Consider the following 57671-nt stretch of genomic DNA (forward strand, 5'->3'; position numbering starts at 1 on the left):
GTGGTGGTGTTGGAGGGGGTGCGGAGGTCTCTTGCGGGGTTCATGGTGCCGTCGGTGGTGGTGGTGTTGGGGGAGTTTCCGGTGACGGTGCATGGGAAGTTGGACCGTAAAGCCCTCCCGGACACTACTTTTACAGCCGCGGACTATCGGACGCCGAGCACACGAGCCGAAGTTATGGTCGCTCGAGCCATCGCCGAGGTGCTCGATCTCGACCAGGTGGGCGCCGACGACAATTTCTTCGAACTGGGTGGAGACTCGCTCAGCGCCACTCGCGTCGCAGCGCGCATCAGATCCGAATCGAGCACGAATGTCGGTGTGAAGGCCTTGTTCGACACTCCCGTGGTCGCTGATCTGGCGGCATCGATCGATCAGCTGCAAGCTGTGCTGCGAGGTTCGGGGCCGGAAGGTTCGAGGATTTCAGAAATCGCGGGTAAGACCCGGCCAGAACACATTCCGCTATCGCTCTCACAGGCGCGCATGTGGTTCGTCAACCAGTTCGACACCTCGTCTCCGCTTTACAACATCCCCGTCGCACTACAACTGGACGGCTTCCTGGATTCGGGTGCGCTCCAAGCCGCACTGGGTGATGTGGTGGAACGGCACGAAACCCTTCGAACGATCTTCCCGACGTCCGCGAACGGGCCCCACCAGGTGATCGCCGAACCAGCGCTCGCTGCTCCTCGAATCCGCCCCGTCCCGATTTCCGGCGAGCGGCTTTTTACGGATTTGCACGCGTTCTTCGACGTCGGATTCGATGTGGCCGAAGAGTTCCCGCTGCACGTGAGGTTACTCCGAATCGGGCCGGAGCAGCATGTTCTTGCGATCGTCGTCCACCACATCGCCGCGGACGGTTTCTCGATGGCGCCACTGGCACGTGACCTGATGCGCGCCTATACATCCCGTGCTCAGGAGCAGAATCCGGACTGGGAGCCACTGCCCATCCAGTATGCCGACTACAGCCTGTGGCAGCGGGAGATCCTCGACGCAGAAGTTGGTCCGGGAACGTCGACGTCGGATGAATTCGATTACTGGACAGCGAAGCTGTCGGATATTCCAGAAGTCTTGCCGCTCCCTCTCGATCGACCACGAACGTCGAAACGGTCTACCGAGGGCGCGGTGGTTTCGATGGACTTCTCACCCGAGATCCATCGAGTTTTGACCGACCTCGCACACCAGAATGGTGCGTCCCTGTTCATGGCGATGCATGCGGCGCTCGCGGTGTTGCTGGCACGGCTTTCGGCGTCGGACGACGTAGTGATCGGCACTCCGGTCGCAGGGCGCGGTGCTTCGGTGTTCGACGATGTGGTCGGGATGTTCGTCAACACGCTCGTGCTTCGCACACCCGTCCAATCCGGAGCAACCTTTGCCGAGGTGTTGGCCGCGGTGCGGTCAACGGATCTCGGTGCACTCGACCATGCAGACATTGCCTTCGAGAGGTTGGTGGATGACCTCTCGCCCGACCGTTCCACCGCGCATTCACCCCTCTTTCAAGTACTCCTCGAATTCCAGACCGATACGGGACTGCGCTTCGAATTGCCGGAACTGACGGCTCGCTCGCTCGACATCGATCTCGCGGTTGCAAAATTCGATCTACAACTGAGTGTGATGGAACACGTCGACGAGCACGGTGGGCCGGCCGGTATCAGCGCCGGTTTCCGTTATGCAACAGATATTTTCGACCGAGTATCGGTGACGCGCATCGCGGAGCGCTTCGAGAGAGTGATTGGCGCCGTGATCGAGGATCCGTCGGCAGTCGTCGGCGACATCGACATACTTCTGGCCGGCGAATACAGCGAGATGCTGGTTGCGCCATCGGCCTCGGCCTCGGCCTCGGCCTCGGGCTCGGCCTCGGTCTCGAGTGTCGGAACCCACGAGGATTCGCTGTCGGATCTCTTCGATCGTGCGGTGCTGACGTCCGGTGATGCCGTGGCGGTGCGCTGCGACGGATTGTCCGTCACCTACCGCGAACTCGACGAGCGAGCAAACCGCCTCGCTCGACTGTTGGTGGCCCAGGGTGTGGTGCCGGAAACCCTGGTGGCAGTCGCGATGACCCGCTCGATCGACTTGGTGGTGGCATTGCTGGCGGTGGTGAAGGCGGGTGGCGGATACCTACCGGTGGACCTGACTTCTCCGGTCGACCGCGTGGACTTCGTGCTGCGTGACTCCGCACCCAAGTGCGTGCTGACCACTCGGGCCGACGGCGCCGACATACGAGACAGTGACGCAATCGCAGACAACGAGATTCCAGTGATTGCCGTGGACGACCCGGCGATTCTCCAAGCGCTGCTTAGGAGTTCTCCGTTTCCGGTGACCGACCAAGACCGGCTGCTACCGCTCCGACCCGATTCGGTGGCCTACGTGATTTACACCTCGGGGTCTACTGGGCGTCCGAAGGGGGTGCAGGTTTCCCACCGCAGCGTCGTGACGTTGCTGGCAAACACCCGAGCGCTCTTCGGCTTCGACAGCGGCGATGTGTGGACGATGTTCCATTCCGAGGCATTCGACTTCTCGGTCTGGGAAATGTGGGGCGCACTCGCACACGGTGGCCGGCTGGTACTGGTCGACTACTTCACGGCCCGTTCACCAGAGGCATTCCTCGAATTGCTACGGCACGAACGTGTCACGGTGCTCAATCAAACTCCCACTGCCTTCTATCAATTGGCGGAAGCCGACCGGCGTATCGGGAGCGCGGCCCTGTCATTGCGCTACGTGATCTTCGGTGGAGAAGCCCTCGACTTCGGACAGTTGACGCGCTGGTACGCCCGCCGCGGGACTTCGTCACCAGATCTGGTCAACATGTACGGCATCACGGAGACCACGGTGCACGTCAGCCACCTTCCGCTCGATCGTGAGCTGGCGCGTGACGGATCGGCCTCGGTGATCGGTCGGGCGTTGCCCGGATTGCGTGTGTATGTGTTGGATCAGCGGTTGCACCCGGTGCCGCCCGGTGTGGTGGGTGAACTGTATGTCTGCGGCGATCAGGTGTCACGCGGATACCTCGGCCGGTTCGGTCTGACCTCCGCGCGGTTCATTCCCGACCTCACCGTCAGTGGGGCGCGTATGTATCGATCCGGTGACCTGGGGCGCTGGAACGACAGCGGGCAGCTGGAGTACCTCGGACGAAACGATCTGCAGGTGCAGGTGAAGGGGTACCGAATCGAACTCGGCGAGGTGGAGGCTGCGCTGCTCTCCGGAGTGGGCGTGTCTCAGGCGGCGGTCGTGGCCCGCAGAGACCGGTTGGTGGGCTACGTGGTGCCGGAGGCCGTTGCCACTGTCTCTCCGGCGGCGTTGCTCGAGTATCTCTCACAGAGGTTGGCGGCACACATGGTCCCCGCTGTCGTGACGGTTCTCGAGGCGTTGCCGCTGACGGTGAACGGCAAACTCGACCGGAAAGCGTTGCCTGAACCTGACTTCGGGCTACAGACAACCGTGAGTCGTGGCCCCGCCTCCGAGACGGAAAGCATCCTTGCGGGCCTGTTCGCCGAAGTTCTGGGACTCGACGAGGTGGGGGTCGACGATTCGTTCTTCACTCTCGGCGGTGACTCGATCATGTCCATCCAGTTGGTGACGCGAGCCAAGTCTGCGGGAGTTTTGATCTCACCGCGCGAGGTATTCGAACGCAAAACCGTTGCGGCGCTGTCCGAGACGGCCGGTACGTCTGGCGGTCACGCTGTTCTCGACGAGTTGCCCGGTGGCGGCGTCGGGGAGATCGAGTTGACACCGATCGCGGAATGGATGCTCGATCGCGGCGGAGACTTTCGGCGGTACTCACAATCTGTTCTCCTCGCGGTTCCTGCCACGCTCGACGAGGTCACGCTGACACAGGCGATGCAGGCCGTGCTGGACCACCACGACATCCTCCGCGCGGGCATCCGGGCGACGCTGCATCCTGAATCCGCTCGGCGGATGGACGTTGCGCCAGCAGGTACGGTGCGGGCGGAGACCGTCGTACGCCACGTGAGCCTAGAGGGTGCTGCCGCGGAGAAGGTCTCGGCTGAACTCGACGCAGCTCTGGGGCGGCTCGACCCGGAGACAGGTGTGATGGTGCAGGCAGTCCTGCTCGACACCGACGGACAGATTCAAAAGGAAGGACAGCGCCAGAAACGGTTGCTACTGGTAGCGCACCATCTGGTGACGGACGGTGTTTCCTGGCGAATCCTGATCCCCGATCTTGCACTTGCTTGTGCGCAGGTGCAATCAGGCGTCGACCCGTCACTGGCTCCGGTCGGAACCTCGATGCGTCGATGGGCACGTGGCCTCGTCGACGCCGCGCGCGAGCCGGATCGGGTTGCTGAACTCGACTATTGGCGAGAGGTGCTCGCGGGTCCAGATCCGACTCTGGGTGTGCGCGCCCTGACGAAGAGGGACACCGCCTCGGCCACCACCGACATCGAAGTACGAGTTCCCACGGCATTGACCGATGCCGTGTCGACGACAGTGCCGCAGGCGATTCACGGGAGCGTCGAGGACGGATTGTTGACGGCTTTGGCTCTTGCGATGGTCCGCTGGCATAGGGAGCGCGGGATCGACAATCCGGAGACATTGATCAGCCTCGAGGGACACGGACGCGAGGAACAGGTGGTTCCCGGGGCAGATCTTGCTCGCACAGTGGGATGGTTCACGTCGATCTTCCCGGTGCGGATCGATCTGAGCGGAGTGGATCCGATCGACGCCTTCGCCGGCGGTCCGGCTGCGGGCGTCGCTGCCAAGGCCGTCAAGGAACAACTCCGGGCGGTGTCGGACCGCGGCATCGGCTTCGGGCTGCTGCGCTATCTGAACCGCGAAACGGCACACACTCTTTCGCAACTTCCGGTGCCTCAGATCAGTTTCAATTACCTCGGACGCGTCGGTGGATCCGAGGCCGACGCTTCAGCGGGATGGGTACCGATCCGCGACGAGGACTTGCGGACGGTTACGGCCGTCGATCTTCCGCTCGCCAGCGTCCTCGAGGTCAACGTGATGACCGTCGACAACAGCGACACCGACAACAGTGACCCCGAGGACGGCCCGCAGCTCGTTGCCACCTGGACGTTCCCACCGGACATTCTGGGCGCGGACGACGCTCGGCACCTGGCGCAGTGGTGGCTCGACGCATTGGCCGCGCTCGGTGAGTACGCGGCAGGCGGCGGCGGATTCACACCCTCGGACTTCGATCTGGTCGATCTTCGACAGGACGCGGTCGACGACCTCGAAAGCCGGTGCCCCGACCTGAGCGACGTCTGGTCGCTCTCTCCATTGCAAGCGGGGTTGTTGTTCCATGCCGAACTGGCCGAACGATCGGTCGACGCATACCTCGTACAAGTGGCTCTCGATCTAGCCGGCGCAGTCGATTCGGAGCGCCTGCGTCGCGCCGCCGACGCGCTGCTCCGCAGGCATGAGAACCTGCGTACCGCCTTCCTTCACGGCGCGGACGGCCGTGCCGTCCAGGTGGTCCGAAGCGCCGTGGCAGCGCCGTGGCAGGAAATCGACCTCACTGGTGCAACAGATCAGGATCTTGATCGAGCACTGGCGGAGGACCGAGCGCGCCCGTTCGACATGGCGCAGGCGCCGTTGATCAGATTCACCCTGATTGCTCTCGCCCCCGAAAAGTTCACGCTGGTGCTCACCAACCATCACATCCTTCTGGACGGCTGGTCCATGCCACTGCTGATCCGGGAGTTGGCGACGCTCTATGCCGCTGATGGTGAAGCTCCGGCCTTGCCTCACGCGCGCGCGTATCGCGACTATCTGACCTGGATGAGCCGCCGCGATCAGCAAGCTTCTCGAGCTGTATGGGCGAGGACGCTGAGCGGAGTCGAAGGACCGACGCTGTTGGCTCCGGCGGTTCGATCTCGTCGACTCTCCACCATGGCGGCCGAGTGGGTGTTCGATCTGGACGAGGAGTTCACAACCTCACTTCGCGGGATGGCGCGTGAACTCGGGCTGACGATCAACACAATTGTTCAGGCATCGTGGGGGATCGTCCTCGCTGCACTGACCGGGAGAGACGAAGTGGTGTTCGGAGCGACGGTGTCGGGTCGACCTCCCGAGCTGACCGGGATCGAAACCATGGTCGGGCTGTTTATCAACACAATTCCGGTCCGAATCACTCTGCGCCCGAGAGAAAGTATCGGCACACTCCTCGCGCGGATCCAGGCCGAGCAAGCAGAGCTGTCGGATCATCACTATCTCGGGCTTTCCGAGATCCAAGTAGCCACGGGGCCGGAGACCGGATTTGACACGTTGACTGTCTTCGAATCGTATCCCGCTGACCGTCAGGGCCTTTCGTCCGATACCGATATTGCGGGGATCCGGATCATCGATGTCGAAGCCAAGGACGCTGCCCACTACCCGCTCAGCCTGGTGGCATCGGTCGACACCAGACTCCGCCTGAAATTCGAGTACCTACCCGAGGTTTTCGGTGCCGCCGACATCGAAGAGATCGCCGGACGACTGCATCGCGTACTCGAAGTGTGTGCCCAGCCGGATCGCCCCTTGGCTGTGGTGTCGGTGCTCGCCCCGTCCGAACGTGCCGAATTGGTGCCGGCCCGTGGCACGGCTGGTGGGTCGTCGCGCGTCTTCCCGGAGATCTTCGACGCGGCAGCCCAGCGTGATCCGAACGCGCTCGCCGTGGAATCGGCGGACGGCAGCCTGACCTACGGCGAGCTGGACATCCTCTCCAATCGCATTGCTCGCGTGCTGGTCTCGCGAGGACTGGGAACTGAGGACTACGTAGCAGTCGGTGTCCCACGTTCTCTCACGTCCGTGGTGTCGATACTTGCCGTCGCCAAGACGGGCGCTGCATTCGTGCCGATCGATCCCGCCTATCCCGACGAGCGGATCAATCACATGCTGATCGATTCGATGGTCAGCTTCGGATTGACCACCACCGCGGGCCGAGATCGATTGCCCGATATCGCGGAGTGGCTGATTCTCGACGATCCGCATTTCACGAAGAAGTGCGAGGAATTCTCGGGGAGCCCGTTGACCGACAACGACCGACTCCGTCCGATCGGGTTGGATTCAGCTGCTTACGTGGTCTACACCTCGGGGTCGACCGGCGTGCCCAAGGGAGTCGTGGTCACACAGCGAGGGCTCGACAACTTCGCCCGAGACCAACGCGAACGCTACGGCGCAACTCCACAATCACGCACGCTGCACTTCTCCACTCCGAGTTTCGACGGGTCGCTCTTCGAATATCTGCAGGCTTTCGGCGCCGGGGCGACGATGGTTATCGCTCCACCCGGGATCTACGGGGGCGAGGACCTGGCGCAGCTTCTGGCCGAGCGCGCCGTCACGCACGCGTTCATCACCACGGCGGCATTGGCAACGGTGGACCCGGCTGGGCTGGAACAACTTTCGGAAGTCGTATTCGGGGGCGAGGCGTGCCCACCCGATCTCGTCGCTCGCTGGGCACCTGGCCGCCGCCTGTACAACGCGTACGGACCGACCGAAGCAACGATCATGTCGAACGTCAGTCCGCCGATGACCGCCGGGGAGCGCATCACGATCGGTGGACCTGTCAGTGGCGTCAGCGAACTGGTGCTCGACGCTCGACTTCAAGCGGTTCCCGTCGGGGTCCCCGGCGAGCTGTATCTGGCCGGACCAGGCGTGGCGCGGGGATATCACCGAAGGCCGGGGTTGACGGCAGAGCGCTTTGTTGCCAATCCGGCCGACCCAGGAACGCGGATGTACCGCACCGGCGACATCGTGCGATGGACGGCGGACATGTGTGTCGAGTACGTCGGGCGAAGCGACTTCCAGGTCAAGGTTCGAGGCTTCCGTGTCGAACTCGGTGAGATCGACAGTGTGCTGATGGCGGAGCCCAACGTCGGATTTGCCGTTACGGTTGCCGATTCCGCCCCCACCGGAGACACCCGACTCGTGTCGTACGTCGTGCCCACCGCGGGTCGACTGGACACCAGGCTCCTGATTCGCGCCGTGGCCCGGCGCTTGCCTTCGCACATGGTGCCTGCCGTTCTCACGGTGCTGGAGAACATACCATTGACCGCTGTCGGAAAAGTTGACCGTTCGGCATTGCCCAGCCCCGAAATCGAGACGACCACAGGGGATTTCCGTCCCCCTGTCGGCCCGGTCCAACAGGCAGTGTCGGACGTGTTCGCCGAGGTGCTCGGCCTCGAACGAGTCGGTACCGACATCAGTTTCTTCGAGCTCGGTGGAAATTCTCTGAGCGCCACTTCGGTCGCGGCGAGGCTACGGGCGGTGCTCGGAGCTACCGTCGGCGTGCGGGACCTGTTCGAGACGCCGACGGTGGCCGAGTTGGCCACGGTGATCGACCAGTCGGTCGCCGAACGGTCGGAGCGACTGGAACCGCGCCCCCGACCCGACAACATCCCCTTGTCGTTTGCTCAGCAGCGGATGTGGTTCGTCAATCAACTCGACACCAGTTCTCCTGCATACAACATTCCGCTCGTGGTGCGGTTGAGCGGTGAACTCGACAAACCGGCCTTGAGATCAGCGATGTCCGATGTCATCGCCCGCCACGAATCGCTGCGAACGATGTTCCCGGTCCACGGCGACGGACCGGTCCAGCACATCGTGCCCACCGAAAGCGCCGCGCTGCCACAACTGGCCGAGACATCGGTGACCGACGAACATCATCTCCGTGACGAGCTTGCCCGAATGGTCTCGGCTGGTTTCGACGTCGCCGCACGAATTCCCCTGCGGGCAGCGTTGTTCACCATCGATGAGCGCGAACATGTACTTGCCGTAGTGGTGCACCACATCTCGGCTGACGGCTTCTCGATGTCTCCACTGACCCGAGACGTGATGATTGCATACGAGGCCCACGCGTACGGCGGGGAACCCCAGTGGACGCCGCTTCCAGTCCAGTACGCCGACTTTGCGCTCTGGCAACGGGAGATTCTGGGCTCCGGCGACGACCCTGGGTCGGTGATCACCGAGCAGTTGGCTTACTGGCGACGCGCACTGTCAGGCGCTCCCGACCTCTTGGAACTTCCCCTCGATCGAGACCGGCCGACACAACAGAGTTTTCACGGCTCGCGGATTCACTTCTCGATCAGCAGTGATCTTCACCGCCGTATCCGAGACGTGTCGAGGCAGCAAGAGTCCACTGCATTCATGACTGTGCATGCAGCGCTCGCGCTCTTGCTGGCACGTTTGGGCAGCACCGACGACATCGTGATCGGAACGCCGATCGCCGGCAGGGGAGATCGTGCCCTCGATGATCTGGTCGGCATGTTCGTCGGCACGCTCGCACTGCGCACACAGGTCGACCCGGCTCAATCGTTCCGGGAGTTGGTTGCGCATTGCCGCGAAGTCGACCTCGCCGCGTTCGCGCACTCCGACGTTCCCTTCGAGCGGGTAGTGGACGCGGTCGGGCCGAAACGGTCGAGTGCCTATGCACCGATTTCCTCGGTGTCGCTGGAATTCCAGAACAACGATCGGCCGATTCTGAAGCTGGCGGGACTGGAAGTCCGCGGGATCGACCCAGAACTCGAGGTAGTGAAGGTAGACCTGGAATTCCTCCTCGCCGAAGAGTACGACGATCGCGGTGCACCGGGAGGAATGAGCGGAGCCGTCGACTTTGCCACCGATCTCTTCGACCCCGGTACGGTCAGCGGGTTTGCCGACATGTTCGTTCGTGTACTCGAGGCCGTGACCCGGAATCCGCAGGTACCGATCGGTGACATCGATCTACTCGGCGATCTTGAACGTCGCGAGTTGACGCCGGCGCATGGGCTCCCAGAAGTAGCTCCGAAATTGTGGCCTGAGTTGTTGGCGGACGCCGTGGCGATCGATCCGGACTCGGTGGCCCTGTCGCTCGAGAACCGGCAGCTCAGTTATCGCGACCTGGACGAGTGGTCGAATCGTGTTGCCCGGGAGTTGTGCGGTCGCGGTGTGGGCCCGGAGACCTTCGTGGCACTGGGAATGCCTCGCTCGATCGAATCGGTGGTGGCGATCTGGTCGGTGACCAAAGCCGGAGCGGCCTTTGTGCCTGTCGATCCGGCCTATCCGCGCGAGCGCGTCGAATACATGCTCGCCGATTGCCGAGCCTCGCTCGGTTTGACCGTTCAGTCCAGCCGAACTCACCTACCCGACGTTGTTCCCTGGCTGGAACTCGACGACCCACACTTCGCCCGGCGGGTAGCCGCGCTGTCGCCGGAACCGATCACCGATGACGATCGAACCGGTGTACTGAACCTCGATCATCCGGCCTACCTGATCTACACCTCGGGATCTACCGGGAAACCCAAGGGAGTGAACATTACTCATCGAGGTTTGGCGAGCTTCACGGCCGAAACTCGTGAGAGGTTCGAGGTCACTCACGACTCTCATGTCTCACAGTTGGCATCGCCGAGTTTCGACGCTTCCATCTTCGAGTTGACGATGGCATTCAGCGCCTCGGCGCAAGTCGTGATCGTTCCGCCTGCTGTGTACGGTGGCGCCGAATTGGCCGATGTTTTCCGGCGCGAGCAGGTCACTCATGCCACCATTACACCGACCGCGCTGGCGGCGTTGGGTGACAACGGTTTCGAGGCGCTCCGTGTTCTCGATCTGGTGGGCGAGGCCTGCCCGCCGGAGGTCGTCGCGCAATGGGCGCCGGGTCGGAGGCTGCACAACGGCTACGGCCCGACTGAAACCACCGTGCAGGCGAGTGTCAGCGATTCGATGAAACCCGGTGCGGGAGTGAACATCGGCTCGCCGGCAGTGGGCTTCGGCTTCCTGGTGCTGGACGAGCGTTTGCAGCCCGTACCGGTGGGCGTGCCGGGGGAGTTGTACATCATCGGCCCAGGTATGGCACGTGGGTACCATAATCGGGCGTCGCTCACGTCGGAACGATTTGTTGCTTGCTTGTACGGGTCGCCGGGGCGCCGGATGTACCGCACCGGAGATGTCGTGCGTTGGCGTGAATCCGGCGGTGACAGTGCCAAAATCGTTGGTTCCGGCGATGGAGTGCATCACACACTCGAATACATCGGGCGCAGCGACTTCCAGGTCAAGGTCCGTGGTTTTCGGATCGAACTCGGGGAAATCGATGCAGTTATCTCACGCCATCCGTCGGTGGACTTCGCCGCAACTGTCGGCTACACGGGACCGTCGGGTGAAACGGTCCTGGTGTCGTACGTGCGTACGTCAGCTGCCGACGCCTCGGACAGCGACGAGATACGGGCGTACGCAGCCGACCGACTTCCCTCGCACATGGTTCCGTCGGCAGTGGTATTTCTCGAGCGGATTCCGATGACACCGGTGGGCAAGCTCGACCGAAAGGCTCTACCGGAACCCGAATTCAGTTCGGTTGCAGCCGAGTTCCGCGAGCCGGTCACCGACACCGAGCGCGCCGTGGTCGACTCGTTTGTCGAGGTTCTGGGTGTCAGCCGGGTGAGCACTACCGACAGCTTCTTCGACCTGGGCGGGTCCTCCCTGGTAGCCACCCGAATCGTCAGCGCACTGCACTCCCGTTTCCAACGCAGAATTCCGCTTCAGTGGATGTTCCTCGACCCGACACCCGCTGGAATCGCTCGACGCCTCGACATGCCGACAGTGGACGCCGGCATGGAAGAGCTTCTCGCCGTGGTTGTTCCGCTGCGGACAGAAGGAAGTGGGCGACCGCTGTTCTGTGTGCACCCTGGTATCGGCCTGTCCTGGGGGTACGCCGGCTTGGTGCGGTATCTGCCCGAGGACCGACCGGTGTACGGACTTCAGCTACCCGCACTCAGCGACGACGGTGACTATCAGTCGATCGAACAGCTGGCGCATCGCTACGTCGAAGAGATGGAAGCCGTTTCGCCGGACGGGCCGTACGACTTGCTCGGTTGGTCCCTCGGCGGAGTCATCGCGCACGCCATGGCCGTCGAACTGCAATCGTCCGGCCGCGAAGTTGCCACACTGACGATGATGGACAGCTACCCCGACAACGGCGATGCCCCTGCGTCAGCCGCACTCGACGTCCGAGACCTACTGCGAGGACTCGGCCTCGAGATCGAGACCGACCGAGATCTGACCTTCGACGAGGCGGCGGCCGTGCTGGCCCGGAGGCTCGGGCCCGAGACGGGAGTCGACGGTCGGGACCTCGAGCGGATTGCCAGAGGGTACGAGACTTCGCAGAGAATCACGCACCAGTTCGTTCCCCAGATCTACGAGGGAGACCTGCTGATCTTCCCGGCTGACGGAAAAGACGACACGATTCCGCGGGAGAGGTCGCCACAGGAATGGCGTCCGCTCGTGACAGGCCGGATCGTGGAGGTACCGGTGCGATGCGGACACAACGAGATGATCGAGGCACCGGCCATGGCGGTCATCGGACCGGAGATGGCTCGGGTGCTCTCGATGTTTTCCGGATACTCCGAACGGGCATGACAACTTGAAGCCACCGAGCCGCACGCCCGTGAAGCGAGCGCCACCGAGCTGTTGCCGGGCACCGCAATCGAGCACGAGGAGCGGCAATGAGAAGGATCGGACGTACTCGGGCGATACTGGTCGTCGCCCTCGTCGCATGGACGGGATTGTTCGGTGAAGCAGCGCTTGCCTCGGCCGATCAGGCGCGAACATCCCCTCCAGACAGTTCAGCTCTCGATCACGTCGAGGAAATCAACGCCCGTCAGCTGACGATGTACGTCTACTCCGCTGCAATGGACAAGGTGATCCCACTCGAGGTGATTCGGCCGGCAGACACGAGTGCGCCCCGGCCGACTCTCTACCTGCTCAACGGCGCGGGCGGAGGCGAGGACACGGCGACGTGGCAGACACGCACAGACGTCGTCGACTTCTTCGGCGACAAGAACGTCAACGTCGTCAACCCGATCGGCGGTGCCTACAGCTACTACACCGACTGGGAGAAGCCCGATCCTGTTCTCGGGCTGAACAAGTGGACCACGTTCCTCACCGAGGAGTTGCCACCGATCGTCGACGCCACGCTCGGGACTACGGGTGTGAATGCCGTTGCCGGATTGTCGATGGCAGGTACCTCGGTTCTGAGCCTGGCCGAGGCGGCGCCATCCGTTTACCGTGCCGTCGGTGCTTTCAGCGGGTGCGCCGAGACGAGTACTCAACCCGGTCAGGACTACGTGAGATTCGTGGTCGGATTCCGCGGCGGCAACGTGGACAACATGTGGGGTCCTCCCGGCGGTCCGGGCTGGGTAGCCAACGATCCTGTGGTCAACGCCGAGAGATTGCGGGGCGTCGACCTCTACATCAGCAATGGATCGGGCCTGCCCGGCCCACACGAGAATCTGGGGGGACCGATGGTCAACGGCGACCTCGGCGTTCTGGCGAACCAGGTGATCGTGGGTGGAGTCATCGAGGCCGGGACAAACCAGTGCACCCAGCGTTTGGCCGAGCGGCTCGACTCCCTGGGCATCCCGGCCACCTATGATTTCCGGGCAACCGGCACTCACTCCTGGGGTTATTGGCAGGACGATCTTCACAACTCGTGGTCGATGATTGCCGAGTCGATCGGTGCGCGTTAGCCGGTGAACCCGAGGATCGGCGGCTGAGTTGTTTCTCACTTCGGGGCCCGCTCGCCCCACCTAGCCGACCGAACTGCAGGTCAGCGGCGTTATAGTCGCCACATGAGTTCAGAAACACTCGCGCCCCTCGACACCGATGTACTTGCGCGCAGGTTTGCGTGCCTTGGTGATCCGACGCGGCTGCGAGTGCTCCGACTCGCTGCCGGCGGTCCGATCGACGTCGACACGATTGCACACGCCGCATCACTCGAGCCGTCGGCGCTGAGTGCTCACCTCGAGGCCTTGATCGAGGTCGGTTTTGTCGAGGCTTCGGTGCGTGAAGGCACTTCGGTTGTCAGTGTTGCCGGAACGGCATACTCCGATCTGATGGCAGCGGCCGCCGTCGTGGCTGCGCGTGGCCCGGTCGAAGACACACTGGGAGTTCTTCCCGACGATGTGGTGCTGCGCCGCATGGAATCCGGCGACTGGGATGCCGTGCGCTCGATCTACCGCGAAGGAATCGACACCGGAACCGCGACGTTCACCACGTCGGTGCCGTCAGCCGAGAAGCTCGACGCGCAATGGTTGCCCGATCATCGATGGGTCGCCGAGATCGACGGCCGAGTCGAAGGCTGGGCGAGCCTGAGCCCGGTGTCCTCGCGTGATTGCTACCGCGGGGTCGCCGAGAACTCCATCTACATCGGTAGCGGCGCTCGCGGGCGCGGCGTGGGCAAGCTGCTGCTTCGCCGACAGGTGCAAGCCGCCGACGCCAGTGAGATCTGGACGGTGCAGTCGTCGATCTTCCCGGAGAACCGGGCGAGTGTCGCCTTGCATCAGGCCGTCGGATTCCGAATCGTCGGCACTCGCTCGCGTATCGCTCAACTCGGTGGCAGGTGGCGTGACACGTTGTTCCTCGAACGTCGCAGCGAGGATGCTGACATTGAGGACGCTGACATTTGAGAAGAGACGCTCAGCCCTTGGCAGCGCTGATTCCCGCGCGTCGCCCGTAGAAGCTGCCGTCACCGAGGGACGTTCCGGAGGCGTATCCACCGGCGCAGACGCCGGCGGTGCAGCGTCCAGCGGCAAACAAACCCGGGATCGGTTCGCCGGAGACGTGGATGACCTCCGAGTTGATCGACGTGCGCAGACCGCCGAGCGTGAATCCGGCGGTGAAATTGCGAAGATCGAGCGCAGCGACGGGTGAGCCGATCGGCTTGACCCACTCCTTCTTCTTACCGAGTACCGGGTCTTCACCACGGGCGGCGTGCCGGTTGTAGACCTCGACGGTCGACTGAAGGGTGCCTTCCGGCAGGCCCATGTCGGATTCGAGTTCCTCGACGGTCTCGGCCACCCACTTGGGCTGGAATCTGAAGAACGGTGTGGAACTGTCGGCGGCGCAGCCCTCTTCGTAGGAAGCTTCGTCGATGATCAGGTAGGCCTGATTCTCGTTGCGCAGCAGCGTCTCCTGGCCGATTCTTCCCGGGTACGTGTCTTCGTTGACGTAGCGCTGGCCGCGTCCGTTGACCAGGATGCCGCGGATCATCAACTGGGGGTCGCCGAAGAATGCGACCTCGGTTGCGTCCATGTGTGCGAGGTCGGCCCCGAGTGCCTGCGCCATCTGGATGGCCTTGCCGTCGTGCTCTTCGATAGCCGCACCGGGGCGCCCGATCAGCCGTGGGGCGTACGACTGGATCATCGCTTCGTTGTAGGCGAAGCTTCCCGTCGCGAGTACGACACCCGTGCGTGCTCGAACTGCCACTTCCTTGCCGTACTGCTTGGCGATGATGCCGACTACTCGATCTCCGTCGACGACCAGGCGCTGGACTCGCATGTCGTATTCTGCTCGTACGCCGAGGCTTTCGGCCGTCTCGATCAGTGGCTTCATCAACATGAAACCACCGCCCTTCTCCCCGGTGCGCTTGCCGCTCATCTGCGGCACGTGCCCGCGAGGGGCCGGTGTCGCGATCGTGTTGAACGGTGCCGAGTTCTCGCCGCCGGAATACATGAGTCCGTCGTCGAAGGGCGTTTCCCAGCCAGGTTGGCCGTAGAAACTTTCCTTGAACGGCACACCGTTGTCGACGAGCCAGTTGTAGTGCTCGACGCTGCCTTCGCAGTAGTCGGTGATCTTCTCCTCGTCGGCGCCGGGCCCGAGTGCGGCCATCATGAACGATTTCATGTTGGCGGGGGAGTCCTCGAACCCGAGTGCCTGCTGCAACGGGGTCCCGCCGCCCAGATAGATGAATCCACCTGCCAGCGCCGCAGCGCCGCCCCAGCCGCTCGTGCGCTCGAGCACCAATACGTCGGCGCCCGCTCGCGCGGCCTCGATCGAAGCACTCACTCCGGCAATGCCGTAGCCGGCGACGACGACGTCAGCCTCGAAGTCCCACTGCTCGATGCTTGCGGCGGACTGCGGACGGATTGAGCTGGCCTCGGCCATGGATTCGGATCCTTCGTTCTTCTGGTTGGTTGGTGGGGGAATCGGTGGGTGTGATTGATGCCCTGATGGCAGTATCTCGACCGAAAGTCAGTCGGTGTCCGTTTTCGCGGAATCGGCTGCGGCCTTCTCCTTGACGCGCGCGGCTTTACGTCTGTCGGCCTTCACGGCGATCAGCGCATTGTTGAGTCCGGTGGCCAGCGGCCAGCCGACGTAGTGGCACAGGAAGATCGCGGCCTCTTCGAACTGCTGCTCGGTCAACTCCTCGTTGTGGAGAGCAGCGTTGATCTGGATCTTTGCCACATCGTTCTGCCCCTGGGCGGTGATGGCACCGATCAGTAGTAGTCGTCGGTCACGCACCGACAGTCCCGGTCGCGTCCAGATGTCGGCAAAGAGGTGGTCGGCGGTGACCGCGAAGAAGTCGCCGGGAACGTCGGCGGGAAGCTCCCAGCCGTACACCTCGTTCATCTTCGCGACGCCACGAGCGCGGGCCTCGGAGATGCGGCTTTCGTCGGTTCCACCGGCATCGGTCATGTGAGTGGTGTCGGTCATGCGTGCTCCCGAGTAGTAGATGCCGAAGATGCCGTTGAAGGTTCGGCCGGCCTGTCTTCGCTGTCATTCCCGACGCCCAGACCGGCACCGAGTCCGGCGAGCGCAAGGTGCGCGAGCGGCAGGTCGAGATTCAGCCGATCTCCGAGGTCGATGGCCAAGGCCAAGTCCTTCTCCCCGAGATTGCGAACATGCCGCAGTATCGAGAACCACGGGTCGTCCTCCGAGACCGGTGCGGTGGTGTCGCGGAGCATGATCGCGCCCGCGCCACCAGTGATCGCATCGGTGTGCCTGACGACCTTTCCGAGCGTGCGGAGATCGAGTCCTGCTGCTTCGGCGAGTCGCGCGGCCTCGGTCGTGGCGGTGAACGAGACGAAGTGAAGAAGGTTGCGTGCGAGCTTCATTCGCGTTCCCGCGCCGACGTCACCGGCGTGAACCACCAGCTCGGCCCAGGATCCGAAGGGCTCGCGGACGGCTTCGAACGCCTCGTCGGAGCCGCCGATCATCACTGCCAGCCTGCCCTGCGCTGCGCCGCCGGCACCGCCACTGATCGGCGCGTCGACCAGCAGAACACCACGCTGTTGACAGATGTCAGCGAGTTCCACCGCCGTGGTGTCCGAGATAGTGGAGTGAATCGCGACGACAGTGCCTGGCTGTGCGGTCGACAGGATCCCGTGCGGCCCGCACACAACCTCGCGTACCTGCGCGTCGTCGAGCACCGTGACGGAGATGATGCTCGCCTGCGCTGCAACGTCGGCGGGCGTCGATGCTGCGCTCGCGCCCGCAGTGGTGAACGGTTCGAGCGCTTCTGCGCGGGCATCACACACCATCAGTCCGCCCGGCCAGTCCAGGAGGCGCTGCGCCATCGGCGCGCCCATGTTGCCTAGGCCGATGTATCCCAGTCTGGTTTTCGAAGCGCTGGCTTTCGGCGCCGATTCCGTCATGACCGGTACACCTGGCCTCCGTCGACGTTGAAGATCTGCCCGGTCACCCAGCCTGCGTCGTCGGAGAGAAGGAACAGGCACATGCCGACGAGATCCTCCGGCGTTCCCATGCGCTGCAACGGGATTCGCTTCACCATGTCCTTGACGATGTTGCCGGGGGTGACGGTTCGAGTCGCCTCCGTGTCGATGGGACCGGGAGCGATGGCGTTGATCCGGATGTTCGACCAGCCGAGTTCGGTCGCGAGTTGTTGTGTCAGGCTGTTGACGCCGGCTTTCGCGAGTCCGTAGTAATTCGAGTACAGCCAGGCTGCTGTGGAGGACTGGTTGACGATCGAACCGCCCTTCGCGCGCATATGAGGTACCACCGCCCGGCACACGTGCAAGGCGCCGTCCATGTTGACGCTCATGAACTTTCGGTAGTAGTCCCAGTCCACCGTCAACAGGGAATCGATCTTCATTCCGCCGTAGATGGCAGCGTTGTTCACCAGATGCTCGATGCTGCCGAACTGCTCGATCGTGAAGTCGGCAAGTGCCGCAGTCGACTCCCCGTCGGCGACGTCGACGTCCTTGAACACGGCACTTCCACCGTCCGCCGTGATCTGCTTGGCGACAGCTTCACCGAGTTCGCGATTGAGGTCCGCCACGACCACGTTGGCCCCCTCCGCGGCCAGAGCGCGGGCATACGCCTCTCCGATACCCTGCGCTGCTCCGGTGACTATCGCGGTGCGACCGTCGAAACGTCCCATGTCGACCTACTTTCGTGGTGATGATTCTGTGGTGAGGGTGTGGGGTGAGGGTGTGGAATGTCAGGAAGGTGAAGCGACGAGCTTGGTTTCGAGGTATTCCTCGAAACCGGCGAGGCCCATTTCGCGGCCGATCCCGGATTGTTTGTAGCCGCCGAACGGTGCGTCGGCCGAATACCAGACGCCGCCGTTGACGCTCAGCGTTCCGGTTCTGACACCGGCAACGACGTGCGCGACGCGATCGGGATCGGCGCCCCACACCGACCCGGACAGGCCGTAGGGGGAATCGTTGGCAATCCGGATAGCGTCGTCGTCGTTGTCGTACGGAATGATCACGAGAACGGGCCCGAAAATCTCCTCCTGCGCTACGCGAGACGAGTTGTCCAGCCCGGCAATGAGAGTGGGTTCGACGAAGAAGCCGCTCTGGTGATCGTCGGGTCGGCCTCCACCCGTCACGATCGTGCCGCCCTCTTCGACCGCGAGGGCGAGGTAGCTCTCCACCCTGGCGCGCTGGCGCGCGGAGATGACCGGACCACACACCGTTCCGCGCGCGCTGGGGTCACCGGCTCGGATACCCGCCATCGCGGCGGAGGCCGCTGCCAGAGCATCTTCGTACCGAGCGCGCGGCACGAGAAGTCTGGTACTGAGTGCGCATCCCTGACCGGCATGAACGCACACGGAGAACGCGGCAACCGAGCATGCACCCTTGATGTCCGCGTCGTCGAGGACGATGAATGCGGACTTGCCCCCGAGTTCGAGGAAGACCTTCTTGAGGGTTTGCGCGGCCGTGGCCATCACCGTGCGTCCGGTGGCGGTGGAACCGGTGAAAGACACGAGATCGACGCGCGGATCGCTGCACAGCTGCGCGCCGAGAGAGTGATCTGTCGACGTCACCACGTTGACGACGCCCGCCGGGATCTCGGTTTCTTCTGCAATCACCTTGGCGACCAGCGCGGCGCACCAGGGCGTGTCCGGCGCGGGTTTGAGAACGATGGTGTTGCCGGCCGCGAGGGCGGGGCCGAGTTTGGCGAAATTGATCTGGTGCGGGAAGTTCCACGGTGTGATTGCGCCGACGACGCCGACCGCTTCCTTGAGCAGTCGGCGATGGGTCGGAATCCCCATGGGTGACGCGTGCCCGAGATCTTGTTCCCACGAATAGGTTTCGATCAGGTCAGCCCAGTAGCGAAGATCTTCGATCGGGCCTTCGAGTTGCGGACCGTTCGTCAGCATGACGGGTGCGCCGACCTCGGCGACGGTGATCTCACGCAACTCCTCGATGTGGGACTGGAGTGCGTCGCACAGTTGGCGCAGGCAGCGAGCGCGAAACCCGTGATCGCGTGCCCATTCGGTCTCGTCGAACGCACGGCGCGCCGCGGCAATGGCCGCGTCCATGTCCGCGGTGGTGCCTTCGGCCGCACGGCCGATCAGTTCCTCGGTGGCCGGGTTGAAAACTTCGAAGGTTCCACCGGATCCGGGAACCAGCTTTCCGTCGACGAGAAGTGCAGAACTGTCTGCGGGTCGAAGCGTCATAACGCGAACCCTCTCTTTCTGGACATGTGTCTGGACTCTAGTTCACACTCGTGGTTGAGGCAATGGTTTCTGGGGCATAAGAGATTTCGAGAGCGTCTCGGGATCTGGTTCGGTGAAAAGCGCCTCGTGTCCGGGGCGGCGCGGCTACGGTTCACCGCACATTCACAACCACGCCTTCACATCCACGCTTTCACATGCACGCCTTCACATACACGCCTTCACATTCACGGGAGAGAGGTCGAAATGAACAGAGTTGACGGAAAAGTGGTGCTGGTGACCGGTGCTGCTCGAGGTCAGGGGCGCAGTCATGCCGTTCATCTCGCACGGGAGGGCGCGCACATCATCGCCTTCGATCTGTGCGCAGACATCGCCAGCAACGAATACCCGCTCGCCAGTCCTGCCGATCTCGAGGAAACGGCTCGACTGGTGAAAGAGACCGGACAGCAGGTGGTGACGGCCCGTGTCGACGTCCGCGATCGCGCCGGACTCGAAACGGCACTTGCCGAGGCGGTAGGTCAGTTGGGCGGATTGCATGTCGTCGTGGCGAACGCCGGTATCTGTCCGCTCGGCAAGCACGTGTCGACTGCCGGTTTCGTCGACGCGTTCGATGTGAACTTTCTCGGTGTCGTCAATACAGTGCACGCGTCGATGGAATACCTCGGCGAAGGGGGTTCGATCATCGCGATCGGCTCTGTTGCCGGTCTGGTGCCACAGACCGGATTCAACGGGCAGCAGGCGCTCCAGGGTCCGGGTGGCGACGGATACGGACTGGCCAAGAAGCTGATTCAGGCATATACCAGTTCGTTGGCACTGACTCTCGGGCCGAGTTCCATTCGCGTCAACGCGATTCATCCGACCAACGTGAACACCGACATGTTGCAGAGCATGCCGATGTACCGGACGTTCCGTCCCGACCTCGAGAATCCGACCGCCGAGGATGCGGCAGTGACGTTCCCGTTCATGCAGGCGATGCCGACCCCGTGGGTCGAGCCCGCGGACATCTCGCATGCGGTCGTGTACCTGTCCTCGGACGAGTCGCGATTCGTCACCGGCCAGCAACTGCGCGTGGACGCTGGTGCCGGGATGAAGATCGGTCTGTAGTAGAACTTTTCGCTTCGTGGCTGCCTGTGAGTGGTGAATTTTCGAAGTTTCCCCATTTCGTTGCCCTGGACAGGGTGCTGTAGTAACGTCCAGACACGTGTCCAGCAAACGGGGCGATTCAAGTGGCGGGGGATCGATTGTCTATGAATCCACTCGCAGGCGCCTCACGGGCAAACAGGCGGAAACTGTGGCCAGGCTTGCCGAAGCAACAGTGAAAGTTCTACGCAAACAAGAGTTTTCCGGACTGACTGTCCGTTCGGTTGCGGCCGAAGCGGGTGTAGGAACTGCGACCGCCTACACGTATTTCGCGTCCAAGGAGCATCTGGTCGCAGAGGTTTTCTGGCGAAGACTTCAGAACTCGTCGGCGCCTGATGGCTCAGGGTTGGATCGCACCGCGCACGTGCTGTCTGTACTTCGAAACATCGCGCTGCTTCTCGCGGACGAACCGGAGGTATCGGCCGCCGTGACCAATGCACTGCTCGGATCCGATCCTGAAGTGGAACATCTTCGCGGGCGGATCGGACTCGAGATCCATCAACGACTCGCTTCGGCGCTGGATCCGAATGGCGAACCCGAAGTGTTGGAAGCGCTCGAAATGCTTTATGCCGGGGCGCTTCTGCGAGCAGGGATCGGCTACGGAACCTACGCGCAAATCGCTGGACGCCTCGAGGCCTCAGCTCTACTGATCCTGGAGAAATCATGACAGAAGCTTTGATCGATCCGGTGGTCTTCAATCCGTACGACTACCACTTTCACGACGATCCGTATCCGACGTACAAGCGTCTGCGCGAAGAATCACCGTTGTATCACAATCCGGACGTTGGCTTTTGGGCGTTGTCGCGATATGCGGACGTGGTCGACGGATTCAAGGACAACAAGCGTCTCTCGAGCGCCAACGGGGTATCGCTCGACCCCGCAGCCTACGGTCCACACGCGCATTATGTGATGTCGTTTCTCGCGATGGACGATCCCCGCCATATGCGGTTGCGCCAGTTGGTTTCTCGCGGATTCACACCGCGACGGGTTGCGGAGCTCGACGGCCGGATACTCGAACTCACGAAGCAACATCTGGTACCTGCGTTGGGCGCGGGGGAGTTCGACTGGATTACGGAGGTGGCGGGAAAGCTGCCGATGGACGTCATCTCCGAACTCATGGGGGTTCCCGAACCCGACAGGGCCGAACTGCGGCGCAAGGCGGATCTGGTGGTGCACCGAGAGGCGGGTGTTCTCGACGTGCCGCAACCTGCGGTGGAGGCTTCGATCAGTTTGATGGGCTACTACAAGGAGATGATCGCGCAGCGTCGCCGATCGCGGACGGACGATCTGACCTCGGCCTTGCTCGATGCCGAGATCGACGGAGACAAACTCTCGGACCAGGAGATCCTCGGATTCATGTTTCTGATGGTCGTGGCCGGAAACGAGACCACGACCAAGCTTCTCGGGAACGCTCTGTACTGGGGTTCGCACCACCGGGAGCAGATCACACCGGTTCTCGACGATCCCGAACGAGCCTCGGAATGGGTGGAAGAGACTCTTCGCTACGACACGTCGAGCCAGATCGTGGCTCGGACTTCGGTTGTCGACCTCGAATATCACGGACGCACCATTCCGGCGGGGGAGAAGGTCCTGCTCCTGATCGGATCGGCCAACCGAGACGCCGACGTCTTCGAGGATGCCGACAGCTTCCAGATCGGCCGGAGTTCGTCGGGAAAACTCGCGAGTTTCGGTGGTGGCGTGCACTTCTGTCTCGGTGCCCACCTTGCCAAGCTCGAAGCCAAGATCGCCCTCGCAGAGTTCGGGCGTCGGGTCAGCGACTACGAAGTCGACGAGTCCGGAATCGAGCGTGTTCATTCGACAAACGTCCGGGGCTTTGCGGCCCTGCCGGTGAAAGTGCAGGTGCGCTGATGCCTCGTTTCGAACCCAATCCAGTTCGCCGGCCGGCATTGATCAGTGGTGCATCGTCGGGAATCGGCACCGCTACTGCGTATGCCCTGGCCGAACTCGGCCATCCGGTTGCGCTCGGTGCGCGTCGAGTCACCGAATGCGAAGCCATCGCCGAGAAGATCCGCAGCAATGGTGGTGAAGCGTTTGCCCACTTCCTCGACGTCACGGACGGTGATTCGGTCGACGGATTCGTCTCGGCCGCAGAGGCAGTCCACGGTCCCACCGAAATGGTCGTCTCCGGTGCCGGTGACCTCGAATTCGGGGCTGCGGACGAGATGGATCCAGAGGCGTTTTCACGGCAGATCCAAGTCCACCTCGTTGGTGCGCAGCGATTGGCGCATCGCGTACTCCCCGGCATGAGGCAACGACAGCGCGGTGACTTCGTACTGATCGGCTCGGATTGTGCCGAGCGCCAGCGTCCACTCATGGGTGCTTACGACGCGGCCAAGGCCGGGCTCGAAGCAATGGGGCGCCAGATGCGAATGGAGCTCGAAGGAACAGGCATTCGCGCGTCGATCGTGCGACCCGGGCCGACACTGACCGGCATGGGGATGGACACGACGCCGGAGATCATCGGACCGGTTGGGGAATCGTGGAGTAAGTGGGGGTTCGCCCGCCATGGTTACTTTCTGCGCGCCTCGGACATCGCCAATGCCATCGTCGCCGTTGTGTCGGCGCCGCGAGGAGCACACATCGTGCTCGTCGAAGTTCAGCCCGAGGCACCACTGGACAAACTTCCCACTGCGAACTCACAGGAGACGACATGACGCACGGAGTGCAGGAGACGTCGCGAACACTGCCCGAGCCGCCGCGGGTGTCCGGCGGGGATCTCCCGCACGGGCATCTCGAGGAACTGCGAACCGACCCGATAGCGCTCATGCGCCGGGTGCGTGAGGAATGTGGTGACGTCGGCGCCTTTCAACTTGCCGACCGCACAGTGATCTTGCTGTCCGGAGCCGAGGCAAACGAGTTCTTCTTCCGCTCCACCGACGAGGATCTCGACCAACAAGCTGCGTACCCCTTCATGAAGCCGATATTCGGTGAAGGCGTCGTCTTCGATGCCAGCCCGGAGCGGCGTAAGGAGATGCTCCACAACTCGGCTCTGCGCGGCGAACAGATGCGCGGGCACGCCGCCACGATCGGCCGCGAGGTCGAGGCGATGGTCGCGCAGTGGGGAGACGAAGGTGAGATCGATCTGCTCGACTTCTTCGCCGAGCTGACCATCTACACCTCGTCGGCGTGCCTGATCGGCAAGAAGTTCCGCGACGAACTGGACGATAGCTTCGCCAAGCTGTATCACGAACTCGAACAGGGAACGGATGCATTGGCTTTCGTGGATCCGTACGCGCCGATCGAGAGTTTCCGCCGCCGCGACGAGGCCAGGTTGGCGTTGGTCGCTCTGGTACAGGACATCATGAACGGGCGCATCGCGAATCCTCCGCAGGGCAAGGAGGACCGCGACATGTTGGACGTGTTGGTCTCGGTCAAGGACGAGAACGGCGACCTCCGGTTCAGTGCCGACGAGATCACCGGCATCTTCATCTCGATGATGTTCGCCGGCCACCACACGACTTCCGGCACGGCAGCGTGGTCGCTGATCGAGATGTTGCGGCATCCCGACACCATGACGGACGTCGTCGACGAACTCGACAATCTGTACTCCGACGGCGCCGACATCAGTTTTCATGCCCTGCGCCAGATTCCGGTTCTCGAGGCTGTGGTCAAGGAAACCCTTCGACTGCATCCGCCGTTGATCATCCTGTTGCGGGTGGCACGTGGAGATTTCGAAGTGGGCGGCTTCGAGATCCGAGAGGGCCATCTTGTCGCTGCGACGCCCGCGATCTCCAATCGAATCGCCGAGGACTTCCCCCGACCGGACACCTTCGATCCCGGGAGGTACATCGACCCGAATCAAGAGGACATCGTCAACCGCTGGACGTGGATTCCGTTCGGAGCCGGCCGGCATCGCTGCGTCGGCGCTGCATTCGCCCAGATGCAGCTCAAAGCGATCTTCTCGATCCTGCTGCGGGACTTCGAGTTCGAGATGGCGCAGCCGTCGGAGTCTTACCGAAACGACCACAGCAAGATGGTCGTCCAGTTGCAGCAGCCGTGCGCGGTGAGGTACCGGCGCAGAACACGTCCCGGGCGTGAGGGGTGATCATGCACGTCGAAGTAGACCTCGACCTGTGCCAAGGCCATGCGGCGTGTGAGCTCGAGGCACCGGAGATCTTTGTCGTCCCGAAGCGGGGGAAGGTCAGTCTTCTGGACTCGGACCCGCCCGAGTCTCTCCGCGGTGAAGCTGAGATGGCGGTCAGGTACTGCCCGACCGGCGCCCTGAGAATTGTCGACTGATTACAGCGGATTGTCGATTGATTGCAGCGAATTCAAGTACTCGAGGGAGGAAGTTCAGATGACCGGTTTCGACCGCGCAGAGCTCGACGAGATGGTCCAACGCTGGATCGAGGCGAACAAGAAGGCCGAAGCCGCCGGTGATTGGAAACCGTTGGCGGACATGTACACCGAGGACGCCACGTACGGGTGGAACTACGGTCCCAAGCAGGATTTCATGGCGGTGGGGCGCGAGGAGATTCGCGAAGTCGCACTCGGCCTCGAGATGAAGGGCCTCGAAGGCTGGGAGTACCCGTATCAAGACTTTGTGATCGACGAACGTAGCGGAAACGTGATCGGCTTGTGGAAGCAGATTTCCGATGCCAAGCGTGAGGACGGGAGCAACTACTCCGTCTACGGTATCGGCGGTAGTTGGTTCCGCTACGGCGGGGACTTCCAATGGTCCTGGCAGCGTGACTTCTTCGACTTCGGGAACGTGTCGGCACTGTTCATGGAGATGATCGGCAACAACGCTCTCTCGAAGGGGATGCAGGGCCGGATCCAGCGATCGATCTCAGGCGACCCGCTACCGGGCTGGTATCCGGTGGGCACCGCGCCGGTCCCGCTGTGGTGAGTCCGATGACGGTGCGCGATTCCTTCGAGACACTCTCGCAGCGCGACCTTGCCGTGTTGGTACCCGAGTTGCTCCTGTGCGGGCAGCTGATCGATCGCTCGGGCATGGCGCATCTGATCGTCGAATTCGGACGCGAGGGTATGGCGCAGGTGGCCGTCGAGGAGTGGGAATCGGCCAGCCCCTGGTACACCCGCCGCATGCAGAAGGCTCTCGGATACGAGGGCGACGACGTCGTGACGATCTTCAAAGGGTTACAACTCGACATCGGCGCTCCGCCACAGTTCATGGACTTTCGATACCGGGTCGACGATCCGCTGCACGGTGAATTCTGGCTCGATCATTGCGGAGCACTCATGGACGTCGAGCCGTTGGGCGATGAGTTCGTGACCTCGATGTGTCACGACATCGAGGATCCGACTTTCGATGCGACGGCCATCGCGACCAACCCGCACGCCCAGATCCGTCCGATTCACCGACCACCGCGCAGGCCTGCGGACCGACATCCGCACTGTGCCTGGACCGTTTCCATCGACCCATCGCACACGCCTCCCGTGATGACCGCGCACACCGAGCAGATCGGACGCACCGCCGCGGTGACGGTCGAGCTGAGCCCGATCGATCACGGTGGGGACGGTAGGGCGGACTACTCGGGTCCGTTGTTGTCCGACCTGAGATTTTCCGACTTCTCGCGATCGGCCTTGGTTCGTATCGCAGAGGAGATCTGCGTGCAGCATCATCTGTTGGCCTTGGGCTTTCTGGCAGCGGTTCGCCGCCGTGCCGACGAAGACAAGGCGCGCGAGATCACGCGAAAGCAATTGACCGGAATCGCGGGAGTTGCGGCACAGCGTATTCGAGATGCGCTCGGGCTTCCTTCGACTCTGGAATCGTTGGCATTGGTCCTGTCCGTGCATCCCTTGCTGAATCCGAAGCAGTATGTGGAGAGCGAGATCCGACCGGACGGCGGTGCTCTGGAGCTGTGGATCTCGCGAGACGCTCTTGTCGACCGCGACGGCGGTTGGCCGACCTTGCTCGGCAGCGAGCACCTCGATCCCCTCCAGGCTTTGGTCCGCGGCGTGAATCCGCACTTCACCGTGAGAGTGGTGGCCGAAGATGCCGCGGGGCTCCTTCTGGCCGTCGACATCACCGAAGCTCCCGCTCCGGAATGCGTCGAAGTCGCCATTACGAAGGTCAGTACCGGCGCGGCATTCGTATTCGAAGATCGCGGAATCCCTTTGCCTCTCTTCGTCGTCTGACCGGCCGAACCCGAAGGACTCAACCTATGGCGTACACGTTTGCAGACCTGTTCGAGCATTCCGTCGATGCGATGCCCGATCGCCTCGCGCTGATCGTTTCCGGCGAGGAGGTGACATACCGTGAGCTCGACGAGCGGGCCAACCGATTGGCGCATTACTTCCAGTCCGTCGGGTTGGGTGTCGGTTCGCACATCGGTATTCAACTGCACAACTCGATCGAGGCGATGGTTGCTGTCCTCGCGGCCTTCAAGATCCGCGGCGTTCCCATCACGGTGAACTACCGCTACACGAGCGACGAATTGGTTTATCTGTACGAGAATGCGGATCTCACGGCGTTGGTTTTCCATCGTGGTTTCGCTGAGCGGGTCGCCGAGGCGTTGGTGTCCACGCCGCGGGTCAAGTACGTGATGGAGGTGCCGGACGAACTCGCTCTCGGGAACGAACCGTCGATTCCGGGGGCAGTGGCGTACGAGGATGCGCTCGGCAACCAATCCCCGCTGCGCGTAGGTGAACATGCTTTTCCCGAGCGTTCCGGCGACGACGTCTACGTTCTCTACACCGGCGGAACAACCGGACGACCGAAAGGCGTCGTCTGGCGGCAGGAAGACATCTGGCGCGTGTTGGCCGGCGGTTACGACTTCTATTCGGGTGAGCCGATCGCCGACGAGTACCAGCAGTCGCGCGGTGGCGCCGCGGTAGCCGAACCGATGCGGTGGTGCATGCTTCCACCGCTGATTCACACCTCGGCACTGATGCCGACGTTCAACGCTCTGTTCTCCGGAAACACCGTCATCTTCGAACCGAAGTTCGATGCGGCACAGGTCTGGAAAGTCGTCGCCGAGTATCGGCCCCAGGTCATGGTCATCACCGGCGACGCCATGGGCCGTCCACTGGTCGAAGCCCATCACGAATTGCAACCGGATGCGTCGAGCCTGGCCGTGCTCGCCTCCGGCGCTGCGCTCTTCTCCGGATCGGTCAAAGACGCGTTCTTCGACGTCTTTCCGAATCTGATGATCTCCGATTCGGTTGGATCGTCCGAAACAGGCTTCGGCGGAATCGGATTCGCAACCAAAGGGCTCGAGCAGCGTGGCGGACCCAAAGTGGGCGCCAACAGATTCACGGTCGTCGTCGACGACGACAACCGTGTGTTGGAGCCGGGTTCGGGGGCCGAAGGATGGTTGGCGAAACTCGGCAACGTCCCACTGGGCTACTACAACGATCCGGTGAAGTCGGCCGAGATATTCCGAGAGGTGAACGGCGCGCGGGCAGTGGTGACCGGAGACCGAGCGCGGATCGAGGACGACGGCTCGGTCACTCTCCTCGGCCGGGGAAACATGGTGGTCAACACCGGCGGTGAGAAAGTCTTCGTGGAAGAGGTCGAAGCAGTGGTGAAGGCCCATCCCGACATCTACGACGCAACAGTGATCGGCATTGCCGACGAGCGGTGGGGCAATCGGGTGGCGGCGGTGCTCCGCGTCCGCGATGGTGTGGAACCGGATTTCGATTCCATCGAAAAACACACCCGCACTCAGCTTGCCGGCTACAAGATTCCGCGTTCCTTCTGGATCGCCGACGAGGTCGTTCGAGCGCCGAGCGGCAAGCCGGACTACCGCTGGGCCAAGGAGTTCTCACAGAACAGCGACCCGGTCCACCGGATCGACTAGCGCTCACACGCAACACCCGGCACCCGGCACCCATCCGTAAAGGAGCATCTGCAATGCCTGAGATCGACCTTCCCGACGGGTTCGACGTGACCGACCCGCATCTGTACGGCGAGCGCGTCCCGCTTGCCGAGTTCGCCGAACTACGACGATGCGCTCCGGTCTGGTGGAACGCCCAGGAACCGGGTACCGGCGGATTTCACGACGGTGGTTGTTGGGTTGTCTCCCGCCACGCAGACGTCCGCGACGTCTCGTTGCGCAGCGAGGAGTTCTCGAGCAACGTCAACGGCTGCATTCCGCGGCATGAAGACAACATCTCGGCGGAGGAGTTGGAGGCGACAAAACACGTCCTCATCAACAAGGACGCCCCTGAGCACACACAGCTGCGCAAGTTGGTGGCGCGCTTGTTCACTCCGCGGTCGGTGGAAGCGATGCGGGCCGGGCTGGAAGCGCGGGCAGAAGACATAGCGTCGGCTGCCGTGGCGGAAGGTAGCGGTGATTTTGTCAGCCAGGTCGCCAGCGAGTTACCGATGCAGGCGATCTCGGATCTGATCGGTGTACCGCAGGACGGGCGCCGTCAGCTGTACGAATGGTCGAATCAGATGACGGGATACGACGACGAGTCGCTCGCCGGCGAGTCGCGGATGGCGTCGGCGCAGATCCTGGGCTACGCCTATCAACTGGCCGAGGCGAGACGGGAGGAACCGCTCGACGACATCATCTCGCGCTTGGTGCATGCCGACATCGACGGACAGAAACTCACCCCGGAACAGTTCGGTTTCTTCGTCATCATGTTGGCTGTCGCGGGCAACGAAACGACGCGAAACGCAACGACACTCGGCATGATGGCATTTCTCGAGCATCCGGATCAGTGGGAGCTGTACAAGCGTGAGCGTCCGCGCACCGCCGCGGACGAGATCATCCGCTGGGCTTCGCCACTGACGTCGATGCAACGAACAGCAGTGGTGGACACACAGATTGCCGGCACTGCGATTGCGAAGGGGCAGCGTGTCGTACTGCTCTACGGCTCGGCGAACTTCGACGAAACCGTCTTCGAGAACCCCGACGTCTTCGACATCACCCGAGACCCGAACCCGCACCTCGCCTTCGGAGGAACCGGACCGCACTACTGCGTCGGCGCCAACCTGGCCAGAATGGAGGTCGATCTGATCTTCGGCAAGATCGCCGATCACATGCCCGACATCAGCAAGCTCGGCGATCCGAGCAGGCTCTCGTCTGGTTGGCTCAACGGGATCAAGGAATTCAAGGTCGACTACGGCAACTCCACGTCATGTCCTTCGGGGCATTGACGTGTACAGCGGAAGAGTTGCACTTGCGGGCCCGATGCGCGAACTCGGCCAGTTCTACCGGATGGGCGCCGATGTCGCAGTGGGCTTGTTCCGCACCCGCTTTCAGGTGCAGGAGTTTCTCGAGCAGAGTTGGATGATCGCCCGGGTGTCGATCGTGCCGACAGTGTTGGTAGCCGTGCCGTTCACGGTCCTGGTGAGTTTCACCCTCAACATCCTTCTCCGCGAAATCGGTGCCGCCGACCTCAGCGGCGCCGGGGCCGCGCTCGGTGCCGTGACTCAGGTCGGTCCGGTGGTGACGGTGCTGATCGTGGCAGGTGCGGGCGCGACAGCCATCGCCGCCGATCTGGGATCGAGAACGATTCGTGAAGAGATCGACGCCATGGAGGTGCTCGGGATCGATCCGATCAATCGGTTGGTGATTCCGCGTGTGGTCGCGTCGACCGTGGTGGCTTTGCTGCTCAACGGACTCGTCTGCGTCATCGGCATCGCCGGCGGTTACGCCTTCTCGGTGTTTCTCCAGGGCGTGAACCCTGGCGCCTTCGTCGAGGGAATCACGTTGCTGACCGGCCTGCCCGAGGTGGCGTTGTCGATGGTCAAAGCTGCACTGTTCGGGATGCTGGCGGGATTGGTGGCCTGCTATCGCGGACTGTCGGTACGGGGTGGGCCGAAAGGCGTGGGGGAGGCCGTCAACGAAACGGTGGTGTACGCATTCATGGCGTTGTTCGTCGTCAACACCATCGTCACCGCGGTCGGCATCCGATTGACGGCGGGGTGATCGAGGTGACGCTGTCGGATTCGCTGGCACAAATCGGCAAGTTCGGACGCACGCGGGCGCGGGTGGCTCGAACGTCACGCTCGATCGACGACGTCGGGCGACAAGCTGTCTTCTTCGCGCGCGCCATCGCTCACATCCCGTGGGCAATTCGCAAACACCCGAAAGAAGTGTTGAGGCTGGTAGCCGAGATCAGCATGGGCACCGGAGCTTTGGCAGTGATCGGCGGCACGGTTGCGGTCGTAGGATTTCTGACTCTAGCCTCGGGCGGCACCATTGCGATCCAAGGTTTCAGCTCGCTGGGAAATATCGGAGTCGAAGCGCTCACCGGATTCTTCTCCGCCTTCATCAACGTTCGTATCGCTGCGCCGGTCATCGCGGGAATCGGCCTGTCGGCCACGATCGGAGCAGGTTCGACCGCGCAGATCGGTGCCATGCGCATCAGTGAGGAAATCGACGCCCTCGAATCGATGGCGATCAGTTCGGTCCCGTACGTCGTCAGCACCCGCGTCACCGCAGGGATGATCGCGATCTTGCCGCTGTACTCACTGGCGCTCGTAGGATCATTTCTGGCCGGACGATTCACCACGGTCGTGCTGTTCGGTCAATCCTCCGGTCTTTACGACCACTACTTCACGACGTTCCTCGATCCGGTCGACGTCGCATGGTCCTTCGTTCAAGTGCTCGTGATGGCACTACTTGTGATGCTGATCCACACGTACTACGGATACAACGCGTCCGGGGGACCGTCGGGCGTGGGAACTGCAGTGGGCCGCGGGGTTCGGCTCTCGCTGATCTGCGTCGTGGCGGTGACCCTGCTCGTCTCACTCGCGCTCTACGGCGGTTCCGGCAACTTCAATCTGTCCGGTTAGGGGTACTGCGTGCACAGATACGGCTACAAGTTGGCTGCTCTGGGCTTGGCTGCGGCGATCGTCGGGGTCATCGCTTTGTCGGTCGCGTCTTTCAACCAGGTGTTTGTCGCTCGCGTCCCGATCACGGTGATCGCGGAGCGCGCGGGGCTCGTGATGGATCCGGGCGCGCGGGTGAAGATGGCCGGGGTGACCGTGGGCTCGGTGGAGTCCATCACGCCGACTGACGACGCTACCGCACAACTGTCGTTGTCGATCGATCCCGAAGCGCTCGAATCTATTCCGTCAAACGTGGATGTGGCGATCACGTCGAACACGGCCTTCGGCGCGAAGTTCGTCAGCCTGTCCTCGCCGGAGCAGCCGAGCAGCGCGCGACTTGCCGCCGGGGCGACGATCGACGCATCCCGGGTGACTGTCGAGCTGAACACGGTGTTCGAGAAACTCACCACCGTGCTCCGGACGGTGGACCCGGGCAAGCTCGATTCGACATTGGGTGCCCTCTCGACTGCTCTGCAAGGACGCGGCGAACGGCTCGGGGTCGCACTCGAACAAGCAGATTCCTCGTTGCTCGAATTCAACACTGCACGTGAGGCTCTCGATCATGTGTTGACGGATTTACCAGCCGTCACACAGACCTACCGCGACGCTGTTCTCGACTTGATGGACACCCTCGACTCGCTCACGACGACGGGAACCACTGTTCTCGACGAGCAGCAGAATCTCGATCTCCTCTTGCTCAACGTGATCGGGGTCGCCCGCACCGGAGAAGATGTACTGGGAGCCAACGCCGACGGTATCGACACCGTTCTGTCGTTACTGCGGCCGACCACCGCACTGCTCGAGGAATACTCCCCGGTGATTCCCTGCATGTTCCACGGACTGCAGGAGAGCAAGAAGATCGGCGACGGCGCCTACAACGGACAACCAGGAATCAAGATGTCGATCGGTCTGATCGCCGGAACCGAACCGTACCGATATCCCGACGACCTTCCGAAGGTCGCGGCAACAGGTGGCCCGCAGTGTATGGGTCTTCCACTGCGCGACCCGAACGTCAATGCTCCGTACCTGGTGACCGATACCGGGGTGAATCCGTTTGCGCCCGAGCGTCAGCCGAATGGTGGGCAACCGATGAACACGGTCCCGGATCTGATGAGCTACCTGTTCGGGACGGAGATCCGATGAAAGTTCGTGGGTACACCGTCAAGTTCGGAATTTTTGTTCTGGTGATGATCCTCGTCAACGCCGGGCTGATCCTCGTGTTCGGCCAGATGCGAGGTGGCGACGCGAGGTCGTACTCGGCGGAGTTCGTCAACGCCTCCGGGCTCAGAGCCGGCGACAAGGTGCGCATCGCGGGTGTGCCGGTCGGTTCTGTCGGCTCCGTCGAATTCGGTGGGAATCACCGTGCCCACGTGAGTTTCAGTGTGGATACGGGTGACACCGTGACTGTATCGACCAGAGCCGCTGTTCGATATCAGGATCTGGTGGGTAATCGATACCTCGAACTGCTCGACGATCCGGGGATCGCGGAACCGCAGCCACAGGGCGAGAGCATTCCCGTCGATCGCACCGCGCCGGCACTCGACCTCGATGCGCTACTCGGTGGTTTCAAGCCGCTGTTTCAAGCCCTGGACCCAGAGCAGGTCAACGCGTTGTCGATGTCCTTGCTCGAGGTGTTTCAAGGCCAGTCCGGAACTGTGGCATCGGTGCTGGCGCACACCGGATCGATCACGAACACTCTCGCAGACCGCGACCAACTGATCGGTCGAGTGATCGGCAACCTCGACGGTGTGCTCAGTGAATTGCGCAGCCGCGGTGGTCAGTTCAGTGACACTCTCGATCACCTACAACAGCTGGTCAGCGGGCTCGCGGCGGACAGGGAGATGATCGGGACTGCCGTCGAGAGCGTGAACACCGCATCAGGCACCTTCGCCGATCTCCTCGCCGGAGTTCGCCCGGACATCGCGGGAAACCTGTCGAAGCTGGACGCAAGCCTGAATCCGCTGATCGAGCAACAAAGTGAGCTCGATCGGATTCTCGCGTCCATGCCCTCGAACTACAAGCAGCTGATCCGAGTCGGCTCGTACGGGTCGTTCTTCAACTTCTATCTGTGCGGAATCGCACTGAAGGTCGACGGTGCCGACGGTACGCCGCTCACTGTCGACCTGGTGGATCAGACGACCGGAAGGTGCGCACCACGATGAGAGAGATGGCACAGAGCCAGGCCGTACGCGTGGGGGTCGTGGGATTGGTCGTCACGGCCGCCGTCGTATTGGCATCGCTCCAGTATCAGAATCTGCAGTTCCTGAAATCGGGTGTCGGGTACAGCGCGGTGTTCGCCGACGCCAGCGGTCTCGCGCCGGGAGACGAAGTCAACGCCGCCGGAGTGAAGATCGGAACGGTGGACCGGATCGAGGTCGAGCACGGACTCGCGCGCGTGGACTTCACACTGGAAGGCTCGATCGGTTTGGGAGAAAGCACGTCGGCAGCCGTCACCACGATGTCGTTGCTCGGCAAGCGAGCGGTATCGCTCGATCTGGACGGTCCGGGAAGGATCGCGGTCGGCGGCGAGATCCCGGTCGAGCGAACAAGATCGGCGTACTCGCTGCCCGACGTGCTCGGTGACCTCACCACGACGGTCGAGGACATCGATCTCGACCAACTCTCCGAATCACTCGACGCAGTGGGGCAGGTGATGTCCGACAGTGCGCCGAACCTGAGGCCGGCACTGGACGGTGTCGCACGGATCTCCGACAGCGTCAATAGACGCGACGACATGTTGCGCACCTTGCTGTCCGATGCAAACGACGTCGCCGGGACGCTGGCCGAGCGTGGACCACAGGTCAACGCGCTACTCGTCGACGGCAACGCCTTGTTGGGAGAACTGGATCGGCGACAGGCGGCGCTGGGGGAAGTGATCACGAACATCTCGGCGTTGTCGACCCAGCTGAGCGGACTCGTCCACGACAACGAGGCGCAATTGCAACCGGTCCTCGGCAAACTCGACACGGTTGTCGGCATTCTGCAGAACAACAAGGACAACCTTTCTCAGGGAATCGACGGTCTCGGTACGTACGTGGGCACGCTCGGCGACACCGTGGCCAGCGGTCCCTTCTATTACGCCTACGTCCAGAACCTGGTACCGGCGCAATACACCCAACCGTTGATCAACGCGATGTTCGGGCTACCATCTGCGCCGCTACCGATTCCGGAGGTTCGATGATGGGTGCCTTACGAGTTCGCAAACCGGTGAACTGGCGTCGAATCGGCGTAGTCGGTGGAAGCGTCGTCGGCGCGGCGATCGTCGTCGTGTCGGGATACCTTGCGGTGCAACATCTGCGCTACTACAACGTGACGGCCTACTTCACCTCGACGACCGGCCTGTATGTCGGTGACGACGTTCGTGTCGTGGGGGTCGACGTCGGCCGCGTCACCGAGATCGCCCCACAGGGAGATCGAATGCGCGTCGAACTGAAATTGGCGCGCGAGGTTCCCGTCGCCGAGGACGCGAAAGCGGTGATCGTTGCCCAGTCGCTGGTCTCGGCCCGCTTCGTGCAGTTGACGCCGGCGGTGACGGACGGCGCCGACGCACTGAATGACGGTGCGGAGATCGGGCTCGACCGAACAGCCGTCCCGGTCGAGTGGGACCAGATCAAGGAACAGCTGGGCCGGGCTGCCGATGCTTTGGGTCCCGACGGGGACGATCGCGGTCCCGCCGCCAACTTCCTCGACGGTGCCGGATCCGCACTGGCCGGCAACGGGGAAGCGCTGGGGCGCTCGGTGACCGAACTCTCGGAGGCTATGAGCACACTCGACGAAGGCGGAGCCGATCTGTTCGGCACCATCCGCGGCCTGCAGACCTTCACGACCGCACTCGCCGCAAGCGACGAACAGATCGTTCAGTTCCAAGGACGACTGGCAAATGTCTCGAGTGTGCTCGCCGAGAGCCGGACGCAATTGGCTCCGGCTCTCGCCGATCTGGACGCCGCCGTCATCGACGTACAGCGGTTTGTCGAACAGAACCGAACCGGCTTGACGGAGCAGATCGCGAAGTTGGCCGACGTGTCCCAGGTATTGGTCGACAAGCGCGCAGGTCTCGAGAAGGTACTGCATCTGGCTCCGACAGCGTTGTCGAACTACTACAACGTCTACCGGCCGGCCCAAGGAGCGATGGTGGGTGTGCCCGCATTCCAGAACGTCGGCAACCCGATCGACTTGATCTGCGGCGGAATCGCCGGCCTGGCCAACGACACCTCGAAGAAGGGCGCGGATTTGTGCATCGAATACCTCGGCCCGTTGCTCAACACGATCAAGGCGAACTACCCGGACCTGAGCATCAACCCGACCCGGGCGCTCGGGGCTCTTCCGGACCAACTGGTGTACAGCGAGCCTGATCTGGAACCGACTGGCGCCTTGAGTTTTCCGACGGTACCGGTGGCGTCTGATCTGACCGGCTTGCTCATGCCGTCGACAGGATCACGATGACTGGCCGCCGGTGGGGAACAGTGTGTGTGGCGGCGAGCGCCGTGCTCGTTCTGACGGGTTGTCAATGGAGCGGGCTGAATTCGGTGTCGCTGCCGGGCGCGGCCGGCCGCGGTGAGGGAAGTTTCTCGGTCGTGATCGAGATGCCGGACGTCACGTCGATCAGTCCCAACTCTCCGGTCATGGTCAACGACGTGACAGTCGGAAGTATCAGTGCGATCGAGACCGACAACTGGCACGCCCGGGTGACGGTTGCGCTCGACGGTTCGGTGTCGCTGCCCGCCAACGCGACTGCCAAGATCGGCCAAACCAGTCTGCTCGGATCCAAACACGTCGCGCTCGCGCCGCCCACCGAGGTGGCGCCGGAAGGGCGGTTGTCGGAGGGATCCGTGATTCCCCTTGCATCGGCCAGTGTCTATCCCACCACCGAGGAAGCGTTGACGGCACTGTCCTTGGTGCTCAACGGCGGTGGGCTGGCCCAGATTCACAGCATCACCACGGAACTGAACACCGCTCTCGGCGGGCGGACCGATGCGGCGCGCGACCTGCTGAGCCAGATGGACAGCGTGACCGAGACACTCGACCGTCAACGCGAGGCGATAGTCACGACCATGGAGAATCTCGACGTGTTCGCCGGTGAGATCACGGCTCAGCGAGACGTTCTCGGTGAGGCGTTGGAGACCCTTGATCCGGCCTTGGCGGAACTGAGCGCCCAACGCGTCGACCTGACCACCGCCCTCGATGCGGTCGGCAGGTTCGGGGACGTCGGGACCGATCTGGTCGACCGGACCCGCGACGATTTGAAAGCCAATTTGAGCGCCTTGGAATCGACGCTGCAGAAGGTGGTCGAAACAGGACCGGACCTGATCAACAATTTGGGCAATCTGAGTACCTTCCCCTTCCCTCAGACGACCATCGACGACGGAATGCGCGGTGATTACACCAATTTGTGGGCGCTGATCGACCTCACGAGTAATCGCCTTCAGTCAGGTCTGGGCTTCGGTACTCCGTTCGGGGCGCCGCAAACTCCGGTGGAGAACGGAGTACTGGTCGATCCTTTGACCGCGCCTCTGAGTACCGGGCGGGCCGACCCAAGTAGCACAGGGCGGACCGACCAGGACGGTGGACGATGATTCTCACGAAGTTGGTGCGAAGGCAATTGACGATCTTCGCGATCCTGGCGGTGATAGGCATGAGCGCAGCGGCTATCTCGTACCTGAGAGTTCCGACCATGCTCGGCATCGGGCGCTATTCGGTGACAGTCGAACTGCCCGACGCCGGCGGCCTGTATCGGAACGCGAACGTGACCTATCGCGGCGACACCATCGGTCAGGTCAGGTCGGTGCGTCTCACTCCGGGAGTGGTACGCGCCGAATTATCTTTGGAGAGTGCGGTTCCCGTTCCCTCCAGCGGACTCGCAGTAGCGGTGCGAAGCGTGTCGGCAATCGGTGAGCAATACGTCGACATGCAACCGAGCACCGCGGACGGACCCTTTCTGGCCGACGGAGACGTGATCGGCCCCGAAGCTGTCACGATCCCGACCGAGATCGGACCGGTCCTCGATCAGGCGCAGGCGATGCTCGCATCCGTACCGCAGGACAAGTTGCGATCGGTGATCGACGAGTCCGCGGCAGCTTTCGGAGGCAGGGGAGAGGATCTGGCTCGTCTGCTGGATTCGACCACTTCGTTCGTCGATCAGATGTCCGCTGCCACAACGCCGGCTACGACGCTCGTACAGCAGTTGGATCCGCTCCTGCAGACACAGGTGGTGACGGGCGATCAGATTCGCCAGTGGGCGTCCAGTGTCGCTCAGCTCAGTGGACAGTTGGAGGTCGCCGACGGGTCCGTGCGCAATATCCTCGAGACCGGACCGGGCTTCGCGACTGAAGCCGACCTGCTGTTTCAAGGCCTCAAACCCACTTTGCCTGTGCTGCTTGCCAATTTCACCAGCACCGCTCAGGTGGCTTTGACGTACAACGCCGGGTTGGAACAGGTGCTCGTCATCTTGCCGCCACTGGTCGCGGCACAGGAAACCGTCGTACAACGCGGGCAGGTGGACGGCGCCGCGAACGTCAACTTCCACCTCCAAGCGCAGGACCCTGCGGCGTGCTCGACCGGTTACCTTCCTGCCGATCAGCGACGGGACCCGACCCAGACGAGTGTGCCGGACACCCCGGCTGATCTGTACTGCAAAGTGCCACAGAACTCGGTCTTCGCCGTTCGTGGATCTCGGAACATTCCCTGCATGGCGGTACCGGGCAAACGAGCACCGAGCCCGGAGATCTGCCGGAGCCCCGAAGCGTACGTGCCGTCGGGGACCAATGCGCCCGGCGAGTTGTACACCGGGCCTGACGGAGTCGACTATCAACACACGGAGTTGGCTCCGGCTGACTCCGGTCCGGGGGAGGGTGAGCCGTGGCAACAGTTGCTGACGCCGACGAATCGCTGAGAGGTGAGGTGCTGGATCCGGTCCGAGGGAAGCGCGGTGTACTCACTGCCCTGGTCTGGATTGCACTCGCGGCTCTGAGCGTCGTTGTCGTCTTCGGTTGTCTGGCAGTTCGATCGGACCGCGTGCGAGAGTCCCAGCGTCAAGGGTTCGTCGACGGTGCTGTCGCAGGAACCCTTGCTCTGATCGACGTTCACTCTGCCACGCTCGACGAGGATCTCGCGGAGCTGAAGTCGCTGACTACGGGAACTTTTGCAGACGAACTGAAGTCCGGTGAATCTGCGTTCGTCGCATCGATCCGTGATTTCGCCGTCGATTCCGACGGTCATGTCGACACCGCAGCTCTGGCATCGGAATCCGGAACCTCGGGGGTGGTACTGATCGCGGCATCGGCTCAGGTCGGCAATTCGGCGGGAGAGTCTTCGGCGCGAACCTACCGTCTTCGCGTCGGTGTCGAAGAGGTCGACGGTCGGGTACTGATGTCGAGTGTGGAGTTCGTCCCGTGAAGCGCGTGGTCTTGGCGTTTGCAGCGCTGATCTTGGTGGGAGTCGGCGGGACTCTGCTCTGGAGTCACCACCGTTCGGCAGCCGCTGAAACCGCACGTGTAGAGGTGATCGGTGTGGCGCCGATGCTCGTCGAGAATCTCTTGACCTACAACAGCGACACGGTGGACGAGGATCTTGCACATGCTGCCGAGGGCGCAAGTGGAACATTTCAGGACGGCTTCGCCGAATTCGGATCGAAAACCGTTGCACCCCAGTCGAAGGAGCAAGGAATCAGCACGAAGGCGCGAGTAGTCGACGTCGGAGTGCTCTCCGCTGCTGCAGACCGAGCAGAATTGCTCCTGTTCGTCGATCAGATCACGACGAGTATCGCGCGGCCGGCACCAGCGTCGACGTCGAGCCGAGTCGAGGTGACACTCGATCGAGTCGACGGCACATGGCTGGTGAGTGCCATGACCCCCGTCTAGTGAAGGTTGTCGCGGCCCGCCATGATCAGCCTGGCAGTGACTTCGAGCCGGTCTGCGATCTGCGAATAGGACTCGTAACCCATGCCGGCTCGGACAAGCGCTCCGGACCAGGAGATTTCGAGTGCTTCGAGTACGTCGGGATCGTATGACGGCCCCAGTGCCTCGATGAGCCGCTCGCGGATGTTCTTGCCGATACGTCCCCGAAGGTGTTCGACGTCGGGATCGTTGCCCATCATCGCCGTGGTCACGGCCGCAGCCAGCTCCGGTTCGTCGGAAACGAGGAGTGCGACGCTTCGAAGGACCGAGCAGACCTGCGCTTCTCGTTCCGCCTCGGGGGAGGGCTCGTGAGGTACCGCGTCGAGTCGGCGCCAGAACAGTTCTGCCACAAGGTGACTCTTGGACGAAAAATAGGTGTACGCCGTGGCTGCGGCGACACCGGCTTCCGCTGCCACCATTCGCACAGTCAGATCGGCAAACCCTTTGTCGCGCAGGACCGTGATCGCTGCCGCGGTCAATCGATCGACGGTTTCGGCTTGCTGCTGTGTGAGCCGTCGACGAGTGGACTCGAACTTGGTCTTACCAGACATGTGTCCAGACACTACGGGATCAGACCCGTGCGAGCAAAGTGTGCGCTATCGCCGCTCGTTCTCGCTCCCGCTCTGTGTCATGTCTCGCTCCCGCTCGGCGTCATGTCTCGCTCCCGCTCGGCGTCATGTCTCGCTCCCGCTCGGTGGGACAGAATTTCGATCCCCCGCGATCGCTAAGTCCATGTGTTAGAACGATTTCTAGAACACGTTCGGAAATGTGCCCAGGATCGGAGAGGCTGATTATGACGAAGTGGGACGAGACATGCGACGTACTCGCTGTGGGATCGGGCGGCGGACTCGCCGGCGCGTACACGGCAGCACGCGAAGGCCTCGACGTCATTGTGATCGAAGCGACCGACAAGTACGGCGGAACAACGGCGTACTCGGGCGGCGGCGGAATGTGGTTCCCGTGCAACGCCGTTCTTCGCCGGGGTGGGGACGACGACACCATCGAAGATGCGCTGGAGTACTACCGTTCGGTGGTGGGTGATCGGACACCTGCCGACGTCCAGGAGGCATACGTTCGAGGCGGCGCCGGGTTGATCGACTATCTCGAAGAGGACTCGAATTTCGAGTTCCAGATACTGCCGTGGCCCGACTACTTCGGGGAAAAACCCAAGGCTCGCGCGAGCGGTCGACACATCGTTCCCAAACCGATGAACGCGAAGAGGCTTGGTGTGCTTCGTGATTCACTTCGATCGCCGCTCGCGACGGAGCGGTTGGGAGAAGAGTTGCCGGCGTACCTCGTCGGTGGGCAGTCGTTGATCGGTCGATTCTTGCTGGCACTTTCGACATTCGCCAACGCCGCCATGCACCTGAACACCACTCTCGAAGAATTGGTCGTCGAGGACGGATCGGTCGTCGGCGCGGTCGTCGAACAAGGTGGTCGGCGTCGAACCATCCGAGCCCGCAGAGGAGTGATTCTGGCCGCGGGCGGATTCGAACAGAACGAGACCCTGCGTGCCGAATTCGGTGTTCCCGGCTCGGCGCTCGACACGATGGGTTGTCCCGGCAATCTCGGCAAGGCGCATCAGGCGGCCATCGCCGTGGGCGCCGATACCGACCTCATGGGGGAGGCCTGGTGGTCGCCGGGGCTCACCCATCCGGATGGCCGCTCCGCGTTTGCGCTGTGGTTCACCGGCGGAATCTTCGTGGACGACAACGGTCGTCGATTCGTCAACGAGTCTGCGCCGTACGACCGCTTGGGTCGCTCCGTCATCGAACACATGCTGGCACGAGAAGTAACCACACCGTATTGGATGATCTACGACAACAGGGAAGGTGCAGTGCCGCCGGTGAAGGCGCCCAACGTGCCCATGGCGCAGACGGAGCAGTATGTGGATGCGGGGTTGTGGAAGAGTGCCCAGACGCTCGAAGACCTCGCCGCCCAGATCGATGTTCCCGCAGCGGAACTGGTGCAGACCGTGAAGCGATTCAACGAGTCTGCGGCGACCGGCGTCGACACGGACTTCGGCCGAGGAGACACTGCGTACGACCGTGCCTTTTCGGAGGGGGCTTCACCGCTCGTACCGATCGACCAAGGACCGTTTCACGCGGCCGCTTTCGGTATCTCCGACCTCGGGACCAAAGGTGGTCTACGTACCGACGCAACCGGGCGGGTGCTCAAAGCCGACGGTACGGCGATTGCCGGGTTGTACGCGGCGGGGAACACGATGGCAGCGGCCAGCGGGACTACGTATCCCGGAGGTGGAAACCCGATCGGAGCGAGCATGCTGTTCAGTCACCTGGCTGCACTCGACCTCACGAAGCCGCCGTCGTAAGGATCGGGCCGCTCGTGTCGGGAAAGGGGTCAGGCCTTGCCGAGTCCGGCGGCGATTCCCTTGTCCAGTTGGCTGAGCATTGCAGTCCCCAAGGACGAAAGCTGGGCGACCTGGCGATCATCGAGGCCCTCGAAGAGGAGACCTTGAACCGAGGCGACGTGTGGCGGCGCGGCCGCGACGACCTTTGTCATTCCTTCGTCGGTGAGTACTGCGTTGGAGCCGCGGCTGCCGCGAATGACTTCCCGTTTCACCCAGCCGGCTTTCTCCATCTTCGTGACGACGTGCGAGAGGCGGGACAGGGAAGCGTTCGCGCGCTGGGCCAGTACCGACAACTGGAGCTTGTGGTCGGGGGCGTCCGAGAGTGCGGCGAGCACGAAGTATTCGAAGTGGGTGAGTGCCGAATCGCGTTGCAGTTGAGTGTCGAGTGCGGCAGGCAACCGTGTCACGAGAGCGATCAGTGTCAGCCAGGCTTCCTGCTGCTCGGCTGTGAGCCACTTCGTCTGAGACTGCGCGTCGGGCTGCGCGGTCGGTTCACTCATCGGTGACTTCTCCTTCGGGTCGAGCATTCTTCGTGCACGGAGCGTGCTGGTGTACAGCGTCTCAGACGCATGTCCAGAAGAATATTGCGGGGAATAGTTGCGGGACGCAAGTGTTGAGTCCTATATTAGGTTGAACCTTCAACTTAACGACGAATGTCTATCCCGAGGAGCCCATATGTCCACCACAACCATGCCTGCGCTGTATCTCAGCCACGGTGCTCCGCCGCTGGTGGACAGCGCGTTGTGGGTCGACCAATTGGGGGCGTGGGCCGGCGATCTTCCGCGGCCGACGGCAATCCTCGTCGTCTCGGCGCACTGGGAATCAGCACCGCTGACGATCGGTTCGACGACCACGGGCACCCCGCTCATCTACGACTTCGGTGGTTTTCCCGAGAGGTTCTACCGCGCGAAGTACAACTCTCCCGGCGCTCCGGAACTCGCCGCTCAGGTCGCCGCGTTGATGCCGGACAACGAACGAGTGGTTCAGCAGCCGAATCGAGGACTCGATCACGGTGCCTACGTGCCGCTCACGGTGATGTACCCGGACGCAGACATCCCGGTACTGCAAATTTCGCTGCCAACCCTCGATCCCGAGCGTTTGCTCCATCTCGGAGAACGCCTGCGGCCACTCCGTGAGCAAGGTGTACTGATCGTGGGATCCGGATTCACCACGCACGGGCTGCCGTTCCTGCGCGATCCGTCACCGGAGGCGCAGGCCCCGGGATGGTCGGCGGAATTCGACGCGTGGGCAGGGGAGAGGTTCGCTGCCGGAGACGTCGATTCGTTGATCGACTTCCGCGCCCAAGCTCCCGGGATGCCGTACGCGCATCCGACCATCGAGCACTTCGCCCCGTTGTTCGTCACGCTCGGTGCGGCGTCCGATCCGGAGCAGGTGCCCACCCAGGTGATCGACGGATTCTGGATGGGACTTGCGAAGCGCTCGATTCAGGTCGCCTAGAGAATCAGGTTGCTCAGAGAATCATTTCGCCCAGGTGAGTCAGCTTCGATTGCGAAGGAACTCGAGTGCCTGGTCGCCGTGCGTGTTGGCGCGAAGTTCACTCGAGATGACTTTGAGAACGGTGCGGTCGGTGTCGATCACGAAGGTCGAGCGTTTGACCGGAGCCAGCTTGCCCAGGAGTCCGCGCTTGACGCCGAACTGTTCGGCTACCTTGCCGTCGGTGTCGGCGAGCAGGGGGTAGTCGAAGGATTGTGCGGTGGCAAAGGTGGACTGAGCTTCGACCGTATCGGTGCTGATACCTGCCCGCGAAGCGCCCACCGCGGCGAATTCGCTGCCCAGGTCACGGAAGTGGCACGCCTCGGCGGTGCACACCGGCGTCGAGGCTGCCGGGTAGAAGAAGAGGACCAAGGGGCCGTTCGCGAGCAGGCTCGTCAGCGAGCGCGGAGTTCCGTCCTGGTCGGGCAACGAGAAATCGGGGGCGAGTTGGCCTGGTTTCATTCGGCCGAGGTTACCCGCGCACGACGACCGTGTGGGGGAGCCTGGGATGATGGAGGCATGCACGGCGAGCCCACCTCCATGTCCGCACGGTCGTCCGACACCGCGATCGTCGGTGACGCGTCCGATTCCACCACCACTCGGGAGCAGTTCCGTGCCCTCGCAGCTGAGCACCGGGTCGTTCCGGTCACTCGGAAAGTGTTGGCGGACTCCGAAACTCCGCTCTCGGCGTACGAGAAGTTGGCCGGCAATCGTCCAGGCACCTTCTTGCTCGAGTCGGCCGAGAACGGTCGTTCGTGGTCGCGGTGGTCGTTCATCGGCGTCGGGAGTCCGGCTGCACTGACCGTCGTGGACGGAGAGGCGGCTTGGTACGGCAATGTTCCGGCCGGTGCTCCGGCCGGCGGTGACCCGATCGATGCACTCGGTGCCACCCTCGAACTACTTCGTTCGGAGCGACTTCCTGACCTACCCCCGCTGACCGGCGGAATGGTCGGGTTCCTCGGTTACGACGCGGTGCGGCGCCTCGAGAGATTGGGTGACTCCGCGGTCGACGACCTGCAGATACCCGAGATGGTCATGCTGCTTGCTGCCGACATCGCCGCTGTCGATCACCACGAAGGGGCGATCACCCTCATCGCCAATGCGGTCAACTGGGACGGCACAGACGAGCGTGTCGACACGGCGTACGACGACGCGGTCGCCAGGTTGGACGCGATGACTCGCGCTCTCGCGGCGCCGGCGAAATCGACGGTGTCGACATTCTCGAAAGCGACTCCGAACTACCGTCGTCAACGCACCACCGAGAGCTTCGGTGTCGACGTCAAAAAGTTGATCGGCGACATCGAAGCGGGCGAGGCATTCCAGGTAGTTCTCTCGCAGCGATTCGAGATCGATTGCACTGCAGCACCGATCGACGTGTACCGGATGCTGCGCGCGTCGAACCCCAGCCCGTACATGTATCTGCTCAACGTGCCGAACGGTGATGGAGAGACGGCGTTTTCGATCGTCGGTTCGAGCCCTGAAGCACTGGTCACCGTCGCCGAGGGCGTCGCGACGACACACCCGATCGCTGGAACCAGATGGCGCGGTGCCACAGAGGAGGACGACATCCTGCTCGAGAAGGACCTCCTCGCCGACGAGAAGGAAAACTCCGAGCACCTCATGCTCGTCGATCTGGGGCGAAACGATCTGGGTCGTGTCTGTCGCCCGGGCACGGTGAAGGTGCACGACTACCGGCACATCGAGCGGTACAGCCACGTGATGCATCTCGTATCGACCGTCACCGGTCATCTGGCCGAGGGAAAGCACGCTCTCGACGCGGTCACGGCTTGCTTCCCCGCTGGAACCCTGTCAGGGGCACCCAAGGTGCGTGCGATGCAGCTGATCGAAGAACTCGAGCCCACCAGGCGGGGTATCTACGGCGGCATCGTCGGCTACCTCGACTTCGCCGGCGACGCCGACACCGCGATCGCGATCCGAACGGCATTGATCAAGGACGGGATCGGATATGTCCAGGCGGGCGCCGGCGTCGTCGCCGACTCCGATCCGGTCTACGAGGACACCGAGGCCCGCAACAAGGCGATGGCAGTGCTGAGCGCCATCGCATCGGCGCACACCCTGCGCACCATCGGAGGTGACGATCAGTGAGTGAGAACGAGTCGATTGCAGCGGAGCAGCCTACAAGGGCTTCTCGTGGCACCGCTGTGCCGAGAACGCTTTTGCTTGCACTGTCGGCAGCATCTCTGTGGGGCAGCTCACGGATGACGTGGGTTCATCTGACCTCGAGCGACGGCAAGACGCTGGAGCGGACGACGGACCTCGACGGCAGCACCTGGGCGGCGGCGATGACTCCGCTCGCGCTCGCGCTTCTGGCGGCGATCGCGGCGTCGTTCGCGGTGCGAGGTTGGGCGCTTCGTGTGGTCGGACTGTTGGTGGCACTCGTCGCCGTCGCGGTAGCGGTTCCGGCGGTGCAGTTGTTGGTGTCCGGAGCCTCTGCGGACCGAGCGGTGGAGTTGGCCGAGTTGTCCGGTCACCCGGAAGATCTCTCGACGACTGTTTCGGTACTGCCTGCCTTGCTTGCGTTGCTCGGAGCGGTGGCGGCGCTCGGCGCAGCAGTACTTCTGATGCGCAAACCTCCAGTGCGAGGCGGGTTGTCGTCGAAGTACGACAACCCGGCCGCGCGCCGCGAAGCTGCAGCCAAGCTCGGTCAGGGAGACACGCCCGCGTCGGACGAGCCTGTGACACAACGGATGTTGTGGGACGCGCTCGATGCCGGAGAGGACCCGACAGTGGCTGACGGGGACGACGGAGCTGGGGGAGGCAACGGTGCGAAACCGGGGTCGTCGCACTGAGTAAGACTGAACCCTCACCTGCGTGGGTACCCCGGCGGAGTAGCAAAATTTCGTCCCACTAGGCTGAGACCACCCTGATGACGTATCTCACATCGGGCTCTTGCCCAGAAAGGATTCGGGCCACGATGACCGTACTCGACTCGATTCTCGACGGGGTGCGCGCTGATGTCGCCGCCCGCGAAGCCGTACTCGACTTCGCTGCAGTCAAGGCTGCTGCGGCCGCTGCACCGCCTGCACTCGATGCTGCAGCAGCACTTCTGGAATCGAGCATCGGCGTCATCGCCGAGGTCAAGCGAGCGAGCCCCTCAAAGGGTGCGCTGGCCGACATTGCCGATCCCGCAGAGCTTGCCGCGGCTTACCAAGCCGGTGGCGCACGCATCATCAGTGTTCTCACCGAAGAGCGCCGTTTTCACGGCTCGTTGGCCGACCTCGACGCAGTCCGTAAAGCGGTCACCATTCCGGTGCTGCGCAAGGACTTCATCGTGGGGCCGTACCAGATTCACGAAGCTCGCGCTCACGGCGCCGACGTCATCTTGCTGATCGTCGCGGCACTCGAACAGCAGGCGCTCGCCTCGCTGATCGATCGCACCGAATCTCTGGGAATGACTGCCCTCGTCGAGGTGCACACCGAGGAAGAAGCCAACCGCGCGCTCGAAGCCGGCGCCAAGGTGATCGGTGTCAACGCGCGCAATCTCAAAACCCTCGAGGTGGACAAGAACACCTTCGGTCGCATTGCTCCCGGTCTGCCGACCGAGACGATCAAGATCGCCGAATCGGGTGTTCGCGGAACTGCCGATCTGTTGGCGTACGCCGGTGCGGGCGCCGACGCAGTGCTCGTCGGTGAAGGCCTCGTGACCAGCGGCGACCCTCGCAAGGCCGTCGCAGATCTGGTCAATGCCGGTGCACACCCGTCCTGCCCCAAACCGTCTCGATAAAGCGCTTCACCCGCCCGGCGTGCTTTGATGCACCCGGGCGGTGACCAGCGACGCCGTTGGGGCAGACTGGTGGGGTGACTTCACGTACTCAGGAACCAGGCTCCGGTGCAGTATTCAAGGGCGGCAATCTGCCGCCGGCCAGCGCGGGACTCACCGAGCGCTCTCACGACCCGGATGCCGGAGGGCATTTCGGCGTCTATGGCGGACGGCATGTGCCGGAAGCCCTCATGGCGGTTATCGAGGAAGTCACTGCGGAGTACGAAAAGGCTCGCGCGGACGACACGTTCTTGAACGAACTCGATCGCTTGCAGCGCGATTACACCGGGCGTCCGTCGCCGATTTTCGAGGCAACGCGAATGAGCGAGTTCGCCGGCGGTGCGCGCATCATTCTCAAGCGTGAAGATCTGAACCACACCGGTTCTCACAAGATCAACAACGTTCTCGGTCAGGTTCTGCTGGCGAAGCGTATGGGTAAGACTCGCATCATCGCCGAGACCGGAGCGGGCCAGCACGGTGTGGCATCGGCCACCGCCTGTGCACTGCTCGGTCTCGAGTGCGTCATCTACATGGGTGCTGTCGACACCGAACGTCAAGCACTGAACGTCGCACGCATGCGCCTGCTCGGCGCGGAGGTCGTCTCGGTCGAGACCGGTTCGCGCACGCTCAAGGACGCGATCAACGAAGCCTTGCGCGACTGGGTTTCCCACGCGGACAACACCTATTACTGCTTCGGTACCGCGGCAGGCCCGCACCCGTTCCCCACCATCGTTCGCGACTTCCAGCGAGTGGTCGGCCTCGAAACACGCGTCCAGGTTCAGGCACTGACCGGCCGCCTGCCCGATGCAGTCACAGCCTGCGTCGGAGGCGGCTCCAACGCAATCGGAATCTTCCACCCGTTCATCGACGATCTGTCGGTACGGCTGGTTGGCTACGAAGCAGCCGGCGACGGTGTCGAAACCGGAAGGCATGCAGCAACGTTCGCCGGCGGTACCCCTGGCGCATTCCAGGGTGCCTACTCCTACCTGCTCCAGGACGAAGACGGTCAGACCATCGAATCGCACTCGATCTCTGCTGGTCTGGACTACCCGGGCGTCGGACCCGAGCACGCTTACCTGAGCGATATCGGGCGTGCCACCTACGAACCCGTCACCGACAGCGAAGCGATGGATGCTCTACTGCTGCTCTCGCGCCGCGAAGGCATCATCCCGGCCATCGAATCCGCCCACGCCGTTGCCGGCGCGCTCCGACTGGGCAAGGAACTCGGCGAGGGCGCGATCATCGTCGTCAATCTCTCCGGTCGCGGTGACAAGGACATGGACACCGCCGCAAGCTGGTTCGGTCTCTTCGACGGCGCCTCGAGTCAGGCAACCGCTCCGGCTGATGCAGCAGACCAGAACGACAACACGGAAGGCTCGGACAAGTGAGCGAACGACCATCACGCCTCGCACCCACCTTTGCAGCGTGCAAGGCTGACAAGCGTGCCGCCCTCGTCGGTTACCTGCCTGCCGGTTATCCGACCGTTCCCGAATCGATCGACGTGTTCAAGGCGATGGTCGACGGTGGCTGCGACATCATCGAAGTCGGTGTCGCGTATTCCGATCCGGTCATGGACGGTCCGACCATCCAGCGTGCAGCCGAAACCGCACTCACCAACGGCGTTCGCCTTCGCGACATCTTCACCGTGATCGAGCAGATCAGTTCGGTCGGCGGCAAGGCCGTCGTGATGACCTACTGGAACCCGGTACTGCAGTACGGCGTCGACAAGTTCGCACGAGACCTCGCTTCTGCCGGCGGGCTCGGACTCATCACCCCCAACCTCATTCCGGAAGAAGCAGGCGCCTGGATGGAAGCATCCGAGGAGCACCACCTCGACCGAATCTTCCTTGTCGCCCCGTCCTCGACGGAAGAACGGCTCGCGATGACACTCGACGCGAGTAGTGGATTCATCTACGCGGCCTCGACAATGGGTGTCACCGGCGCTCGCGACGCCGTGTCTTCGATGGCTCCGGAACTGACCGCACGAATCCGCGCGCATTCCGACATTCCCGTCGGCGTCGGATTGGGTGTTCGGTCCGGCGCACAAGCTGCCGAAATCGCGGCATACGCCGATGCCGTCATCGTCGGCTCGGCTCTGGTCTCCGCGGTCGAGAACGGCTTGGGAGCGGTTCGCTCGCTCACCGAAGAACTCGCCGAGGGCGTCCGCTCGGCTACCGTGGCGTCGTGACCTCAACTGTGGACCTACTGGCCTATATCCCCAGCCCGCCCCAAGGCGTCTGGTACGTCGGACCGGTAGCGCTGCGCGCCTACGCGCTCTTCATCATCCTCGGCATCATCGTCGCGATCGTGTGGGGAGATCGTCGTTGGGTCGCCCGCGGCGGCGAGAAGGGGACCGTTCTCGACATCGCGATCTGGGCTGTTCCGTTCGGTCTGATCGGTGGCAGGCTTTATCACGTATTGACCGACTGGCCCGCTTATTTCGGCGAGAACGGTCAGCCTCTCGATGCACTCAAGGTGTGGCAGGGAGGCCTCGGAATCTGGGGAGCTGTGTTCCTCGGCGGCATCGGTGCGTGGATCGGCTGCCGTCGACGCGGCATTCCGGTTTCCGCGCTCGGTGATGCGATTGCGCCCGGAATCCTGCTCGCGCAGGCCATCGGTCGTATCGGCAACTACTTCAACCAGGAGTTGTACGGTCGCGAGACCACCGTCCCATGGGGCCTCGAGATCTTCGAGCGTGTGAACTCCTCCGGCCAGCTCGATCAACTGGCAGGTGTCTCCAACGGAGAAGTCATTCGGGTCGTTCACCCGACGTTCCTCTACGAAGCTGTGTGGAACGTCCTGATCGTGATCCTGCTGGTCCTCGTCGACCGCCGATTCAAGATCGGTCACGGACGCCTGTTTGCTCTGTACGTCGCGGGTTATTGCCTGGGCCGGTTTGTCGTCGAACTGATGCGCGACGATTTCGCATACGAGATCGCCGGCATTCGAGTCAACACATTCACTTCGGGGATCGTGTTCTTCGCCGCACTGGCCTACTTCTTCCTGGCGAAGAAGGGTCGTGAGGATCCGGCTGATTTGAAGTCGAAGGACTACGTCGCTGCGGTAGCTGCCGGCGAAGCAGGAGTCGCGGCGCCAGTTACCGAAACTGATTCGGCGAAGGCCGACGCGAAAGGCGCCGACGCTGAAGATTCTGAATCCGATGCTGCTGAATCCGCTTCCAGTGAGGCAAGCGCCTCCACGGCAGCGTCGGATGAGTCGTCGGACGCGGTGAAGCTGTCGAAGAAAGACAAGCCGTGACAGGTCCCTATTCGCAAGGGGGATTCCCCGAGGATCAGGGACCGGTCTACGGCGCGCCCAATCCGTACGGATATCAGCAGCCACTGCCCGCTCAATCGATGTACGGGTTCGGAGATCCCTATGCGCCGTACGGTCGGCACCCGGTAACGGGGGAACCGTATTCCGACAAGTCGAAAGCTACAGCTGGACTGTTGCAGATCTTGCTGGGCTTCTTCGGAATCTGTGGAGTCGGTCGTCTTTACATCGGGAGCGTCGGCATTGGACTGTGCCAACTGCTCGGCATGTTCTTCGCGCTGTTCATGTCCGCGTTCCTCATCGGAATTCCATTTGCCATCGGAATTTGGATCTGGGCGTTCGTCGACGGCATCGTGATACTTTCGGGCAATGCGCGGGACGGTGTTCGCCGGCCGTTACGAGGATGATCCGGGAGCACGAACCGAGGAAAGATCTGTGGGGGACCGGCCACGCGAAGGCCGAACCCGTCTCGTGGCCCGATAACAAAAGCTATTACGTACCGTCGTCGAATCGAAGGAAAGTACGTTGCCTAACTTGAACAAGAATCCGGAACCGTCCGAGTCGGGGGACTCGTCAGGATCGCAGCCGCCGGTTCCACCCCAGTTCGGGTCGCCGTTCGACTACGACGCGACGGCGGATGCGTCGTTGACGGAAACCTCGGCGCCAACGGAGAAGACTCCGTCGACGGAGACCACCGGCACCGGTCCAGGATGGGACACGTATTCGGGAGTCGGGAACGGCCCGGGCTGGGGAAACCACCCCATCTACCCGCCGCCGACCGGAACCGAATCGACGACAGCGTTTCCCACTGCCGATTCTGATTCCACCCCGAATCAGCCCACGGCGCCATACACGTCGCAGGAAAGCTACGCCGCCCAGAACTATCCGGCGACCGACTATCCGGCGCCGGACTACTCGAGGCCGACCCAAACCCCGACGGACGGTCCCGTCTACGGTGCGCCGGCAGACCAGACTCCGAATCCCTACGCGGCTCCGCCGCAGGGCTACCCCGCCGCTCCGCCGCAGGGAAGCCAGAATTACGGTCAGCAGCAGGGCTACCCCCAGCCTGGATATTCGCAGCCCGGTTACGGTCAGGCGCAGGGATACCCGCAAGGCCAGGGTTATCCTCAGCCTGGCTTCGGCCTTGTCGACCCGTCCGCACCGTACGGACGTGACCCGATGACCGGCGAACCGTATTCGGACAAGTCGAAGACGACCGCCGGATTGCTGGGCATTCTGCTCGGCGGTTTCGGAGCAGGACGTTTTTACCTCAACCAGCCCGGCATGGCTGTCGCACAGATCGCGGTCACTTGGTTGACGTGTGGAATCGGCGGCATCTGGCCGCTCATCGACGGAATCATGATGTTGACCGGCAGTGTGCGCGATCAGTACAACCGACCTTTGCGTAGCTGATCGAAAACGATGTTCGGAACTGTGGCCCCCTGACCTCGTCGTCAGGGGGTCACACTTTTCTCTCGCGACCTGCGGTTATGTGCTGATAAACTAACGAACGTCGGCTGCATGACCGTGTGGAGGTCGCCGAGTGCCGTTTTCTCGAATACCTGATCCTCGAGGCCTGTACGACCCCGATCAGGAAACCGATTCATGTGGTGTAGCCGTAGTAGCAGACACCTCTGGACGTCACCTGCATTCCATTGTCGACGAGGCGCTCGCGGTCCTGGCCAATCTCACCCACCGTGGCGCGGTCGGGCGCGAGTGCAACAGTGGTGACGGCGCGGGCATCCTTCTTCAGCTGCCGACGGAATTCTTCGACGCGGTGACCGCGTTCGAGCTTCCACCACCCAACGCGATGGGTGAGAACACCTACGCAGCCGGAAACTGCTTTCTCCCGGTGGATCAGGAAGCACGTGGGCGCGCGGTAGTTCGGATACACCGGTACGCAGCGGCAGAAGGACTGCGGATTATCGGGTGGCGGGAGGTCCCAGTCGACCGTGACTGCGTCGGAACCGTTGCCGCGCAGTGCGCTCCGTACATCAGTCAATGTTTTGTGACGTGCGCCGAGCCAAGAGATCGCAGTGTGGGCGGAATTGCCTTGGACCGACGAGTGTTCGCGCTCAGGAGACAAGTCGAGCGAATTCATTCGGCCGATGATGCGGTGTATTTCCCCTCGTTGTCCGCCCGAACCATCGTGTACAAGGGCATGCTCACGCCGACGCAGTTACCCGGTTACTTCACCGACCTATGCGACGCCCGAATGCGAACTGCCTTGGCGGTCGTGCACAGTCGGTACTCCACGAACACTTTTCCGTCGTGGTCACTTGCTCAGCCGTATCGCTGCATCGCTCACAACGGCGAGATCAATACGATTGTGGGAAACAGGAATTGGATGCGCGCTCGCGAGCCGATGTTGCGGAGCGCACTTTTGGGTGGGGACATCGATCGCATGTTTCCGATCTGTACCCCGGGTGGATCCGACTCTTCGTCGTTCGACGAAGTGCTCGAGTTTCTGACGCTCGGGGGCCGCAGTGTGCAGCACGCCATCGCGATGATGATTCCCGGTGCCTGGGAGAACGATTCTTCGATGCCAGACGAGATGAGGGCCTTCTACCAATTTCACGCTTGCCTGATGGAACCATGGGACGGTCCGGCGTCCGTGACGTTCAGCGACGGCACTGTTGTCGGGGCGGTGTTGGATCGTAACGGTCTTCGCCCCGGGCGATGGTGGCGGATGAGGAACGGCCGTATCGTGTTGGCGAGTGAGAGCGGTGTGTTCGACGCTCCGACGTCCGATGTGTTGGAGAAGGGGCGCCTCGAACCGGGTCGAATGTTCCTCGTCGACACCGCTCGCCGTGGCATCGTTTCCGATGCGGAGATCAAATCCGAACTCGCGAGCACAGCCCCCTACCGGGAATGGGTCGAGGGGGGATTGGTCGATCTCGAGGAAATCCCCGAGTCGGCGCCTGCCCGAGGCGATCCGGCTCCGCTGTTGCACAGGCAGCTGCTCTTCGGATACCAGGCAGAGGACTTGCAGGAAGTTCTCCTTCCAATGGCTCGCACAGGATCGGAGCCGTTGGGATCGATGGGAGTCGACACACCTCTCGCCGTTCTCTCGGATCGGCCGAAGCTGTTGTACGACTACTTCGTCCAGCTCTTTGCTCAGGTGACGAACCCGCCTTTGGACGCGATTCGCGAGGAAGTCGTCACTACGCTTGGTGTCACCCTCGGCGCTGAGCAGAACTTGTTCGAAGCGTCGGCGCTGTCGTGCCGAAGGATTGTTCTCGATAAACCGGTGATCGGACCGGGGAAGATGGCGAAGGTCGCCGAACTATGCGGCGCAAGAACTCCGAGAAGCGCTGTCCTACGGGGAGGTTTCGATCCGAGAGGCAGTCTCGGCGAAGGCGTCGAGAGGCTTCGTGAGTCCGCCCGAACGGCCGCCGCAGCCGGAATCGAGATTCTGGTGATCTCCGACCGTGGATCGGGCCCTGAGCAGGCTCCCATTCCGTCATTGCTCGCAGTATCTGCCGTGCACCACGATCTGGTTCGGCATGGCCTGCGAACCAAGGTTTCCCTCGTCGTCGAGTCGGGTGACGCGCGCGAAGTTCATCACATCGCGCTGCTGATCGGCTACGGTGCGGCGGCTGTTCACCCCTATCTTGCTCTTGAATCGGTAGAAGCACTCAGCGAGCAAGACGAGCTTCCCGGGATAGATTCGAAAATGGCATCGGACAACTATCTGAGAGCGGCAAATTCCGGTGTGCTCAAAGTGATGTCGAAGATGGGAATCGCTACGGTTCACTCCTACACGGGCGCACAGGTATTCGAGGCAGTGGGCTTGGGCCGAGAATTGGTCGACGAATACTTCTGCAACACACGGAGCCGGATCGGCGGGATCGGTATCACCGAAGTCGCGCGAGAGGTTCTGATGCGTCACGCGGCCACGTATCGTACGGTGCAGCATCGTCAGTTGAGCAGCAGTGGAGAGTTCCGGTATCGCCGCGGTGGTGAATTGCATGTGTTCACACCCGAGTCCGTGTTCTTCCTTCAGCATGCGACCCGGACGGGGCGAAGTGAGATGTTTCGTCGCTACAGCGATGAAGTCGATCGACTGAGCGCGCAGGGCGGAACACTTCGGGGATTGTTTCGATTTCGGCGTGAGATTCGTCAGCTGATTCCCCTCGATCAGGTCGAACCCGTCGAGATGATTCTCGCTCGATTCAACACCGGTGCGATGAGCTACGGTTCCCTCTCTGCCGAGGCGCACGAGACGATGGCGGTTGCGATGAATGCTCTCGGCGGACGTTCGAACACCGGTGAGGGCGGAGAGTCACCGGAGCGGTTGCGTGACAACAAGCGTCGAAGCGCAGTCAAGCAGGTCGCGAGTGGTCGCTTCGGGGTGACCAGCGATTACCTGGTCAATGCCACTGACATTCAGATCAAGATGGCCCAGGGCGCCAAGCCCGGTGAAGGAGGGCAGCTTCCGGGGTCCAAGGTGTACCCGTGGATCGCGGAAACCCGGTACTCGACACCTGGAGTCGGCCTCATTTCTCCGCCCCCGCACCACGACATCTATTCGATCGAGGATCTCGCCCAATTGATCTACGACCTCAGATGCGCAAACGATCGTGCGCGGATACACGTGAAGTTGGTCAGCGCAGTCGGAGTCGGGACAGTTGCGGCAGGTGTGGCCAAAGCGCACGCCGACGTGGTGCTGATCTCCGGTCACGACGGCGGGACGGGCGCGGCGGCACTCTCGTCCATCCACCACGCTGGTACGCCCTGGGAGATCGGGCTGGCCGAAACTCAGCAGACCTTGGTGCTCAACGGGTTACGCGATCGGATCGTCGTCCAGTGTGACGGGGGTTTGCGCACGGCGCGGGACGTCGTCGTCGCCGCGTTACTGGGGGCGCAGGAGTACGGGTTTTCCACGGCGCCACTCATCGCGGCCGGCTGCGTCATGATGCGGGTATGTCACCTCGACACCTGCCCCGTCGGAGTAGCAACGCAGAATCCCGAACTGCGCGAGCGATTCACCGGCCGGCCGGAGTACGTCGAGAACTTCTTCCGCTTCATCGCCGACGACGTACGACGTTTGTTGGCAGAACTGGGGTTTCGAAGTATCGACGACGCTCTGGGCCACGCAGACGTATTGGAAATGTCTCCGGCGGTGGCGCATTGGAAGAGTCGCACGTTGGACCTCTCACCACTCTTCGACGTTCCGGCCGCGCCGACCGGCGCGGCCTACCCGCCGTGTGTCCCTGTTTCGAGCGAACTCGAACGCACCCTGATCGAGTGCGCCGCGAACTCACTCGAGGACGCTCGACCCGTGCATATAGAACTGCCAGTACACAATACGGATCGGGCGGTGGGGACGAGGCTGGGCGCAGAGGTGACCAGACGCTACGGCGCCGTCGGGCTACCTCAAGGCACCATCGACGTCGTGCTCAGTGGAACGGCAGGCCAGTCACTCGGTGCGTTCCTGCCGCCCGGCATCTCGCTGGTCGTCGTCGGCGATGCAAACGATTACGTGGGGAAGGGGCTCTCCGGTGGACGAATCGCGCTTCGGCCGAGTGAGGACGCGCCCTTCGTGGCGGAGGATCAGGTGATTGCCGGCAATACGCTGCTGTACGGCGCTACGAGCGGTGCGCTCTATGCCAGGGGGCGTGTCGGGGAACGATTCGCGGTGCGCAACTCGGGCGCGGTCGCTGTGGTGGAAGGCGTCGGAGACCATGCGTGTGAGTACATGACCGGGGGTCGCGTCGTCATCATCGGCCCAACTGGTAGGAACCTTGCTGCGGGAATGTCGGGCGGAATTGCCTTCGTACTCGACGTGAAGGCAGAGAAGGTCAACGGCGACATGGTCGTTCTGGAGCGACCTTCGGCGGAAGACTGCAGTCAGCTGGTCGAAATTCTCGGCGAGCATTTGGCTGCGACCGGCTCGCCCGTAGCGGCAAAACTTCTCGACGACTGGGTTTGCCAGAGTCCGAGATTCACCAAAGTTTTGCCTGTCGACTACCGGAAGGTCGTGGAAGAGAACGAACTGGTGGAGCCGGCTCATGCCTGACGCCCGCGGGTTCCTCAACGTGAAACGATCCGGCTCACCGACCAGATCGACCGATGTGCGTGTCGGCGACTGGGCGTCGGTATACGAGTCGCTGGATCCCGTCGTGCGAAATCGAGACGTATCTGCACAGGCCTCGCGTTGCATGGACTGCGCTGTGCCGTACTGCCATTCGGCCGACGTGGGGTGTCCGCTCGGCAATCTCATTCCGGAATGGAACGACCTGGTTCGGCGTGGACGGTGGTCCGAAGCCTCGGAGAATCTGCATTCCACCAACAATTTCCCCGAGTTCACCGGACATCTGTGCCCCGCACCGTGCGAAACGGCGTGCGTTCTCGCACTCGACGGCGAGCACACGTCGGGGGGTGTCACCATCAAGCGCATCGAACAGGCAATCGTCGACAACGCCTGGGAGTCGGGTTGGTTGGGGCCGCAGGCACCGGTAGTTCACAGCGGAAACCGTGTTGCGGTTGTCGGTTCGGGACCGGCGGGACTGGCCGCGGCTCAACAACTGACACGAGCCGGACACAGTGTCACGGTGTTCGAGCGGAGCGATCGGATCGGGGGACTTCTTCGCTACGGAATTCCGGAATTCAAGTTGCCCAAGGCCCTCATCAACCGGCGGCTGGACCAACTGACCGCCGAGGGGACCAGATTCGTCACCGACTGCGCCGTCGGAGTGAACGTGAGCGCGCACGACCTCTCGACGGAATTCGAGGCGGTAGTCCTGGCGGTCGGGGCCGATCGTGCCAGAGACACCGACGTACCGGGTCGTAGTCTTCGCGGAATCCATCGTGCGATGACGTACCTGCTTGCGGCCAACCGCGAATGCGAGGGTGACGGTGCGTCGAGCATCTCGGCGCGAGGTAAGAACGTCGTGATCATCGGTGGCGGCGACACGGCCGCCGACTGCCTCGGCACGGTGCATCGCCAAGGCGCCCTCTCGGTGACGGAATTGGATTACCACGTCCCACCTCCGGCACGCCGCGATCGAGATCGCGACCCATGGCCGTTGTGGCCGCGGGTCCTACGCAGCTCGCCGGCAGACGAGGAGGGCAGTGACAAACGATTCCGATGGGCGGCGCAGGAATTTCTCGACGACGGTGGGGGTGCGGTCCGCGCAATCCGGATGGTTCCGGTAGCCGTGTCACGAGCGAAGGACGGACAACGGACCCTGGTGGAGACCGGCGACACGACGGATCTGGTGTGCGAGATGGTCTTGCTCGCTCTGGGTTTCGACGGCGTCGAAACCGCCCCACTGCTCACCGACCTTGATGTCGACACCGATCCACTCGGCAGAATCGAGTGTGATGTCGGGTGG

43 protein-coding genes (1 of these 43 running past the window's edge) are annotated in these 57671 nt (G+C 62.6%); 35 read left to right on the top strand and 8 right to left on the bottom strand.

Annotation, left to right across the window (positions count from 1 at the left end):
- From ABX74_RS12605 to ABX74_RS12615, 3 genes are all read left to right on the top strand, one after another.
- Nucleotides 1–12321, top strand: a 12321-nt coding sequence (locus tag ABX74_RS12605; protein WP_047888954.1) for an amino acid adenylation domain-containing protein, incomplete at its 5' end; no start/stop codon positions are given.
- 86 nt (nt 12322–12407) lie between these two features.
- On the top strand, nt 12408–13430 hold the full coding sequence (locus ABX74_RS12610; RefSeq protein ID WP_046378652.1) for an alpha/beta hydrolase: 1023 nt from the start codon (nt 12408–12410) through the stop codon (nt 13428–13430).
- 102 nt (nt 13431–13532) lie between these two features.
- Nucleotides 13533–14369 carry a helix-turn-helix domain-containing GNAT family N-acetyltransferase gene (locus ABX74_RS12615; protein WP_019748689.1) on the top strand — a complete coding sequence of 279 codons (837 nt, stop codon included), beginning with the start codon at nt 13533–13535 and terminating at the stop codon, nt 14367–14369.
- Nucleotides 14370–14379: 10 nt separating this feature from the next.
- On the opposite strand, the gene ABX74_RS12620 is transcribed toward ABX74_RS12615, so the two are convergent.
- From ABX74_RS12620 to ABX74_RS12640, 5 genes are all read right to left on the bottom strand, one after another.
- The gene (locus ABX74_RS12620; RefSeq protein WP_020907950.1) at nt 14380–15846 is read right to left on the bottom strand and encodes an FAD-dependent oxidoreductase; all 1467 of its coding nucleotides are present in this window, start codon (nt 15844–15846) and stop codon (nt 14380–14382) included.
- 87 nt (nt 15847–15933) lie between these two features.
- Nucleotides 15934–16395, bottom strand: a complete 462-nt coding sequence (locus tag ABX74_RS12625; protein WP_082148498.1) for a carboxymuconolactone decarboxylase family protein — start codon at nt 16393–16395, stop codon at nt 15934–15936.
- Complete coding sequence (locus ABX74_RS12630; protein ID WP_020907948.1) at nt 16392–17336, bottom strand: NAD(P)-dependent oxidoreductase; 945 nt, start codon at nt 17334–17336, stop codon at nt 16392–16394. The genes ABX74_RS12625 and ABX74_RS12630 overlap by 4 nt, the downstream gene beginning before the upstream one ends.
- Complete coding sequence (locus tag ABX74_RS12635; protein WP_007728639.1) at nt 17333–18082, bottom strand: SDR family oxidoreductase; 750 nt, start codon at nt 18080–18082, stop codon at nt 17333–17335. The genes ABX74_RS12630 and ABX74_RS12635 overlap by 4 nt, the downstream gene beginning before the upstream one ends.
- Nucleotides 18083–18142: 60 nt before the next feature.
- Nucleotides 18143–19609 carry an aldehyde dehydrogenase gene (locus ABX74_RS12640; protein ID WP_020907947.1) on the bottom strand — a complete coding sequence of 489 codons (1467 nt, stop codon included), beginning with the start codon at nt 19607–19609 and terminating at the stop codon, nt 18143–18145.
- A 243-nt stretch (nt 19610–19852) separates the two neighbouring features.
- Between ABX74_RS12640 and ABX74_RS12645 the strand changes: the two genes are divergently transcribed.
- The 20 genes from ABX74_RS12645 (at nt 19853) to ABX74_RS12740 (ending at nt 39376) form a co-directional block, all read left to right on the top strand.
- Nucleotides 19853–20710 (top strand): mycofactocin-coupled SDR family oxidoreductase, encoded by an 858-nt coding sequence (locus ABX74_RS12645; protein ID WP_019748684.1) that lies wholly within the window; start codon nt 19853–19855, stop codon nt 20708–20710.
- Between the two features lie 136 nt (nt 20711–20846).
- The gene (locus ABX74_RS12650; RefSeq protein WP_024487471.1) at nt 20847–21413 is read left to right on the top strand and encodes a TetR/AcrR family transcriptional regulator; all 567 of its coding nucleotides are present in this window, start codon (nt 20847–20849) and stop codon (nt 21411–21413) included.
- Nucleotides 21410–22615: a cytochrome P450 gene (locus ABX74_RS12655; RefSeq protein ID WP_019748682.1), complete on the top strand. Its 1206-nt coding sequence runs from the start codon at nt 21410–21412 to the stop codon at nt 22613–22615. The genes ABX74_RS12650 and ABX74_RS12655 overlap by 4 nt, the downstream gene beginning before the upstream one ends.
- Entirely contained in the window at nt 22615–23421 is an 807-nt protein-coding gene (locus tag ABX74_RS12660; RefSeq protein WP_020907946.1) for an SDR family oxidoreductase, read from the top strand. The genes ABX74_RS12655 and ABX74_RS12660 overlap by 1 nt, the downstream gene beginning before the upstream one ends.
- The gene (locus ABX74_RS12665; protein ID WP_019748680.1) at nt 23418–24812 is read left to right on the top strand and encodes a cytochrome P450; all 1395 of its coding nucleotides are present in this window, start codon (nt 23418–23420) and stop codon (nt 24810–24812) included. The genes ABX74_RS12660 and ABX74_RS12665 overlap by 4 nt, the downstream gene beginning before the upstream one ends.
- Before the next feature lie 2 nt (nt 24813–24814).
- Nucleotides 24815–25006: a ferredoxin gene (locus ABX74_RS12670; protein WP_020907945.1), complete on the top strand. Its 192-nt coding sequence runs from the start codon at nt 24815–24817 to the stop codon at nt 25004–25006.
- A gap of 58 nt (nt 25007–25064) precedes the next feature.
- On the top strand, nt 25065–25616 hold the full coding sequence (locus ABX74_RS12675) for a hypothetical protein (protein ID WP_020907944.1): 552 nt from the start codon (nt 25065–25067) through the stop codon (nt 25614–25616).
- Nucleotides 25617–25621: 5 nt separating this feature from the next.
- A complete protein-coding gene (locus ABX74_RS12680) occupies nt 25622–26869 on the top strand; it encodes a hypothetical protein (protein ID WP_041815997.1) in 1248 nt (415 codons plus the stop codon).
- A 26-nt stretch (nt 26870–26895) separates the two neighbouring features.
- Nucleotides 26896–28533, top strand: a complete 1638-nt coding sequence (locus ABX74_RS12685; RefSeq protein WP_020907942.1) for an acyl-CoA synthetase — start codon at nt 26896–26898, stop codon at nt 28531–28533.
- 53 nt (nt 28534–28586) lie between these two features.
- A complete protein-coding gene (locus ABX74_RS12690) occupies nt 28587–29840 on the top strand; it encodes a cytochrome P450 (protein ID WP_047888955.1) in 1254 nt (417 codons plus the stop codon).
- A gap of 34 nt (nt 29841–29874) precedes the next feature.
- Complete coding sequence (locus ABX74_RS12695; protein ID WP_021344419.1) at nt 29875–30615, top strand: MlaE family ABC transporter permease; 741 nt, start codon at nt 29875–29877, stop codon at nt 30613–30615.
- Nucleotides 30612–31484, top strand: coding sequence for an MlaE family ABC transporter permease (locus tag ABX74_RS12700; RefSeq protein WP_003944051.1), 873 nt, complete (start codon nt 30612–30614; stop codon nt 31482–31484). The genes ABX74_RS12695 and ABX74_RS12700 overlap by 4 nt, the downstream gene beginning before the upstream one ends.
- 9 nt (nt 31485–31493) lie before the next feature.
- Nucleotides 31494–32663 carry an MCE family protein gene (locus tag ABX74_RS12705; protein WP_020907940.1) on the top strand — a complete coding sequence of 390 codons (1170 nt, stop codon included), beginning with the start codon at nt 31494–31496 and terminating at the stop codon, nt 32661–32663.
- A complete protein-coding gene (locus tag ABX74_RS12710) occupies nt 32660–33682 on the top strand; it encodes an MCE family protein (RefSeq protein ID WP_020907939.1) in 1023 nt (340 codons plus the stop codon). Before ABX74_RS12705 ends, ABX74_RS12710 begins: the two co-directional genes overlap by 4 nt.
- A complete protein-coding gene (locus ABX74_RS12715; protein ID WP_020907938.1) occupies nt 33679–34701 on the top strand; it encodes an MCE family protein in 1023 nt (340 codons plus the stop codon). The genes ABX74_RS12710 and ABX74_RS12715 overlap by 4 nt, the downstream gene beginning before the upstream one ends.
- Complete coding sequence (locus ABX74_RS12720) at nt 34701–35963, top strand: MCE family protein (RefSeq protein WP_041815020.1); 1263 nt, start codon at nt 34701–34703, stop codon at nt 35961–35963. Before ABX74_RS12715 ends, ABX74_RS12720 begins: the two co-directional genes overlap by 1 nt.
- On the top strand, nt 35960–37093 hold the full coding sequence (locus ABX74_RS12725) for an MCE family protein (RefSeq protein ID WP_020907936.1): 1134 nt from the start codon (nt 35960–35962) through the stop codon (nt 37091–37093). The genes ABX74_RS12720 and ABX74_RS12725 overlap by 4 nt, the downstream gene beginning before the upstream one ends.
- Complete coding sequence (locus tag ABX74_RS12730) at nt 37090–38409, top strand: MCE family protein (protein WP_020907935.1); 1320 nt, start codon at nt 37090–37092, stop codon at nt 38407–38409. The genes ABX74_RS12725 and ABX74_RS12730 overlap by 4 nt, the downstream gene beginning before the upstream one ends.
- Entirely contained in the window at nt 38376–38912 is a 537-nt protein-coding gene (locus ABX74_RS12735) for a hypothetical protein (RefSeq protein ID WP_020907934.1), read from the top strand. Before ABX74_RS12730 ends, ABX74_RS12735 begins: the two co-directional genes overlap by 34 nt.
- Nucleotides 38909–39376, top strand: coding sequence for a hypothetical protein (locus ABX74_RS12740; protein ID WP_020907933.1), 468 nt, complete (start codon nt 38909–38911; stop codon nt 39374–39376). The genes ABX74_RS12735 and ABX74_RS12740 overlap by 4 nt, the downstream gene beginning before the upstream one ends.
- On the opposite strand, the gene ABX74_RS12745 is transcribed toward ABX74_RS12740, so the two are convergent.
- Entirely contained in the window at nt 39373–39963 is a 591-nt protein-coding gene (locus ABX74_RS12745) for a TetR/AcrR family transcriptional regulator (RefSeq protein ID WP_003943994.1), read from the bottom strand. The genes ABX74_RS12740 and ABX74_RS12745 overlap by 4 nt on opposite strands.
- 242 nt (nt 39964–40205) lie before the next feature.
- Between ABX74_RS12745 and ABX74_RS12750 the strand changes: the two genes are divergently transcribed.
- Entirely contained in the window at nt 40206–41744 is a 1539-nt protein-coding gene (locus tag ABX74_RS12750; protein WP_020907931.1) for an FAD-binding protein, read from the top strand.
- Between the two features lie 29 nt (nt 41745–41773).
- Here ABX74_RS12750 and ABX74_RS12755 read toward each other — a convergent pair whose 3' ends face one another.
- On the bottom strand, nt 41774–42283 hold the full coding sequence (locus ABX74_RS12755) for a MarR family winged helix-turn-helix transcriptional regulator (protein WP_020969752.1): 510 nt from the start codon (nt 42281–42283) through the stop codon (nt 41774–41776).
- A 175-nt stretch (nt 42284–42458) separates the two neighbouring features.
- On the opposite strand from ABX74_RS12755, the gene ABX74_RS12760 reads away from it, so the two are divergent.
- The gene (locus tag ABX74_RS12760; RefSeq protein WP_041815019.1) at nt 42459–43241 is read left to right on the top strand and encodes a dioxygenase; all 783 of its coding nucleotides are present in this window, start codon (nt 42459–42461) and stop codon (nt 43239–43241) included.
- 39 nt (nt 43242–43280) lie between these two features.
- Here the strand turns inward: ABX74_RS12760 and ABX74_RS12765 are convergent, their stop codons facing one another.
- Nucleotides 43281–43739, bottom strand: a complete 459-nt coding sequence (locus tag ABX74_RS12765) for a peroxiredoxin (RefSeq protein ID WP_020907928.1) — start codon at nt 43737–43739, stop codon at nt 43281–43283.
- A 57-nt stretch (nt 43740–43796) separates the two neighbouring features.
- Between ABX74_RS12765 and ABX74_RS12770 the strand changes: the two genes are divergently transcribed.
- The 10 genes from ABX74_RS12770 to ABX74_RS12815 all read left to right on the top strand — a co-directional run.
- Complete coding sequence (locus ABX74_RS12770) at nt 43797–45383, top strand: anthranilate synthase component I (RefSeq protein WP_019748660.1); 1587 nt, start codon at nt 43797–43799, stop codon at nt 45381–45383.
- Nucleotides 45380–46087, top strand: coding sequence for a TIGR02234 family membrane protein (locus tag ABX74_RS12775; protein WP_020907926.1), 708 nt, complete (start codon nt 45380–45382; stop codon nt 46085–46087). Before ABX74_RS12770 ends, ABX74_RS12775 begins: the two co-directional genes overlap by 4 nt.
- A gap of 125 nt (nt 46088–46212) precedes the next feature.
- Nucleotides 46213–47022 carry an indole-3-glycerol phosphate synthase TrpC gene (gene trpC / locus ABX74_RS12780; RefSeq protein ID WP_003944016.1) on the top strand — a complete coding sequence of 270 codons (810 nt, stop codon included), beginning with the start codon at nt 46213–46215 and terminating at the stop codon, nt 47020–47022.
- 74 nt (nt 47023–47096) lie between these two features.
- Entirely contained in the window at nt 47097–48446 is a 1350-nt protein-coding gene (trpB, locus tag ABX74_RS12785; RefSeq protein WP_019748657.1) for a tryptophan synthase subunit beta, read from the top strand.
- Nucleotides 48443–49246 (top strand): tryptophan synthase subunit alpha, encoded by an 804-nt coding sequence (gene trpA, locus ABX74_RS12790; RefSeq protein ID WP_003944010.1) that lies wholly within the window; start codon nt 48443–48445, stop codon nt 49244–49246. The genes trpB and trpA overlap by 4 nt, the downstream gene beginning before the upstream one ends.
- The gene (lgt, locus tag ABX74_RS12795; protein WP_019748656.1) at nt 49243–50316 is read left to right on the top strand and encodes a prolipoprotein diacylglyceryl transferase; all 1074 of its coding nucleotides are present in this window, start codon (nt 49243–49245) and stop codon (nt 50314–50316) included. Before trpA ends, lgt begins: the two co-directional genes overlap by 4 nt.
- Complete coding sequence (locus ABX74_RS12800) at nt 50313–50738, top strand: TM2 domain-containing protein (RefSeq protein WP_020907925.1); 426 nt, start codon at nt 50313–50315, stop codon at nt 50736–50738. Before lgt ends, ABX74_RS12800 begins: the two co-directional genes overlap by 4 nt.
- Nucleotides 50739–50865: 127 nt before the next feature.
- Nucleotides 50866–51744, top strand: coding sequence for a TM2 domain-containing protein (locus tag ABX74_RS12805; protein WP_030245814.1), 879 nt, complete (start codon nt 50866–50868; stop codon nt 51742–51744).
- Nucleotides 51745–51874: 130 nt separating this feature from the next.
- Complete coding sequence (gene gltB / locus ABX74_RS12810) at nt 51875–56353, top strand: glutamate synthase large subunit (protein ID WP_020907923.1); 4479 nt, start codon at nt 51875–51877, stop codon at nt 56351–56353.
- Nucleotides 56346–57671, top strand: partial view of a glutamate synthase subunit beta gene (locus ABX74_RS12815; protein ID WP_020907922.1) — the 5' portion only. Its footprint extends 177 nt past the window's final position; the window shows 1326 of its 1503 coding nt (coding positions 1–1326); the start codon lies at nt 56346–56348; its stop codon lies beyond the right edge, outside the window. The genes gltB and ABX74_RS12815 overlap by 8 nt, the downstream gene beginning before the upstream one ends.

Origin of the sequence: Rhodococcus sp. ARP2 (genome assembly GCF_001029585.1) — a bacterium.
In the GTDB taxonomy this organism is placed as follows: domain Bacteria; phylum Actinomycetota; class Actinomycetes; order Mycobacteriales; family Mycobacteriaceae; genus Rhodococcus_F; species Rhodococcus_F erythropolis.

What these genes read in the sequence shown, in the direction of transcription:
- ABX74_RS12680 (WP_041815997.1), top strand. Translation starts at nt 25,622, where the DNA reads ATGACGGTGCGCGATTCCTTCGAGACACTCTCGCAGCGCGACCTTGCC.
- ABX74_RS12615 (WP_019748689.1), top strand. Translation starts at nt 13,533, where the DNA reads ATGAGTTCAGAAACACTCGCGCCCCTCGACACCGATGTACTTGCGCGC.
- ABX74_RS12630 (WP_020907948.1), bottom strand. Translation starts at nt 17,336, where the DNA reads ATGACGGAATCGGCGCCGAAAGCCAGCGCTTCGAAAACCAGACTGGGA.
- ABX74_RS12755 (WP_020969752.1), bottom strand. Translation starts at nt 42,283, where the DNA reads ATGAGTGAACCGACCGCGCAGCCCGACGCGCAGTCTCAGACGAAGTGG.
- ABX74_RS12690 (WP_047888955.1), top strand. Translation starts at nt 28,587, where the DNA reads ATGCCTGAGATCGACCTTCCCGACGGGTTCGACGTGACCGACCCGCAT.
- ABX74_RS12695 (WP_021344419.1), top strand. Translation starts at nt 29,875, where the DNA reads ATGCGCGAACTCGGCCAGTTCTACCGGATGGGCGCCGATGTCGCAGTG.
- ABX74_RS12655 (WP_019748682.1), top strand. Translation starts at nt 21,410, where the DNA reads ATGACAGAAGCTTTGATCGATCCGGTGGTCTTCAATCCGTACGACTAC.
- ABX74_RS12710 (WP_020907939.1), top strand. Translation starts at nt 32,660, where the DNA reads ATGAAAGTTCGTGGGTACACCGTCAAGTTCGGAATTTTTGTTCTGGTG.
- ABX74_RS12610 (WP_046378652.1), top strand. Translation starts at nt 12,408, where the DNA reads ATGAGAAGGATCGGACGTACTCGGGCGATACTGGTCGTCGCCCTCGTC.
- ABX74_RS12715 (WP_020907938.1), top strand. Translation starts at nt 33,679, where the DNA reads ATGAGAGAGATGGCACAGAGCCAGGCCGTACGCGTGGGGGTCGTGGGA.
- ABX74_RS12760 (WP_041815019.1), top strand. Translation starts at nt 42,459, where the DNA reads ATGTCCACCACAACCATGCCTGCGCTGTATCTCAGCCACGGTGCTCCG.
- ABX74_RS12725 (WP_020907936.1), top strand. Translation starts at nt 35,960, where the DNA reads ATGACTGGCCGCCGGTGGGGAACAGTGTGTGTGGCGGCGAGCGCCGTG.
- ABX74_RS12670 (WP_020907945.1), top strand. Translation starts at nt 24,815, where the DNA reads ATGCACGTCGAAGTAGACCTCGACCTGTGCCAAGGCCATGCGGCGTGT.
- trpC (WP_003944016.1), top strand. Translation starts at nt 46,213, where the DNA reads ATGACCGTACTCGACTCGATTCTCGACGGGGTGCGCGCTGATGTCGCC.
- ABX74_RS12750 (WP_020907931.1), top strand. Translation starts at nt 40,206, where the DNA reads ATGACGAAGTGGGACGAGACATGCGACGTACTCGCTGTGGGATCGGGC.
- ABX74_RS12640 (WP_020907947.1), bottom strand. Translation starts at nt 19,609, where the DNA reads ATGACGCTTCGACCCGCAGACAGTTCTGCACTTCTCGTCGACGGAAAG.
- ABX74_RS12770 (WP_019748660.1), top strand. Translation starts at nt 43,797, where the DNA reads ATGCACGGCGAGCCCACCTCCATGTCCGCACGGTCGTCCGACACCGCG.
- ABX74_RS12765 (WP_020907928.1), bottom strand. Translation starts at nt 43,739, where the DNA reads ATGAAACCAGGCCAACTCGCCCCCGATTTCTCGTTGCCCGACCAGGAC.
- ABX74_RS12665 (WP_019748680.1), top strand. Translation starts at nt 23,418, where the DNA reads ATGACGCACGGAGTGCAGGAGACGTCGCGAACACTGCCCGAGCCGCCG.
- ABX74_RS12620 (WP_020907950.1), bottom strand. Translation starts at nt 15,846, where the DNA reads ATGGCCGAGGCCAGCTCAATCCGTCCGCAGTCCGCCGCAAGCATCGAG.
- ABX74_RS12635 (WP_007728639.1), bottom strand. Translation starts at nt 18,082, where the DNA reads ATGGGACGTTTCGACGGTCGCACCGCGATAGTCACCGGAGCAGCGCAG.
- ABX74_RS12745 (WP_003943994.1), bottom strand. Translation starts at nt 39,963, where the DNA reads ATGTCTGGTAAGACCAAGTTCGAGTCCACTCGTCGACGGCTCACACAG.
- ABX74_RS12645 (WP_019748684.1), top strand. Translation starts at nt 19,853, where the DNA reads ATGAACAGAGTTGACGGAAAAGTGGTGCTGGTGACCGGTGCTGCTCGA.
- ABX74_RS12625 (WP_082148498.1), bottom strand. Translation starts at nt 16,395, where the DNA reads ATGACCGACACCACTCACATGACCGATGCCGGTGGAACCGACGAAAGC.
- ABX74_RS12675 (WP_020907944.1), top strand. Translation starts at nt 25,065, where the DNA reads ATGACCGGTTTCGACCGCGCAGAGCTCGACGAGATGGTCCAACGCTGG.
- ABX74_RS12720 (WP_041815020.1), top strand. Translation starts at nt 34,701, where the DNA reads ATGGGTGCCTTACGAGTTCGCAAACCGGTGAACTGGCGTCGAATCGGC.
- ABX74_RS12685 (WP_020907942.1), top strand. Translation starts at nt 26,896, where the DNA reads ATGGCGTACACGTTTGCAGACCTGTTCGAGCATTCCGTCGATGCGATG.
- ABX74_RS12730 (WP_020907935.1), top strand. Translation starts at nt 37,090, where the DNA reads ATGATTCTCACGAAGTTGGTGCGAAGGCAATTGACGATCTTCGCGATC.
- ABX74_RS12660 (WP_020907946.1), top strand. Translation starts at nt 22,615, where the DNA reads ATGCCTCGTTTCGAACCCAATCCAGTTCGCCGGCCGGCATTGATCAGT.